The organism is Methylotenera sp. 1P/1 (genome assembly GCF_000384355.1).
Lineage (GTDB): Bacteria > Pseudomonadota > Gammaproteobacteria > Burkholderiales > Methylophilaceae > Methylophilus.
On record NZ_ARWC01000001.1, the window covers coordinates 115344 to 172428 of the forward strand.

Consider the following 57085-nt stretch of genomic DNA (forward strand, 5'->3'; position numbering starts at 1 on the left):
AAGCCACTTACTTCACCCGTTTCATCTTCCACTTTGACGTGTGCGCCAAACAATACGGTATGTTGATCTTGTTGTGCTGGGTCGACCAATATTGCATTTTCTAACCGTGCGCTAATATAGCGTAAATCACGTTCAATCACCCCAAAGCGCTGATTGGCTGTTGGATCGTCTTTGCGTTTACTCAGTGTCAGACGTTCTTGCGCTAATGCTTGTGCTTGCGACTCCAGTTGTGCCAACCCTGCAGGTGTCACGTAGTTAGGGTGAGCGCTGACTGGCCGTTCAGGTAAATCGGTTCCCGCATGTTCCAAATCATCTTCTTTGACGAAGCCACGACTCATGTTGCGGCCTGCATTTGTGTCATGGCAGAGGACACTTGGCGATGCGGCTCCGCTGGGTGCCAGCCTAATATAGTCAAGATCACGGCAAATCCAATGATGTAGGCTACAACGACATGCCAGCCTTGACGCAGCCATGCTTGGGTATTACGTGCTTCCGGGTACATGTTGCTAATGGCAACGCCTGCAGAGGAGCCAAACCATAGCATGGAACCACCAAAGCCAACGGCATAAGCAAGCATGCCCCAGTCGTAGCCACCTTGTTTAATCGCGAGTGCGGTCAAAGGAATATTGTCAAAAAATGCGGATACAAATCCCATGGCGAATGTGCTAGTCCAAGTAGCAACAGGTAATTTTTCTACCGGCATCAGTGATGCGCACATCACTAAGCATAGTAAAAACAATGACCCTTTAAATGTCTCGGGCAATATCTCCCAATCGTGACGGCGTATCTGCGTCGTGAGTAAAATAGCCACCCATAATGCAGTGCCTATCCAAGGGAATAAGTCGGCTTGTTCTGGCATCTGCAAATTAATAAAGAAATTGGTCCCTAGCGCAGCAAGCAGCATGCACGCCACAATCATTAGGCGTTTCCAATCTATATGTGCAGTGGCGGTTGCATCCTTGATGATGGGGGAGTAAGCATGTTGCTGCTTAGCTGCAACCCATCCCACCACGCATAATGCGGCAATCGCTGCCACGTAAGCATGCAATACTTGCGAGGGGGCAATCCCGGCAATCCACATCATGGTAGTGGTAGTATCACCCACTACTGAGCCCGCCCCGCCGGCATTGGAGGCAGCCACGATACCAGCTAAATAGCCAATATGGACTTTGCCCTTAAAGAGTTGGTGTGCCATGGCGCCGCCGATTAAAGCTGCCGCGATATTGTCTAAAAAACTGGATAGCACGAATACCAAGACCAGCAGCATAAAGCCGCCTTTCCAATCATCAGGTAAGTATTTGGGCAATACTTCTGGCATTTGGCTTTTCTCAAAATGGCGTGCGAGTAGGGCAAAGCCAGTGAGTAAACATAATAAATTAGCCAGTAATACCCACTCGTGATTGAGGTGGCTAAGGAAGCCTTGTAGACCAGCTCCGGTTTTAAACCCGGTAAATAACCATTGGTAGAGCACGATGCTGAGTAGTCCGCTGGCAGACACAGCGAGCGTATGCCTATGCAACGTGGCGACACCCAGCAGTGTTAACCCAAATAGCATAAACTCAACTGGCATGTGAATGCTTATTCCCACTCGATCGTTGCAGGGGGTTTGCCAGAAATGTCATACACCACGCGATTAATACCACGCACCTCATTGATGATGCGATTGGAGACTTTGCCCAATAAGCTGTAGGGAAGCTCTGCCCAGTGCGCCGTCATAAAATCACTGGTGACGACTGCGCGCAATGCCACGACATAATCATAAGTACGGCCATCGCCCATCACGCCTACCGATTTGACGGGCAAGAATACGGTAAAGGCTTGGCTGGTCAGTTCGTACCAAGTTTTGCCGGTTTTTTCGCATTTGGTATTGCGTAACTCTTCAATAAAGATAGCATCGGCACGTTGTAAGAGTAGGGCGTAATCACGTTTGACTTCACCCAAAATACGCACACCTAGGCCAGGGCCTGGGAATGGATGGCGGTAGACCATGTCATGTGGTAAACCAAGTGCGACGCCAAGTTCGCGTACTTCGTCTTTGAATAAATCGCGTAAAGGCTCTAATAGTTTTAGACCCAATTTTTCAGGTAAACCGCCTACATTGTGGTGGCTTTTAATCGTCACCGCTTTTTTAGATTTTGCGCCGCCGGATTCAATCACATCTGGATAAATAGTGCCTTGGGCCAGCCATTTTGCGTTCGCACATTTTTTGGCTTCTGATTGAAACACTTCAACAAATTCACCACCAATAATTTTACGTTTAGCTTCTGGGTCGCTCACGCCTGCTAATTTGCCCATAAACTGTTCGGTGGCATCCACGCGAATCACTTTGGCATGTAAGCGGCCTGCAAACATCTCCATGACCATGTCGCCTTCATTCAGGCGCAGTAAGCCATGGTCCACAAATACACAAGTGAGTTGGTCGCCAATGGCACGGTGAATCAATGCGGCGGCTACGCTGGAATCCACACCACCGGACAAGCCAAGAATTACTTCTTCGTCGCCTACTTGGGTTTTGATTTTGGCTACGGCTTCAGTAATGTAGTCACCCATGATCCAATCGGGTTTTGCGCTACAAATATCCAACACAAAGCGCTCTAGCATGGCTTGGCCTTGTTTGGTGTGTGTGACTTCCGGGTGGAACTGTACTGCGTAGAATTTACGCGACTCATCCGCCATCGCTGCAATCGGTGTGGTGTCATTACTGGCAATCACTTTAAAGCCAGTAGGTAGCTCGGTGACTTTATCGCCATGGCTCATCCATACGTCTATCAAGCCATGTCCTTCTGTATTGGTCGCATCTTGAATGTCGCGGAATAGTGCAGAGTGTGCGCGAGCACGCACTTGTGCATAACCAAACTCACGTTTGTGACCTGCTTCTACTTTGCCGCCGAGTTGCTGCGCCATGGTTTGCATACCGTAGCAAATACCTAGCACAGGCTTACCTAACTCAAATACGGCTTGTGGCGCCTTATCAGTTTCTTCTTCATACACGCTGGCATGGCTACCGGAGAGAATGATGCCATCGGCGCCAAAGTTGCGCACAAACTCATCTGATACATCACAAGGATGAATTTCACAATAGACATGGGCTTCGCGCACGCGGCGGGCAATCAGTTGTGTGACTTGAGAGCCAAAATCGAGAATCAATATTTTGCTATGCATGGTTGTCGTTTGCTTTAAGACATAAAGGCACAGTAGCTCAGAAAAATTCTGAGTGCTGTGCCTTTTTAGAGTTATTAAAAAGGGTTAATCAATACGATAGTTGGGCGCTTCTTTGGTAATTTGTACATCATGCACATGCGATTCACGCATCCCGGCACTGGTAATTTGCACAAACTCTGCTTTGCTGCGCATCTCTTGAATGGATGCAGCCCCTACATAGCCCATCGAGGCACGTAAGCCACCCATTAATTGGTGAATCACAGCCAATACACTGCCTTTATAGGGTACGCGGCCTTCAATACCTTCGGGCACTAATTTGTCGGCATTGCCATTGTTGTCTTGGAAGTAGCGGTCACTGGAGCCTTTTTGCATGGCACCAATCGAACCCATGCCGCGGTAAGATTTGTAAGAGCGACCTTGGAACAACTCTACTTCGCCAGGCGCTTCTTCTGTCCCAGCAAACATGCCGCCTAGCATGACGCTATAAGCACCTGCTGCAATGGCTTTAGAGATGTCGCCAGAAAAACGAATACCACCATCGGCAATAAATGGCACGCCTGTGCCTTCTAGCGCTTCTGCTACATTGCTGATTGCTGAGATTTGTGGAACGCCTACACCAGCTACGATACGCGTCGTGCAAATGGAGCCTGGGCCAATGCCGACTTTAACAGCATCTGCACCAGCATCTACCAGTGCTTTGGCAGCGCTAGCCGTTGCAATGTTGCCACCGATGACTTCAATTTTAGGAAAGTGTTTTTTTACCCAAGTGACGCGATCCAAAACACCTTGAGAGTGACCATGTGCGGTATCTACCACAATCACGTCTACGCCAGCTTCGGCTAACGCTTCTACGCGCTCCTCTGTGCCTTCTCCTACACCCACGGCAGCGCCTACGCGTAAACGACCTTTGCTGTCTTTGCATGCAAATGGGTGATCGCTCGATTTTTGAATGTCTTTGACGGTAATTAAACCTTTGAGCGTGTCATGGTCATCAATCACTAGCACACGCTCTAAGCGGTGCTGGTGTAATAGGTGAATGACATCTTCTTTGCTGGCGCCTTCACGTACCGTCACTAAGCGGTTGCGCGGCGTCATGATATTTTGGATGGTTTGATCTAAATTGGTTTCAAACCGCAAATCACGGTTAGTGACAATCCCGACAATCTTGTCATTGTCTACTACCGGTAGACCGGAGATTTTGTGCAGTTGTGTCAGTGCAATCACATCGCGCACAGACATATGGGGGGAAATAGTAATCGGGTCATTCACCACGCCAGATTCAAAGCGCTTCACACGTGACACATGCGCAGCTTGTTTGATGGACGTCATGTTTTTATGAATGATACCTAAACCGCCTTCTTGCGCCAGTGCAATGGCTAATGGCGCTTCAGTGACGGTATCCATGGCGGCAGACACCAACGGAATGTTGAGCTTAATTTTACGGGTGAGTTGCGTGCTTAAATTTACTTCACGCGGCATGACGATCGAATGTGCAGGAACTAATAAAACGTCATCAAAGGTTAGGGCTTGTTGCAACAAACGCATGTGAAATCCTTAATCTCCAAAACGAGATTATACCGATTTGCAACACTTATTCAAAGTTCAACGTGATAATTCCGCCATGTTGCATTCAACCGATTGGGCTTTGCTGCGTTTTACAGTAAACTCAACCATAACAATAGAAAGATAATGTGGTTTGGTCTGGCATTCTTTTTTTATAAAAATAATAAATAAAATCAACTGGATAGGACATGATATGAGAGATGGTCGTTCAAAATTATTGATCGCTTTGGGTGTGTTACTAGTGACAGCACTGCCGGTGCAAGCAGAGATTTATAAGTGGGTAGATAAAGACGGTACAGTGAAGTATACCGATACGCCGCCGCCTGCTGGTGCTAAATCGCTGTCCACCATCAAAAAGAAAGCGACTAGCCCAGCAGTGATTCCTGCGCCTGCAACTGCAACTCCTGAGGGTGGTTTAACAAATCCTACTCTTGCACAACCTGCGGGTGGTGATGGTGCTGCATCGGAGCAGGAAATGGCGAAGAAAAAGCGTGAAATAGACGAAATCGAAAAGAAAAACAAAGCTGAGAAAGAGGCGCAGGCCAAGCAAAAGCAACTGAATTGTAGTGCCGCCAAAGCCAATTACCAGAGTTACAGTCAGGGTGGGCGCGTTTACCGTATGAATGAAAAAGGTGAGCGTGAGTACTTGGATGATAAAGGATTATCGGATGGTGCAGCTAAAGCCAAACGCGATATGCAGGAGTATTGCTCTTAAGCTCGGTAGTCGAGGTGGTCGGTAGGGGATTACACTTCATCAGTAGCTAAATCGCCACCACCTTTTTTCATCACTTTTCCGTCCGCAGCACGTTGTTTTCTCACTGCTTTCGGGTCGGCAATCAGCGGGCGGTAGATTTCCACGCGATCCATTTGGCGCAATGCTGTGTCGTTTTTGGCGAGTTTGCCGAAAATGCCTAGTTGGAGCGCGTTAGCATCAATGTCGGGGAATTTTTGTAATATGCCCGACAGTTTGACTGCTTCTTCTGCCGTGCATTCTGCATGTACTTTCAATGGGATAATCAGTTGCTCATGTGGCAATGCGTAGGCGACCTCTACGGTGATTAGGTGCATGGTTGATTCGTTCATATAATGGATTTTCCTAGTTACTCAGCGGTACACTTCATCTGCTCGCAGCACAAAGCTATCTACAAATGTATTGGCGATATGGCTGAATACTGGGGCAATGATTTTTTCTAATATTGTATTTGAAAATTCGTAATTCAGTTTAAATTCAATTTTACAGGCATCTTCGCGTAGTGCAATAAAGTACCAGTGGCCTTCCATATGTCTGAATGGCCCATCGGAGAGTTGGATGTCCATGCGATGCGGATATTGCTTTGTGTTGCGTGTGGTGAAATGCTGTTTGATCCCATGGTAATTAATATGCAGCGTGGCTTGTGTCACATGTTCTGTTTGCTCATGCACGTCTACACCACCACACCATGGCAGAAAGCTTGAGTAGTGTGTGACATCATCGACCAATGCAAACATTTGGGCGCATGAGTGCATCACCAAAACCGTTTTTTCAACTTGTGCCATGCCAATACGACGAGATAGAGTAAAATGCTATTTTAAGTCATTCACCCGCAAAATAAAGATTTATGAGCATTGCCCAAAATAAAAAAGCCTTTTTCGATTATTTTATCGAAGAAAAATATGAGGCTGGCCTCGTCCTGGAAGGTTGGGAAGTCAAGGCAATCCGTGAAAACCGCATCAACCTGAAAGAGGCTTATGTGGTGATTATGCGTGGGGAAGTGTATTTGATTGGCTGTCATGTAACGCCTTTAGGTGCGGCGTCTACGCACATTCGTCCCGATGCGATTAGAACGCGCAAATTATTGTTGCATAACGAGGAAATTGCAAAGCTGATTGGCAAAGTAGAGCGCGCTGGCTATACGCTGGTGCCGTTGGATATGCACTTCACGCGCGGTAGAGTCAAGCTGCAAATAGGGCTGGCCAAGGGTAAAAAACAGCATGATAAGCGTGATACGGAAAAAGCGCGTGACTGGGAGCGCGAAAAAGGCCGCATTATGCGCGCACATAATAAATAGCTAGTATAAAAAATAGAGAGTTGTACAGCGTTTTATTTCACTTATTTATCACCTCGTTGATTGTGGTGAAACGCCCTTTACGGTAAAATTTCATCCCGTCTGCAATGTTTCGCAAAGTTCTCAATGACCAAATATGTATTCGTTACTGGCGGTGTTGTATCTTCACTTGGTAAAGGTATCGCAGCGGCCAGTCTAGGCGCGATTTTAGAGTCGCGCGGTATCAAAGTCACCATGCTCAAATTGGATCCCTACATTAACGTGGATCCCGGCACCATGTCTCCCTTTCAACACGGCGAAGTATTCGTCACCGATGACGGTGCGGAGACGGATCTGGACTTAGGCCATTACGAGCGCTTTATTAGCAGTCGTATGGCCAAACGTAATAATTTCACTACCGGTCAAATTTACGAGACCGTGATTAAAAAAGAACGTCGTGGGGAGTATTTGGGCAAAACTGTCCAAGTCATTCCGCATATCACCGATGAAATTAAAACCCATATCAAGCGCGGTGCAGAAGGTGCAGATGTGGCAATTGTGGAAGTCGGCGGCACGGTGGGGGATATTGAATCACTACCGTTTTTGGAGGCCATTCGCCAAATGGGCTTTGAAGAAGGTAAGAACAATGCCTGCTATGTGCATTTGACTTTATTGCCTTGGATTCCAACCGCAGGCGAACTTAAAACCAAACCAACACAGCACTCGGTGAAAGAGCTACGTGAAATTGGTATTCAGCCCGATATCTTATTGTGTCGCGCTGAACGCGAAATTCCAGAAGATGAAAAGCGTAAAATTGCCTTGTTTACCAATGTCTCATTTGAGGCGGTCATCAGCGCGATTGATAGCGATTCCATCTATAAAATCCCTGGCCTATTGCATGAGCAAATGATGGACGAGATTGTCTGCCACAAGCTCAATATTTTGGCAAAAGCTGCCGATTTGTCTGCGTGGCACAAGATTACGCACGCTGTTGCGAACCCCAAACACAATATTGATATTGCCTTCGTGGGTAAATATGTCGATTTGACCGAGTCATACAAGTCACTGACCGAGGCGCTGATTCATGCCGGTATTCACACTGAGTCTAAAGTAAAAATTCATTATATCGACAGTGAAGAAATTGAGAAGTCTGGTACAGATAAGCTAGAATCCATGGATGCGATTTTGATTCCGGGTGGGTTTGGTGTGCGCGGTACCGAAGGTAAAATTAGTGCTATTCAATATGCGCGCGAACATAAAATTCCTTACCTTGGCATCTGTTTGGGTATGCAGCTCGCAGTGATTGAGTTTGCACGTAATGTAGCAGGATTAAAAGATGCGAACAGTACAGAGTTCAACCCACAAGCTGAGCATAAACTGATTGGTTTGATTACAGAGTGGCAAGATGCTACCGGTAAAAAAGAAACGCGGGATGAAAGTTCTGATTTAGGTGGCACCATGCGTTTAGGTGCACAACGCTGCCCAATTGAACCGAATACCATTGCAGCAAGTGTGTATGGTACAGATGTGAATGAGCGCCATCGCCATCGTTATGAAGTGAATAACCATTATGTGGAACAATTGAAAGCGGCTGGGCTAGTGATTTCTGCGCGGACGCCGACTGAGGAGTTGTGTGAGATGATTGAGTTACCACAATCGACACATCCATGGTTTGTGGCGTGTCAGTTCCACCCAGAGTTTACTTCTAATCCGCGTGCAGGTCATCCGCTATTCAAGGCGTATGTGTTAGCAGCGCTAGCTCATAAAACCAAAGGGAGTGATGCATGAAGTTATGCCACTTTGAGGCAGGCTTAGAGCATCCGCTGTTCCTGATTGCTGGGCCATGCGTGATTGAGTCTAAACAAATGGCCATTGATACGGCTGGGCAATTGAAAGAGATTGCAAGCCGTGTGGGCATCCCGTTTATCTACAAGTCTTCTTACGACAAAGCCAATCGTAGCTCTACCAAGACGTTTCGTGGATTTGGCATGGAAGAAGGCTTGCGCATATTAGATGACGTGCGTGCACAAATTGGTGTGCCAATATTGACCGATGTACACACAGAAGAGCAAGTGCCACATGTCGCTGCGGTAGTAGATGTGCTGCAAACACCAGCCTTTCTTTGCCGTCAGACCGATTTTATTGTGGCGGTAGCGACTTGTGGTAAGCCTGTGAACATTAAAAAAGGCCAGTTTTTAGCGCCTGGTGATATGCGTCAAGTGGTGAGTAAAGCCAAAGAAGCCAATGGTGGCGCAGATACTATTATGGTGTGTGAGCGCGGCGCTTCGTTTGGGTATAACACGTTGGTATCGGATATGCGTGGTTTAGCAATCATGCGCGAAACACACTGTCCAGTGGTGTTTGATGCCACGCATTCGGTACAGCAGCCAGGTGGTCAGGGCGATAAAAGTGGCGGTCAGCGTGAGTTTGTGCCGGTATTGGCCAGAGCGGCTGTTGCAAGTGGTATTGCCGGCGTATTCATGGAAACACATCCTGATCCGGCAAAAGCCTTATCCGATGGGCCCAACGCATGGCCATTACATAAAATGGAAGATTTGTTACATCTCTTAGTTGATTTGGATCGCGTAGTAAAAAAAGCAGGCTTTGCCGAGCAAAGCTTATAAGCGTATCGCTGAAAAATATTGACATACATTAAGGACTAAAACATGAGCGCAATTGTAGATATCATCGCCCGCGAAATTATGGATTCTCGCGGTAACCCAACGATAGAAGCCGACGTATTACTTGAAAGTGGTGTCATTGGTCGCGCTGCTGTGCCTTCTGGCGCATCCACTGGGGCTAAAGAAGCCATGGAGTTGCGCGATGGCGATAAAGGGCGTTATTTAGGTAAGGGCGTGTTGCAAGCAGTAGAGAACGTCAATACGGAAATTACTGAAGCGATTATTGGGTTGGATTGTGAAGAGCAAAGCTTTATCGACAAAACATTGATTGAGCTGGATGGTACTGAGAATAAAGACCGTTTGGGCGCAAATGCTATTTTGGCTGTGTCTCTGGCTTGCGCACGCGCAGCAGCAGAGGAAAGTGGTTTGCCACTGTACCGTTATTTAGGTGGCTCTGGTGCAATGCAATTGCCTACGCCGATGATGAACATTATCAACGGTGGTGCGCACGCAGATAATTCTGTCGATATGCAAGAATTCATGATTATTCCGGCCGGTTTACCTACATTCCGTGAGGCATTACGTTGCGGTGCAGAAGTATTTCACCAATTGAAAAAAACACTGCATAAAAAAGGCTTGGCAACTACAGTGGGTGACGAAGGTGGCTTTGCACCTAATCTGCCATCCAATGAGTCAGCCATTCAATTGATTATGGAGTCGATCTCAGACGCAGGTTACGAGCCAGGTCGCGATGTGTTCTTAGGTTTAGATTGTGCAAGTACTGAGTTCTATAAAGATGGTAAATACCACCTAGCGTCAGAAGGCGTGTCATTGACCTCTGCGCAATTTACGGATTACTTAGCTACTTGGGTGGATAAATACCCTATTATCTCGATTGAAGATGGCATGGGTGAGTTTGACTGGGACGGCTGGGATATTCTTACCCAACGACTAGGTAAAACAACGCAATTGGTTGGGGATGATTTGTTTGTTACCAACGCAAAAATCTTACGTGAGGGCATCCGCCGTGGTGTAGCTAATTCTGTACTGATTAAAGTGAATCAAATTGGTACATTGACTGAGACTTTCCAAACCATTGAGATGGCAAAACGTGCAGGTTATACGGCAGTCGTATCACATCGCTCTGGCGAAACAGAAGATACAACGATTGCAGATATCTCAGTTGCGACAAATGCGTTGCAAATTAAAACCGGTTCATTATGCCGTTCTGAGCGCGTAGCTAAATACAACCAATTATTGCGTATTGAAGAAGAGTTGGGTGATGCGACTAGCTATGCTGGTAAAGACGCGTTTTATCAGTTATTTAAATAAGTACAGTTGAAAGCACTTACGCTTATTTTTGTTGTACTCATTGCCTTGCTACAGTACCCACTGTGGCTAGGCAAGGGTAGCTGGCTTAGGGTTTGGAATGTGAGTCAAAAAATTGACGAGCAAAAGAAACTTAATGTCAGCTTCAAGTTGCGTAATGACACATTGCGCGCAGAAGTCCGTGATTTAAAACAAGGCAATGCTGCGATTGAAGAGCGTGCGCGTAGCGAGCTTGGCATGATTAAAGAAGACGAAGTGTTCTATCAGGTCATCGACCAGCCAATGCCAGCTCAGCCTGTCTTACCTACACCTCAGCTCTCTATCAAACCTAACGAGTAAGGCATTACTTTTTGTTCCAGTGCAACGGCTTGCCAAAACACTGTACCGACTTGTTGTGCTTCGATTCTAAGCTCGGCTAACACATCAAATCCGCCTGTTGCATGCGGGGCGCTACGTACAATTTGCCCTACCTCACTCTGGTTAGCATCTACAATTTTATCTCCTGCACTCGGCTTATTTTCGCCTGGCACATGCATAAGAAAAGTACGGCGCTTAACGGTGCCGAGATAGTGTGTGCGTGCGACAATTTCTTGGCCGGTATAACATCCTTTTTTAAAGTTAATGGCATTGAGTAAGTCTAAATTCACCATCTGTGGGACGAATTGCTCTTGTGTAGCCGGTACGATTTCTGGAATGCCTGCATTCACCTCAAGCCAATCCCAGCAAGGTTTTCCAGCGGGGGTTGCCTTTTGTTTGAGCGACTCCCATAGCGCTATTGCATGGTCGAGTGTTGTAAATATTTGGTAGCGATCATGACCGGCTATGCTGGGCAGTTTAAGCAGAGTTGCTTGCTCTAGTGTGCTAAGCGCATAGTGTGCTGCTGGCACCTCACTGAAATGTTGTAGCAATATTTGCGATGCATCCGGGCCATTGAGTCCCAGTTTGATAATACGGTCTGATGTATCGCTAATGGTGACTTTGCTTCTCATGACATACATTTTCAAGCGTTTGCTCACCGCATCCGCAATGGATTTCGGCAGTTGTAAATGCAAATGATCTTGATGTGCAAACGCTAGAAACAGCGCAAGCAATCTGCCCTTGGGTGAGCAATAACCCGTGTAATGCGCATGCTTTCCATCCAATAGTTTTACATCATTGGTGACTTGTCCTTGCAAAAAAGGCACGGCATCTGCACCGCTGACTTCTAGCAAGGTCAGATGTGATAAATCATACAATGTGTTGTGCTGAGCGGTGCGTTTAAGCGCTTGTTGTTGGTCACCAAAATGCATGGCGTCACCATCTACGTGTGCGCCTTGAGCGATTAAATGTGATTGCCATTGCGTTGCAGTCATGCCAGTATGTGCCTAACGATAAAGTTAAAAAAATGAAAACGCGAATAGTGCCAGCGATACATGTCGCACTCCAACCTTCTTACTTGATATTGGGATGCTATGTGTTTGTTTCAATACTCAGCCTTTTGAGTGTATTGCAAACCAGTTTCTCTATACTACTCAAGTGTGTGATTGTCTGTGCGGTGATTATAGCGACAATTTACACGATATTGCAGGATGTCTTGTTGAGGCTGCCATGGTCTTGGAAGTTGGTTGAGGTGACTAGCCAAGGGAAAGTGCGTGTGCACAACCAGCGGGGCGAACTATTTGAGGTAGTGCCATTGGCTTCTTCAGTCAGTCACCCTTGGCTGACGATTCTACGTTTTAAACGACTCACTTATCAGCATGAGTGGAGAAATAGCCTAATGCTCACTGCTTGGCAAGTGCGAGACCCGCAGCAGTTTCGTAAATTACGTGTTTGGCTCAACTGGGGGAGGGCTGATAAAAAACATCAGCCCTTAGTTGACGTTGCTTTGCCCGAGTAACGTGAAAAGCGCTTCAAAAGCACATGCCAAGCGTGCTTAGTTTCTTGGATGGGATGCTTAGGGATATACGCCATCAAGAACAGTAGTCCGGCCAAGCTTGCCAATAACCAGCGTAATTCAAAGCGTGCTTTATCGCGTCGGGCAGGGGGCTGGTTTTTCATTGCAGCCAATACGTTTTGTATACTTTCGCCATTGACATAGTTGCCAGTCACTTCTTTGGCAATGGATTCAAGGTATTTCTCATCTAATCTAGATAAAAAACGATCGCTTTCACTAGGTGCGACGTTGTCATCCCGAATGCCGATATTCGCCTCTGAGATTTGCGCAATGCCCGGTTGCATGGCAAAACTTTCGCTAGACCAGTAACCAATCAACTGATTATGTTCGTCTAGTTTGGGTACAGCAGTGCCTTTGTCACTGCCAATGCCAACAAATAGCCAGTTTTTGCCACCCTGAAATCCGGTGAGGTCTTTGGTGTTAAACGCGTGCAGCCTAGGTGCTTCTTCACCATCGCTAAAATAAACCACCTGTGCAGGCTCCGGGAAGCTACGAATAAGTTTGGCTAAGGTAAACATGCTTTCTCGCACGCGACTATTGCCAGACCAGCCCATACGCCAATCTAAGTGATCGATGCTGTCTTCAATCGCATGGAAATTTTCGCATACTTCAATCGGCGTATATAAAGCAGCTACGCTAACGCCAGCAAATAAGCCAATACTGACCAAGGTACCACAAGGCAGTTCGCCAATCACACGGTGTAGCATATGTTGTTGGTATTCCATGCGTGAGACAGGCTTGCCCAAAATCGACATGTCTTTCACGTTCATGCTTTGTGAAATGTCTGCAACAAGCAAGTAACTGTAAATGTCACGTTTAATCGGGATGCTTGGCTTAAACATGGCGACGATTAACAACAGCAAAGCAGCCGCCAATAAGGCTAAGTCACGACGATGGCGTAAATAGTTAATGAGTTTTTTTGACATGATTTACGGCAATCCAACCGGAATATTGCCCATAATCAGCCCTGGTGTATCTGACTCACCCACGCCAGGCGTTGGCGTGCCTGGCAGCATGGTAAGCAGGCGATCAAAGTTGTGGCGTACATCCCAATGCGTATTGTCTAATTTTAACGAGGATTGATAGGCAGTTTTGGCTTGGCGGATAAAGTATTCCGCTTCGTTGCGTACCGTCATGCTGGTGCCGTTAATGGCTAGTCCGCGTAAAAAGAACATATTGCCTACGTTATACTGTATGGCGGCTTTTTGAGATGTATTGCCTTTTGGCATTAATTGCGTAAACAGTAAGGTGGCTTCTTTGTAGCGCTCTTTTTTAGCTAAATACAGGGCTGTCGCAAATTTAGCCTCAACACTTTGTTGATCCGTATCAGGGGTTTTTCCTGCAGAGACTGCTTTATTAAAGGCATGAATCTGCTGGATGCGCTGATAAGTGTATAAGCTGGCCAATATACATAGTAGGCTAATGCCAACCAGTAACCAGGTAAGTTTTTTGACTGTAAACCAAGATATTATGCTGTGCGCCATGTATTCACCTCTAAATATTTCACGCCTAATAGCAACGCAATCATGAGCGCTGCAATAAAAAAGAAAGCATTCGAAAAATCTTTACCGGGGATTTTTTCCAAATACTTGATAGGCTTTTTTTCTTTACGATTAATGTCATCAATCGCCATTTGTAATGTTCTTGGGTTCTCCGCTTCATAAGCGTTGAATGGCGTCTTCAGTGTTTTGAAGAACTCATATAGCTCAATTTCTGGCGGCAGCGGTTGGTCTTCTTGCGGTTTGTAGTTTTTATCAAAAATACTCAAACCACCAGGTTGTCTCAATACAATCCAATACAGGCCAATTTCCATGCGGTCAAACCATTCGCGGATTTTTTCCTGGGTATTGGCATCAATTCTGCCGGCACCATCAGAAAGCAAAATCACCGCACGTGAGCCTGAGTTAGGTACTTTGTCGAATAATCCAGCACCTGAAGTTAAACCGCTACCAATATTGGTTTGGAATAGTGCATTGCCTGCCGTGGCACGTACGGCGGCGACAATCGCTTCTTTATTTTCCGTTAGCGGCAACACATACATGGCAGAGTTACTAAAGGTAATCATGCCCATCATGTCGTTTTGGCGTGATTGCACAAACTGTGTGATCAAGCGGCTGGCTGCTGCTGATTTAGTTTCTCCCACGGTGGTGGCCGTTGAGCCAGAGAACGGGTCGTCCATACTTGCGCTGCGGTCCAGCACCAGTGCGATTTGTGCGCCTACGCCTATACGTTCGACTTCTTGCTGGTGGCTGTGCGGTCCACTTAAGCCAACAATGGTGCAAGCTAAAATACACACGGCGAGTATTTTTAAAATAAACCCAATCAGATTAGATAGCGGATCAGTCGGTAGCATTTCCACCCATGAATAATTACGGGTATGCGCGCGCTGAAACACTAGCGGTAACAACGCCAGTGGTAGTAGCCACAATATATAAGGGTTGGAAAACGCCATGGTTAAGCTGCCTTGCGTGTTGCGCTGTTGCGCGTAGTGCTCAAACTGTCTGGAATCAAACCACGCTCGCAGTCACGGCATTGCTTGCAAAATCGTGCTAACCACGCTAACTGTTGTTCTCCCGCCGGTTTGTCAGCATTGGGCTCAAAAAAAACTTGACGTGACAACTCAAAAAATTGGGCTAACTCAGCTTGAATATGCTGAAAAGCAGGTTTTTTTGCTAAAAATGCATTTAAATTGTTGCTGAATAAACTGTATCCTGCGCTGCTATTCAGTGCTTCATGCAAGTGGCTAGCCGCACCTTGAATGCCTTCTGCGGTATGAGGTGCTTTACGGATACTTCTGTAAGCTTTGGCAAACGGCCCGCCCATGCGTGGTAGCCATGTGTACTTGCCCAGCATGTATAACAGAGTAAGTAACGCAATCGCCAGCACTGCAAGCAATACGGTTAGGCGTGTTTGTAGTGGGGATGCATCTAATAAAAGCGGGCCTCGATAGCCACTCATGTCCTGCTCAATCTTGACCTGTCCGAATACAGAGATGGGTGAGATAGAGAAATTCCAGCTCGGAATTCTGTACCTATACACTTTTTTATCTTTGGATGAAGTATCGAGTAGGCGCAAATACTCGCCAGGCAATGCTGCAGGTTTGGCCACCACGTTATTGGTAAATACTTGATAACTCAAAGAAATATGATGGGTAGTCGCGTCTTTGGCACTTTCTTTTGAATAGTCCAGTTTGGATAGGTCAATACCAATTAGCTGACCTTTGTATCGGCGCTCATAACCTACAATCGGCAAAGACTCTTCTACCAGTACATAGGGTTTTTTAATGGTAACGGTGATTTCTCTCGTTAGCACATCGCCCACGGTATAGCCAACATCACGCTCCGGCTCTTGAATGTGGATACTGACAATGCCAGCTTTCACATCAGGCAAAAAATCAGTCTCTAGCGCATAAGCCTGATGATGCAACAGTGTGATGCTTGAGAGAGTGAGCAGGGTGCGTAAAAGTTTTTTCATGGTGTGTAGAAGTGCATTAGGCGGCAACAAATTGATGAAAGTATTCGGTCAGTGTGTCTGCATCAAACTCACCTTCCACAAAGAAAGGGGGCATATCAAACTGCATAAATAGTTTATAGATAGCTTCGCGACGCGCTTCAAAGGCAGCAATGATGCGATCGCGGTATTCTTTACGTAGGAAAAGCGTACGTTTCATACCACTTTCCGGATCCGTCACAGCCGTAATGCCAAACTCAGGCAGCGACTTATATTCATCTGCATCCCATAGCACAACGGGCACAATATGGTGCTTGAGTAAATTGGCCAGCGCCTCTTCCAGTTGTTTGAGTGGCATATGAAAATCAGACACCATGAATACCAGTGAACGCTCACGAGGCAAATAGCGCCATACATCGGCGATACCATCTCCAGACACCATTTGCGGATGATGCTCTTTCAGACGCTCCATCAGCTCTATGGCGCGCTGAGGTTTGAATGAAGCAGTGCTAATCCAATCCTCACGCACAATTTCATCAAAACCGACAAAGCCAAACGGATCTGCATTTCGACTCGCAGATCGTGCAATCGACTCAACAATGTCGGCCGCACGACGGATTTTTCGCGTTTGCGCGCCAAAATTCATACTGCCAGACATGTCACAAATGGCAAACACAGGTGTCGCGCTTTTTTGGTTAAACAAGCGTACATACACTTGTTCCATAGGGTCGCGTATGGTTTGGCGTAAATCAATCCGGCGAGGATCAGGATAAGCCACTAAAGTGGTATGACCAATAAACTCCATGCCCATGCCACGTTGCGTGCTGGCATGGCGCCCCGGGTGGCGCCCACGGTTTCTCCAGCCGATATGGTAGCTAAACTCTTTGATTTCGTTATACATAGTCATGTATCAAGCTCATGTATAAAATTCTCATGTATAAAATTAAGGTGCTGCCACCGCATTAATAATGCTCGTCAACATTTCACGCGCAATTTCAGTGCGGCGCATTTCGTAAACCGGGCTGAATACCAAGCGGTGCGCCACTGTTTCATGGAATACTGCGTGAATGTCTTCTGGCGTCACAGCTGTGCGCTCATTGAGCCAGGCGTTTACGCGCGCAGCCCGTAGCATCATGCTCATGCCACGCGGACTGGCGCCTGCCAACACTAGGCGGTTCATGTCTACGTTACTGACTTTGACACCGTATTCGAGTGGTTGACGCGTTGCTTTCCATAGATTCAGTGCATATTTTTGCAATGTAGGGGAGGCTTCAACGCTGTTTTGTATAGTGCCGGAGAAGCTATTGAGCTGATCAAATTGTAAAACGTCGGCTTTTAAAGTATCCACTAAGGCATCCACATTGTGGAATTTAGTGTCAAACATCAAGCCTTGCATGATGGCATCATCATTGGGCACCACGATAGGAATTTCCATCATAAAACGGTCACGTGCCGCAGATGGAATTTCGAATGTCTCTTCTTTTTCTACTTGGTTACGGTCAGCAAATACAATCATGTGCGGGAATGCATGCTCTTTATTGAATGCAGAGAGCGTACGCTCAGCCATTACGCGTAGTAGTAATGAGTGCACTTGTGGGCGGGCGCGATTAATCTCGTTAAAAAAGAATACAGACAAGTTTTCGCCGGACATGAGCAATGGGCCTGCACTTACATGGGGTTTGCCATCTTCACCCAAATACGTATGGTAGACCAAATCGTTAGGCATCAAGTCAATCGTACCTTCGATACGTTGATAACCACCACCAATGCCGCGTGTAAATGCACGCAGTAGTGTTGTTTTACCTACACCCACATCACCCTCAAGCAATACGTGACCACGCGCAAAAATAGCAGTGGTAATCAGGCGTATAGGGTTGCTTTGACCGACTACAACTTTATTGACTTCGGATTCTAGAGTTAAGGCATGCTGGCGCCAGTCGGCAAGTAGACGATCGCTCATCGTGGTTTCCTAAAGATTAAAATGATGAATGGTTTGTTAATTTGTAACTAATTTGTAAATAATATAAACGAATTTTTTAAAAGTGTATACAGATTTGTATAGTAATTTTTTTAGCTATTTCATGATTAGTTTACAGTTAGGGCTTTCGTTAAATGCAATTTCCAGCGAAAATAGCGTAAATATCGTCTAGTTGAAGTTATAGTGAATGTCTAAACAAACAAGTTATACCAAAGAAGAGTTGCTAACATGTGGTCGGGGGGAGTTATTTGGTGAAGGCAATGCGCAATTGCCATTGCCGCCGATGCTGATGTTTGATCGCATTGTCTCGATTACCGAGGACGGTGGTAAATATGGTGCCGGACAAATCATTGCTGAGTTAGATGTCACGCCTGACCTATGGTTTTTTGGTTGCCACTTTACGGGGGATCCGGTCATGCCAGGCTGTTTAGGCTTGGATGCGATGTGGCAATTAGTTGGTTTTTACCTTGGCTGGAAGGGTGGCCCTGGTCGAGGTCGTGCGTTGGGAGCGGGCGAAGTGAAGTTTACCGGTCAAGTGTTGCCAACGGCTAAGCTTGTACGCTATCACATTGATTTAAAAAGAGTTATCATGCGTAAGTTGGTCATGGGGATTGCAGATGCACGCATGGAAGTAGATGGGCGTGAAATCTACGTAGCCAATGACTTACGTGTAGGTTTGTTTACTACGACTGACAATTTTTAGAATAATAAGATTTAGGCAAGGGAATACTCAATGCGTCGCGTTGTCATTACAGGATTAGGCATCGTTTCTAGCCTTGGTAATAATAAGGATGAAGTGCTTGCAAGTTTGAAAGCAGGTCAATCTGGGATTACTTACCAGCCCGAATATGCTGAGCATGGTCTTCGTTCACAGGTGGCTGGTTCTATTAAAAACCTCAATATTGAAGAGTTGATAGACCGTAAACTACTGCGCTTTATGGCCAAGGGTCATGCTTATGCTTGGTTAGCCATGCAAGAAGCGATTGCTGATGCCAGCCTAGGTGAGGATTTGGTTTCTAATGTGCGTACCGGCATTATTGTCGGTGGTGGTGGTCCATCGACTGAAAGCATTGAGCAAAGCAATGCTGTGCTTGCAGAAAAGGGTATCCGCCGAGTTGGGCCTTATATGGTGACTAAAGCCATGTGTAGTGGGATTGTGGCGACTTTGGCTACAGGCGCTAAAATTAAAGGTGTTAACTACGGTATCAGCTCTGCCTGTTCTACCAGTGCACATTGTATTGGTGCCGGGGTAGAGCAAATTCAGCTTGGCAAACAGGATATTGTGTTTGCCGGTGGTGGCGAAGAGGAACATTGGACCTTGTCATACCTGTTTGATGCAATGGGTGCCATGTCTACCAAGTACAACGAGACACCGGATAAAGCCTCAAGAACTTATGATGCTGATCGTGATGGTTTTGTTATTTCTGGCGGCGGTGGCATTGTGGTGCTAGAAGAGTATGAGCATGCCAAAGCCCGTGGTGCACAGATTTATGCGGAAGTCGTGGGTTATGGTGCCACTTCAGATGGTTACGATATGGTCGCGCCGAGTGGCGAGGGCGCAGTGCGTTGTATGCAATTGGCATTGCAAGGTATCGATAAAGTAGATTACATCAATACTCATGGTACCAGCACGCCAGTGGGCGATACCAAGGAGCTTGAAGCTATCCGCGAGGTGTTTGGTACGGATAATCCAGTCGCGATTGCTTCGACCAAATCATTGTCAGGTCACGCATTAGGTGCGGCTGGTGTGAATGAAGCGATTTATACGCTCTTGATGATGAAACATGATTTCATAGCAGCCTCCGCAAACATCGAGACATTGGATCCTGCCGCAGAAGGCTTGAATATTGTGCGTCAACGCATTGATAACGTCAAAATTGAAACAGCGCTATCCAATAGTTTTGGCTTTGGTGGCACCAATGCGACACTCACGCTGTCTACTAAATATCTGGATAAATAAACGCGTAGTTTTATCCTCAACCATGTGCATTTACACAAGGTGAAATTGCAGAAACTAGTTAACAGCCTGATAGTTTGTCTATGTGTCCTCAGTACTGCGTGTGCTGTGATGGGTGATAAAACCGTGCGTGTGACAGAAGCGCAGATTCAGCAAAAACTGAACGAGCGCTTAGCGGTGCCTTTCTCTTTACTTAAAATCTTCGATGTCAATTTATCCAATGCCTTGGTCACGTTTGATAAGACCACTGGGCGCATGTATACCACCTTTGATACACGTTTAAGCAGTGCATTGCTGGATGAAGCCTATGCTGGCAAGTTAGGACTCTCCGGAAAATTGCGGTTTGATGCGCCAACACAAGCCGTTGTAATGGATGAGACGGAAATCGATAAGTTTGAATTGGATGGTATGCAGGCCAAACAAGCTGATATGTTGAATGCATTAGCCAAGAAACTGGGTAGTCAGATGCTGAACGGCCTGCCACTTTATACGGTTAAGCCAGAAGATCTCACCATAGGCAACAGGCATTACCAGCCTAAAGAAATGCTAGTAACGGATAAGGGGCTGCAAATTACCCTAAGCCCTCAACCTTAATACGGCCTCTACAATGTTTACTTAGCTTAAGCATAATATTGCAGCTACATTGCGCCCTTCACTCATCAAAATATTATAAGTTCTGCATGCTGCTGCTGTATTCATGCACTCCAGTGGAATGCCAAGCTCGGTTAGCCCCGAATATATGCGGGGATGTAAAAAGCGATGTGTGCTGCCCGAACCCAATAGCACCACTTCTGGTTTGGTGAGGCTGATCTCTGCAAAATGCGCTGGTGTAAGTGAGGCGAATGCATCGCAACCCCAATCAGCATGGATGTGCTCAGGCGTCACAATCAAGTTGTGATGGAAACGTTGGCGATTAATTTCAATAAAATCGTCGCCATAGCCAGTGATGAGATTTTGCTTTTCTGCAGTGGTTAGATGTAGTTTCATACGGACGCACTCACGTTCTATTCATTCGGCTTCGCTTTCATTGAAGAGCGGAGCCTTTCTAAGGTAAAATAAGGTTTTTGTTCAATGCCAATTTGACCGATAGTCATGTTGGTGAATTCTAGTCCTTATGCAGCCAGTCAACAAATCAAATAAGCTTAGTAATGTTTGCTACGATATTCGTGGCCCTGTACTTCAACGCGCCCGTCAAATGGAAGACGAAGGGCAACGTATCATTAAGTTGAATATTGGGAATCCGGCCGCTTTTGGTTTTGAAGTGCCAGAAGAGATTCAACAAGACACGATCCGCAATATGGGTAAGGCGGGCGGCTATACCGATAGCAAGGGCCTGTTCGAGCCGCGTAAAGCCATCATGCATTATACGCAAAGCAAAAACATTGCTGGCGTGACGGTAGATGACATCATCATCGGTAATGGTGTGTCTGAGTTGATTGTTATGGCGATGCAGGGCTTGTTGAACAATGGTGACCAGATGCTGGTGCCGATGCCGGATTATCCGCTTTGGACAGCTGCTGCGACTTTGGCCGGCGGTACAGCCCGTCACTATATGTGTGATGAAGCCAGTGGATGGCTGCCAGATTTAAAAGACATCGAATCTAAAATCAATGCCAATACACGTGGCATTGTGGTAATTAATCCTAACAATCCGACTGGCGCGCTCTATCCACGCGAGATTTTGGAAGGCATTATTGAAATTGCCCGCCATCATGGTTTGGTGATTTTTGCCGATGAAATTTATGACAAAGTGTTGTATGACGACAATGAGCATATTTCCATGGCATCGCTGGCGGATGATGTGCTGTTTGTCACCTTTAACGGCTTATCCAAAAACTATCGCACTTGTGGATACCGTGCAGGTTGGATGGTGATTTCCGGTGAGAAAAAACACGCGACCGATTATATCGAAGGCCTAAATATGTTGGCCTCTATGCGTTTGTGTGCCAATGTGCCTGGCCAATTGGCGATTCAAACTGCATTGGGCGGCTACCAAAGTATTCATGATTTAGTGGCGCCAGCAGGGCGCTTGTGTAAACAGCGTGATTTGGCTTACGAAATGCTCACGGCGATTCCCGGCGTAAGCTGCGTCAAGCCCAAAGCCGCCATGTACTTGTTTCCTAAGCTCGATCCTAAAATCTATCCGATTGAGGATGACCAGCAATTTATTTTAGATTTATTGCTGGAAGAGAAAGTCCTGCTAGTGCAGGGCACAGGATTCAATTGGAAAAAACCGGATCATTTTCGCGTGGTTTTTTTACCCAATGTGGATGATTTAACAGAAGCAATACACCGTATAGCTAGGTTCTTAGAAGGCTATCGTAAAAAGCATCAAAAATAACGAAAGTTGAATGTAGTGATGAAAGTACTTAAGGTAGGGTTGTTAGGGATTGGTACAGTAGGCGGGGGCACATACACTGTGCTGACGCGCAATCAAGCTGAAATTGAGCGTCGTCTAGGCGCATCCGTACAAGTGGTGCAAGTGGCAGACCGTAATATTGCACACGCCAAACAAGTGACGGGTGGCCAAGTGGCCGTAACAGATGACGCATTTGCAGTGGTGAATAACCCCGAAGTAGATGTGGTGGTAGAGCTGATTGGTGGCTATACCGTGGCTAAAGAGCTGGTGTTGAAGGCCATTGAAAATGGCAAACACGTGGTGACTGCTAATAAGGCGTTGCTTGCTGTACACGGCAATGAGATTTTTAAAGCGGCTGCCGCTAAGGGCGTGATGGTGGCGTTTGAGGCAGCCGTTGCCGGTGGTATTCCAATCATCAAAGCGCTACGTGAGGGCCTAAGTGCTAATCGCATTGAGTGGGTCGCTGGCATCATTAATGGCACGACAAACTTTATCCTGACCGAAATGCGTGAAAAAGGTTTGGCGTTCTCCGATGTGTTAGGTGAGGCACAGCGTTTAGGTTATGCCGAGGCGGATCCTACGTTTGACGTGGAAGGCATTGATGCTGCGCATAAATTGACCATCATGGCTTCGATAGCTTTTGGCATGCCTATGCAATTTGACCAAGCCTATACCGAGGGTATTACCAAGCTGACGACCAAAGATATCAAATACGCGGAAGAGTTAGGTTACCGCGTGAAGTTATTGGGCATCAGCAAAAAAACAGAAGCCGGCGTTGAGTTGCGTGTACATCCTACTTTAATCCCTGAGAAGCGTTTGATTGCCAACGTGAATGGTGCAATGAACGCAGTGGTTGTAAAGGGTGATGCGGTAGGCCCTACTTTGTACTATGGTGCAGGTGCGGGTGCTGAGCCCACAGCCAGCGCAGTGGTTGCTGATTTAGTGGACATTGCCAGATTAGCCAGTGCAAGTGCAGAGCAGCGCGTGCCTTACTTAGGCTTTCAATTAGCACAGCAGTTTGCATTAAATGTGCTGCCGATAGCAGAAGTTAACAGTGCCTACTACATACGCATGCGCGCAATGGATAAGCCAGGTGTGTTGGCAGAAGTGACCAAAATTTTAGGTGATCGCGATATCTCAATTGATGCCATGATGCAGAAAGAGCCGCAAGAAGGCGAGTCTGAGGCAGATATTGTTATTTTGACGCACATTACCATGGAAAAAAATATGGATGCTGCGATTGAAGCCATCGAAGCATTGTCTGCGATTGCAGGAAAAGTCACAAAAATCCGTATGGAAGAATTAGGGCGTTAATCAGGTATGAAGTACATCAGCACACGCGGGCAGTCGCCTGCGCTTAGTTTTAGCGAAATTCTATTAGGTGGTCTGGCGCCAGATGGTGGATTGTATTTGCCAGAAAGCTATCCACAATTTAGTGATGCAGATTTAACCGCCATGCGCGGCATGCATTACCGTGACTTAGCATTTGCTATATTAAGTCGCTTGGTCGATGAAAGTGATATCCCGCACGATGATTTACGCACGATTATCAACAATACCTATCGTGCCGAGGTATATGGCTACGTACGCCAAGGCCAAAATGCAGAGGACATTACGCCCACGTTGAAGTTAGAAGATAACTTGTATTTGCTAGGGCTTTCTAATGGTCCTACGTTGGCATTTAAAGACATGGCCATGCAGTTGCTGGGTAACTTATTTGAATACGTGTTGACCAAAAAAGGGGAGACCACCAATATTCTGGGGGCAACCTCCGGCGATACGGGCTCTGCCGCTGAGTATGCTATGCGTGGCAAAAAAGGTGTTCGGGTATTTATGTTGTCGCCGCATCAAAAAATGAGCCGCTTTCAAACGGCACAAATGTTCAGCTTGCAAGACGACAATATCTTTAATATTGCTGTGAAGGGCGTGTTTGATGATGCCCAAGATATCGTCAAAGCTGTATCGAATGACCATGCATTCAAAGCTAAATATAAAATTGGTGCGGTCAACTCGATTAATTGGGGGCGCATTGCTGCGCAAGTGGTGTACTACTTTAAAGGGTATCTGGCCGTCACGCAGAATAACAGCCAAAAGGTTAGTTTTGCTGTGCCTTCGGGTAACTTTGGTAACGTATGTGCCGGCCATATTGCACGTATGATGGGCTTGCCGATTGACCAGCTCATTGTGGCAACCAATGAAAATGACGTATTAGATGAATTTTTTAAAACGGGCGTCTATCGTCCACGTGGCGCAGCTAATACTTACCATACCTCCAGTCCGTCTATGGACATTAGCAAAGCTTCTAATTTCGAGCGCTTTGTGTTCGATCTCGTTGGTCGCGATGGAGCGAAAGTTCGCGCGTTATGGAGCAAAGTAGATGCAGGCGGTGCTTTTGATTTAAATGCGGACGACTACTTCAGTCGCGTTTCTGAGTATGGCTTTGCCTCGGGTAGCAGTAACCATGCGAATCGCTTGCAAACCATCCGTGAAACGCAAGCAAAGTATGGTGTGACCATTGATACGCATACCGCAGATGGGTTGAAAGTGGCGCTTGAACATCGCGATCAGCAAGTGCCTATGTTGGTTTTGGAAACCGCATTGCCAGCTAAGTTTGAGGATGCGATTGTGGAGGCCTTGGGTCACGTGCCGGAGCGTCCAGCTAACTTAAATGGGCTGGAAGATCTGCCGCAACGTTCTGTGGTCATGGATGTGGACGTAGATGCAGTGAAAGCGTTTATTGTTGCTAACACCTAAGTAGCCGTGATTTTGACGGCTGTAATATGTTCCGTATAGATGCCGTCATTAATTGTCCGCTAGTTTCATTTTTAACCGAGTGCAAATATGAAGCAATACCTCGAGTTGTGCCAAAGAATTATTGACGAAGGTGTTTGGGTTGACAATAAACGTACGGGCAAAAGATGCTTAACCGTCATTAATGCTGACCTTACCTATGATGTGGAAAATGGTGTTTTTCCACTCGTCACCACCCGTAAGAGTTTCTACAAATCGGCCATTGCCGAAATGCTTGGCTATTTGCGTGGGTATGACAATGCTGCAGATTTTAGAGCAGTAGGTACGACCACTTGGGACGCCAACGCCAACGATAATCAAGAGTGGCTGGCAAATCCCCATCGAAAAGGGCAGGACGATTGCGGCTTTATTTACGGTAAAGTAGCCAGAAATTTCCCTAAGCCTGATGGCGGCAGTATCGATCTACTAGCCAACATCGTAAAAGATCTCACGCAAGGCATCGATAACAGAGGCGAGATTCTCACGTTTTACCACCCTGGCGTGTTTCATATGGGCTGTTTAAGGCCTTGTATGTACAGCCATCATTTCTCTTTACTGGGCGATACACTTTACCTGAACAGTACGCAGAGAAGCTGCGATGTGCCGCTCGGTTTAAATTTTAATATGGTGCAAGTGTATTTCTTGCTGGCGCTAATAGCACAGATTACGGGTAAGAAAGCCGGTAAAGCCTTCCATAAAATCGTCAACGCCCATATTTATGAAGATCAGCTTGAGCTGATGCGCGATGTGCAATTAAAAAGAGCGCCATTCCCATCCCCTACATTCATCATCAACCCAGATATTAAAACACTGGAAGACGTGGAGACTTGGGTGACGGTGGATGATTTTAATGTGGTGGACTACGAGTTCCATCCAGCCATCAAATACCCATTCTCTGTATAAACTTGCCTAATTAAAGTAAATAGCACACTAAGAAGTAAGCCACACTCAAATTTTGGGCAAAAAAAAGTTGCCCAGTTTGTTTTTATTGGGCAACTTCGGAATAGGTGACTACAAGGGAGGAAGTCACTGATTTACTATTAGCGAATAATGTGCCAACTTTTTTATCTTTATAAATCAATAGGTTGTAAAATACACCTGTGACGCACTTGGACTATTTTGTCGCTCATAAGTGACAAGTTTTGTAATGTAATCTGTAAGTGATTGAATTGAAAGTTAAAATTTTGTCGCCAAATAGCGACACTGTTTACAGGTAGTGACACGAATTGGCGACATTTATAACAGGGGCTGTTTAAATAGTTGTGGCTCAATCGCATGACGCTCTAATAAGCGATAAAATTCTGTGCGATTACGTTGTGCCAGTTTTGCGGCTTGCGTGACATTGCCGTGTGTGCTTTTCAAAAGATTCACCAAGTACTGGTGCTCAAACTGCTGGCGCGCAACCTCAAACGGTAGCACAGCTTCATGGTCGGCTTGTAGTGCTTTTTTCACCAAGCTGACAGGAATCAACGGCGTGGTTGCCAGCACTACCGTGTGCTCAATCACATTTTGTAATTGCCGTATATTGCCAGGCCAAGCACCTTGGCTCAGATAGCTGATTGCGTCCGGTGCGTAACCCTGTATTTGCTTTTGATGGCGCTCACTGAATATTTTAAGAAAGTGGTGTGCCAGCAATGGAATATCTTCACGACGTTCTGCCATGGCGGGCAGTACCAAATTCACTACATTGATGCGGTAGAACAAATCCTCGCGGAATTGTTGCGCTTTCATCTCGGCCAAGAGGTCGCGATGGGTTGCCGAAATCAGTCTGACATTGATAGGAATGGTTTGTGTGCTCCCCACCGGGCGGATGACACGCTCTTGCAATGCGCGTAATACTTTGACTTGCAGAGAAAGTGGCATATCACCAATCTCATCCAAAAAGAGTGTGCCGCCATCTGCCGCCTGAAATAATCCGACATGATTGTTGACCGCGCCCGTGAACGCACCTTTGGCATGGCCAAATAACTCTGATTCCAGCAAGTTTTCTGGGATAGCCCCGCAATTGATAGCAACAAAGGGTTGGTGTTGGCGTGTGCTGGCTTGGTGTAAGGCATGCGCTAGCAGTTCTTTACCGGTGCCACTTTCGCCCTGAATGAGTACACTCACATCGCTGCTGGCGATTAGCTTGGCTTGGCCAAGCAGATTTTCCATGCGTGGACTTTTGGTCAGGATCATTTTGCGCCAAATGTCCTGCTCCTCTCGTGCTTGTGTGCTTAATCCACTCAACTGTAATGCATTGGCAACTTGCTGCAACAAGACCTGGCTCTCAAAAGGCTTGGATAAAAAACTGAATGCACCTTGGTGTGTGGCTGCAACTGCATCAGGAATCGTGCCATGCGCCGTGAGTATGATGACCGGTAAGGTGGGGTGCTGGCGATGCAGTTGTAGCATCAATTCCATGCCATCCAGCTCCGGCATCAATAAGTCGGTAATCACAAGGTCAGGGCGCTGCATGGCAACGCTGGCCAGTGCTGCTGCGCCGTTGTGCGCAATCACCGTTTGATAACCGGCCGATTGCAATCGTAAATCAATCAGTCTCAAAATATCGTGATCATCATCTACGATTAAGATGGTGGCCACATTCATGGTGATGCTTTCTGTTGGAATACTTGATTAACGTACATTAAGCGATTTTTCGATATTCTTCAGGTGAATGAGTTTTTGTTCAGCCGCATCGTACTTTTTCTGCAATGTATCGTACTTTTGCGTGAGAGTATCTAGCGATCTAGCCTCATCTTTGATTTTTTGCTGCTGCTTGATATTTTCTACATTAAATAGAAATAAATGGTTGATATACGCTTTTTCGGTTGCGTTCAGTGCAGGTTCCTCACGCAGTTGAGACAGCAACGTATGCGCTTTTGTTGCATCTTTAAGGTAGCTGGAGGGTAGTGCGTAGATGCATGCAAGCTTGATGCGCTGCACCACATCCTGTTTGTTTTGGCTCAGGATCTGTTGTGTTTCTAACCATTGTTTCTTTTGCCCGTCTTGATCTGCTTTGCTGTAGCTCTCACAAGCTAGTATCGGCTGTGGTAAATCTGCAGGTTTGGCGGGTAAAAGTGTGACGCCGCTATTCGTGGGCTCAGGCAGTTGGGCATTCGAATCACTGGCCAGTGGCTCTTGGTCAGCAGTAGGCTTTTGCATTTGTGATGTGGCACATCCGGAAATTAGGATGATGCCCGCAAGCAAGGTTAAGTAAGTGTACTTCATAGCATGTCCGTTCTAGGCAATCTAATCACGACGTGTGCGCCTTTGTCTTCTGGTTTTAACTCAATGCTGCCTTGGTGCAGCTCAACTAAGTTTTTGACGATGGTCAATCCCAATCCGCTGCTGTTGACTAACCCTTGATGCAACGTTTTCCCTTGATAGAACGGGTCAAATAACTTGTTGATATCCTCTTTGCTCAACCCTGGGCCGCTATCTTGTACCTCAATCAACTGCCATGGTTTGTCTTGTCTGGTCGAGATCACAATCTGACCAGCCTGAGGTGTGAATTTTACGGCATTTGAGATCAAATTATCTAACATTACCTTGAATGTTTCTGCGTCAGCATAGATTGTTCCCAACCAAAAACGTGTATCAATATGCAACTGCTTATTGCGGATAGTCAACGCATGCGAAGCCAGTACAGATGAGACAATCTCGTTGATGTTCAGTGCTTGCACTTGCATCACGTGCTTGTCCGATTCCATTTTGGTAAAGGTGAGTAAATTCTCAATCATTTTTTGCAGGCGCAAACTGTTGTCTTTGAGAATGTGTGCAATCTCGTGTTGTTGCGGGGACAGCGTACCGCCAATGCCATCGGTCAGTAATTCGGAAGCCTCACGAATTGCGGTGAGCGGGGTTTTAAGTTCGTGAGAGATATGCTGCAAGAAGCGCTGTTTTTGTTCTTTTAAATGCAGTAATTCTTGGCGCAACCAATCTAGACGTTGCCCCAGTAGCCTCAAGTCACCAGGCCCATCAATGCTAATGGCATTTTGGTATTCGCCTTTACCCAAATCCTTAATCACAGTATCCATGCGTTGAATGGGCCGACCCAACATAAAGGCAATGGCACCCGCAACCAATAAGGCAAACGGTACCAGAATCAAACTTTGTAAAAAAAAGCGTTGCTGTGCTTTGCTGGCACTGATTACTAGATGCGCCGATGCGTTATCGATGGATTGGTTATTGCGCAGGATTAACTGATTGACTTGTTGTGTCAGCTGTTGAAAGTCATTCAGCACCGGCATTTGCTCTAAGTTGCTGATATTGGTATGCAAAATCACCAGATTTAATTTAGCCTCAGTCTTTTTTACTTCTAATAATTGATTACGCTGTTGTGCTTCCGGGCTTAATATAATGAGCTCCTGCAGCGCAGTTAAAAAAGCGGCACGCGTATTATGATAGTTCTCTAAAAACTCAAAATCATTTAATACAAGAAACTGTCTAGCGCTGCGTTCCATCAAGTGTAATTGCTCTTGTAGCATATGGCTTGCCCGCGTTGTCTTCACGGCTTTATCGATGGTATTTTGGCTGTTTTTAGAGAGCTGATTAAACGCAAGGTTGGCATTTATAAACGCCATAATCAACGGCAGAATGGCAAAGGCAAAGCCAATCAGCAAAAGCTTGAGAAATGAGTTTGGATACTGAATGCGCATGGGCTTGCAGGCGAATCTGTGTAAACATCCAGTATAATAGAAAAATGTCTTGTTTATCGATGATTGTGGCAGTGGCCAATAACAGTGTGATAGGGGTGAATAACACTTTGCCTTGGCACATTCCTGAGGATTTGAAGCGTTTTCGTGCGCTCACGATGGGGCATCACATCATCATGGGTCGCAAAACTTATGAATCACTGGGCCGTTTGTTGCCCGGAAGAACAACAGTTATTGTATCTAGAAATCAGGGTTATCAGGTAGAGGGTGCTGTGGTCGTGCATGCACTACAAGATGCGATGCGTTTTTGTCAGCAAGATGAAGAGCTATTTTTGATAGGTGGCGCGCAGTTATACCAAGAGGGCTTGCACCTTGTGAACAAACTCTATATCACGCGCGTGGATTTAGAGGTACAAGGCGATGCTTTTTTACCGGAAATTGATTTGAATGCTTGGACGCTGATTGAAAAAAAAGACCACGTCTCAACGAGTGGTCTTTCTTATAGCGATCTCACTTACTTGCGTAAGTAAATCGCTTCAACTTACTGCGCTACGCAGTCCACGTAGTAAATGGCTTTACCATCCACGACTTGTTTTACCAAGCCGTGTACGTCTGTTTCAAAGCCTGGGAAGCGCTCATTAAAGGTACGTGCAAACTTCAAGTAATTAATAATGACTTGATTGAAACGCTCACCCGGAATCAACAATGGAATACCAGGCGGGTAAGGCGTGAGTAGCACCGCAGTAATACGGCCTTCCAAATCATCAATCGGCACACGGTCAATCTCGCGGTGCGCCATTTTGGCAAACGCATCGGTTGGCTTCATCGCCGGTACCATGTTAGACAAATACATTTCCGTGGTCAGACGCGCAACATCGTTGGCTTTGTACACTTCATGAATTTGCGTGCATAGATCGCGCAAGCCCAAACGCTCGTAACGTGGATGCTTTTGTGCAAATTCTGGCAAGACTTTCCATAACGGCTGGTTCTTGTCGTAATCATCTTTAAACTGCTGTAATGCCGCTACCATCGTGTTCCAGCGGCCTTTGGTAATGCCAATCGTGAACATAATAAAGAATGAGTACAGACCGGTTTTTTCAACAATTACGCCATGCTCAGCTAAATACTTAGTGACAATCGCTGCCGGGATACCAAATTTGTCTGAGAAGTCACCCTTGATATCTAAACCGGGTGTGATAATGGTAGCCTTAATTGGGTCGAGCATATTAAAGCCTTCGGCCAAATCGCCAAAGCCATGCCAAGCTTCGCCTGCTTTCAGCATCCAAGCATCTCGCTCTTCAATGCCTTCTTCCGTCAAGTCATCCGGGCCCCAAACTTTAAACCACCAGTCGGCACCCCATTCTTCATCCACTTTACGCATGGCGCGACGGAAATCTAGCGCTTCCATAATAGACTCTTCCACCAAGGCGGTACCACCTGGCGCTTCCATCATGGCTGCGGCTACATCGCAACTGGCAATAATGGAATATTGCGGGCTGGTTGAAGTGTGCATCAAGTAAGCTTCGTTAAATACGTCACGGTCCAGCCTGTTTTCAATGGCGTCTTGTACTAAAATTTGTGATGCCTGACTTAAGCCTGCCAATAGTTTGTGTGTGGATTGTGTAGAGAACACCATGCTGTCTTTGCAACGTGGACGGTCTGCGCCAATCGCATGGTAGTCACCATAGAAATCATGGAAAGTCGCGTGGGGTAGCCATGCTTCATCAAAATGCAGCGTATCAATCTTGCCATCGAGCATGTCTTTGATTTCTTCTACATTGTAAAGTACGCCATCATAGGTAGATTGCGTAATCGTCAGCACACGTGGTTTGGCATTTTTATCAGTGGCAAACGGGTTCAGTTGAATTTTCTTTTGAATGTTTTCCCAAGTAAATTCACTTTTCGGAATCGGGCCGATAATGCCAAAGTGGTTACGTGTTGGCATCAAAAAGACAGGAATCGCGCCAGTCATAATGATGGAGTGCAACACGGATTTATGGCAGTTACGGTCTACCACCACAATGTCACCCGGCGCAACGGTTGAGTTCCATACAATCTTGTTAGAAGTAGAGGTGCCGTTAGTGACAAAGTATAGGTGGTCACAATTGTAAATGCGCGCTGCATTACGCTCAGAAGCGGCAACCGGGCCAGTATGGTCAAGCAATTGTCCCAACTCATCTACCGCATTGCACACATCTGCACGCAGCATATTTTCTCCAAAGAATTGGTGAAACATTTGCCCTACAGGTGATTTCAAAAAGGCTACGCCGCCCGAGTGACCAGGGCAATGCCAAGAATAAGAGCCATCTGCCGCATAGTGGGTTAAGGCTTTAAAGAATGGCGGTGGCAAGCTGTCCAAGTAGGCTTTAGCCTCACGAATAATCAAGCGCGCTACAAACTCTGGCGTATCTTCGTTCATGTGAATAAAGCCATGCAGTTCGCGCAACACATCGTTAGGAATATGGCGTGAGGTACGTGTTTCACCATGCAAGAAAATAGGAATTTCTTCATTGCGGTAGCGAATCTCACTGACGAACTTGCGTAGCTGCTCAATGGCTTCAGGCTTTTCTTCGACGATTTCTTCGTCGTCAATCGATAAGATGAAAGCAGAGGCACGGCTTTGTTGTTGTGCGAACGAGGTCAAGTCGCCATAGCTGGTAACGCCTAAGACTTCAACGCCTTCTTCCTCAATGGCTTTGGCAAGCACACGAATGCCTAAACCAGAAGAGTTTTCAGAGCGGAAGTCTTCATCGATGATGACAACGGGGAAACGGAATTTCATAACATTAATCCTTTACCACAGAGACGCAGAGGCACAGAGAACCTGGATGGTTTAAGCTCTGTGCCTCTGTGGTGAAATGCATTGAATAAATAGCTTACTTATATTTTAGGGAGGGTAACGCCCACTTGCCCTTGATATTTGCCACCACGGTCTTTGTATGAAGTCTCGCAAATGTCATCTGCATCTGCTTCAAAGAACAACACTTGCGCACAACCTTCATTCGCATAGATTTTTGCTGGCAGTGGGGTAGTATTACTGAACTCTAGTGTGACATAGCCTTCCCACTCTGGTTCAAATGGCGTGACGTTCACAATAATGCCGCAGCGCGCGTATGTGGATTTACCTAAGCAAACGGTTAGTACATTGCGTGGGATACGGAAATATTCTACGGTACGCGCAAGCGCGAACGAATTGGGTGGAATGATGCAGTAATCGGCATTTACTTCTACAAACGAATTCGGGTCGAAATTTTTTGGGTCGACAATGGTGCTGTTGAGGTTGGTGAACAGCTTGAATTCTTTAGAGCAGCGAATATCGTAGCCATAGCTGGATGTGCCATAAGAAACCATACGTTGGCCTTCGGCATTCATTTTGACTTGCTTAGGCTCAAATGGCTCAATCATGCCATGTTCTTCAGCCATTTTACGAATCCAACGATCAGATTTAATGCTCATATGCGTTCAGTTTTAGAGGTTAAAAGTGAAACGCATTATAAGGCCTAAATACTGATAAATGATGAAAATTTGCAGTCAATAAGCGAAAAAAATCCCCATTCGATTTTCATCAAATGGGGATGGTTTGGTGCGACGAATTAACGCTGGTCGCCACCGAGTTCAATGCTATAACGCCAGAACTGATCTTCAGCTTCAAAAATCACTTGAGAAGCTTCTGGGTCGCGGCTGCCAGCAGGGTATTGATGCACTGGCTTTTTATCTTCAGCCCATGCTTTCACTACTGGGTCGACTAAACGCCATTGTGCTTCAGCTTCGGAAATATGCAGGTAATTTGAGTTATCACCTTGCATCAAGTTGAGCAATAACGCCTCGTACGCATCCACAGAATCATCTTCCGGTAAGCGGTTAGCGGCATCTAATTGAATGGTGCGTGTGTTGATGTCTAAACCAGGGATCTTGGACTGGATTTCCATCTTGATACATTCACGCGGTTGGATACCAATGATGAGCCAATTTTGGTCTTGGCCACCGTTGATTTGCAAAGGTGACTTCTTAAAGCGAATCGAAATGCGTGTGTCCGCTTCGTGCAAACGTTTAGCTGTACGAATATAGAAGGGCACACCTTTCCAACGTGGGTTATCAATAAACAGCTTCAACGCAGCATAGGTTTCTACCACGCTGCTACTATCGCCAAGCTCTTCTAAGTAACCTGGTACTTTTTCACCATTCACTTCGCCAGCCGCATATTGCGCACGGAACGCATGTTTGCTTAACTCATTGACTGGAATCGGACGGATTTGCTCTAACACTTTAATTTTCGCTTCGCGGATGCCATCCGGTGTTAAATCTTTTGGCATTTCCATGGTAGCTAGTGCAAGTGTTTGCAAGATATGACTTTGAATCATATCGCGTAAAGCGCCTGTGCTGTCATAGAACTGCGTACGGTCGCCCACGCCCAACATTTCAGTATTGGTGATTTGCACGTGATCAATGTATTGATTGTTCCAAATCGGTTCCAAAATAGTATTGGTAAAGCGTTGCAACAGAATGTTTTGCAACGCAGATTTGCCCAAGTAATGGTCGATACGATAAATTTGATGTTCTTTTAAATGCGTTGTAATGGCTTTTTGCAGTTCTTTAGCAGATGCTAAATCTGTACCAAATGGCTTTTCAATCACCACACGGCGCCAGTATTTATCTTCGTTAGTTAAGCCCACTTTAGCTAGTGACTCTACAACGGGCGCGAAATCGACTGGGCGCACAGATAAGAAATAAGCCAAGTTTTGTGGGAAAGTGCTCTCGTCACTTAACGTTTTACTTAGTTTGGTAAATGCATCCGGGTCGGTCGGCGGATTGGCGTGATAGAAGTTACGCGCAATAAAACGTTCAAATACTTGTTGATCGTAGCCTTTTTTAAATTTGGTATCGAGCATGCTTTTAATATCTGCACGCCAAGCTTCTAAATCTACGATTTGACGACCAACCGCCATGATTTTTAGTTCTGCAGGTAGCCGACCCAGTAAATCTAGTCTAAATAAACCTGGATAAAGCTTCACGCGTGCTAAGTTGCCACTCGCGCCAAATAAAACCAAGGTACAAGGATCAATTTGTTTTGTCATAATAAATCCAAAAAAGGAACTGCCTTAAAATTTAAAGTAATAGGGAAAGGCTACACGCCTTTCCCATTATGCTAGCAGTGCAACTGCGCCATTAAGCGTATTGCACTGTATGCGCTACATCATCCGCTATTATTTTTTGGATTTTACTGCGTGACCGCCAAATGCATTACGCATTAGCGATAACAGTTTGTAGCTATAACCTTCTGCATCTTGGCTTCTGAAACGGGCTTGTAATGCCACTGTCAGCACTGGCGCCGCAACGCCTTGCTCAACTGCTTCCACTACTGTCCAGCGACCTTCACCAGAGTCAGCTACATACGGAGCGATTTCTGTGAGGCTTTGATCTTCTTTCAGTGCTTCAGCAGTTAAGTCGAGCAACCAGCTACGCACAACAGAACCATGGCGCCACAATTCGGTAATTTGCGCTAAGTCTAAATCGAACTCTTCTTTACCTTTGATTAAATCTAGGCCTTCAGCAAATGCTTGCATCATGCCGTATTCAATGCCGTTATGGATCATTTTGGTAAAGTGACCAGAGCCGACAGGACCTACGTGAGCCCAACCGCGGTCTGCATGTGTCAGTGCTTGTGCATAAGGGGCTAATACATCTGCGTATTGTTTTTCGCCACCGTACATTAAGCAGTAGCCGTTATCCAGGCCCCAAACGCCGCCAGACGTACCACAGTCGATAAAGCCAATGCCTTGCTCAGCCAGCATCGCGCCGCGACGTTGACTATGTTTGTAGTTAGAGTTGCCGCCATCGACGATGATGTCGCCTTTGTTCAGCATTGGGATCAAATCTTTGATTTGTTTTTCGGTGATCTCGCCTGCTGGCAACATCAACCAGACGATTTTTTGACCTTCCAGTTTGCTGACTGCATCAGCGACTGAGGTCGCTGCTTCCAAGCCTTCGTCTTTTACAAGTTTGTTAACGAATTCGGTATTAAAGTCAAAACCTACTACATTAATTTTGTGACGGAGTAAACGTGCAGCCATGTTGCCGCCCATTTTGCCTAAGCCTATCATTGCTAATTTCATTCAGATTTTCCTATGGTGTGAGGATTGTTAAGAAACATCTACCTTGTGGGTAAGATGCACTCATTTGCAGAGTTAGGTATAATTATAGCAAATGCAGCTTGGCACTCAAAGGCTGCTTTTTCTTTTTTCATCTATATCTCAAAAGTTTTTGGTGGTTTTCATGGCACTTAATCAAACGCGTTGGCACACATTTCAAACGCAAGACGACATCAATCAGGCAGCAGTCAGCCGCATTTTGGCCGCTGCAACAGAAGCAATTGCTCAATACGGTAGCTTTTTAGTGGTGCTAGCAGGCGGGAGCACACCCAAAAGCGTGTATCAATTACTCAGCAAACAATCAGCAGACTGGTCTAAATGGCATATTTTTCACAACGACGACCGTTGTTTGCCTGTAGATCATGCGGAACGTAACAGTAAAATGGCACGCGAAGCATGGTTAAATCATGTGGCCATCCCAGCCAACCAAATTCACGATATTCCTACTGAGCTGGGAAATGTGGACGGTGCAAAAGCCTATGCTAAAACTTTAGCTGGTGTGCGTGCATTTGATTTGGTGATTTTAGGCTTAGGTGAAGATGGACACACAGCCAGCTTATTTCCTAACCAAGTGGTAGATAATAGCGCCGATGTGGTGCCTGTATTCAATGCCCCCAAGCCACCTGCAGACCGTGTGACGATGAGCCAAAATCGCTTGAACAATACACATGAAGTGATGTTTCTAGTCACTGGCGCGGGTAAGCAAGAAGCTGTCGATAACTGGCGTAAGGGCGTTTCGATTCCTGCGACATTGATTGCACCGGCCAATGGTGTGGATGTCTATTGTTTTGGTGTGTCTTTAAATTAACTTGTGTATTAGCAATAAAAAAGGCGCTCAATGCGCCTTTTTTATTTTGCGTACTTGTTTAAGTATTTTGAATCACAATACTAGGGAATTTTGCACTGTGATCTAAATTGGCCATGGCAATTTTACTGGCGGCTTTGCGCGCGATTTCTTTATAAACGGTTGCAATTTTACTATCAGGGTCAGCAATAACAGTCGGTTTTCCGCCGTCAGTTTGTATGCGGATACTGATATCTAATGGCAAGCTACCTAATAGATCCACATGGTAATCTTGGGCCATCACTTCCCCGCCACCTGCGCCAAAAATATGCTCTTCATGCCCACAGTTTGAACAAATATGCGTGCTCATATTTTCGACGATACCTAAAATGGGAATACCCACTTTTTCGAACATTTTCAGCCCTTTACGTGCATCTAGCAGCGCAATGTCCTGTGGTGTGGTGACAATAATGGCGCCAGTGACAGGGATTTTCTGTGCGAGTGTCAGTTGAATATCGCCGGTGCCTGGTGGCAAATCAATCACCAAATAGTCTAGATCACGCCATTTGGTATCACGCAATAACTGTTCTAGCGCACCTGTCACCATTGGGCCGCGCCATACCATTGGCGTATCAGTATCTACCAAAAAGCCGATGCTCATGGTTTGCAAGCCATGCGCAACCATGGGTTCCATGCTTTTGCCATCCATACTTTCTGGGCGACCACTGATGCCAAGCATCTGCGGTTGGCTTGGGCCATAAATATCAGCATCCAGTAAGCCAACAGTAGCGCCTTCGGCAGCCAGTGCCAATGCTAAATTCACAGACGTAGTGGATTTGCCAACGCCGCCTTTGCCGGAAGCCACAGCAATCACATTTTTCACGTTTGGCAGTAAGTTCACCCCACGTTGCACGCTATGCGAGACGATGCGGCTGCCTATATTGATATTCACTTTTCCAATGCCTTCCAACCCGACTAACGCATCGTTGATTTGCTGCTTAATATTTTCGAATTGGCTTTTTGCCGGATAGCCTAGCACTACATCTAAACTCACATCGTTGCCAGTCATTTGGATATTTTTGATGGATTTGGCCGTTACAAAATCTTTACCTGTATTTGGGTCAATACATAATTTGAGCGTGCTTTGAATCAGTAATTCTGAGATGGCCATCCGTTATCCTTGGAAACATACTTGAGTGGTGAATCATGACAATTTTAAACTATATATTCCGCTATAAACCATGTGAAAGCGCTCACCATTTGTTAAAATGCTTAATTCTTTGATTTGAATAAGTTAAACATGACACGCAAACTCTTAGTCACCTCTGCGCTACCCTATGCCAATGGCAGTATTCATCTAGGGCACTTGGTGGAATATATTCAAACTGATATCTGGGTGCGCTTTCAAAAAATGCAAGGGCATACTGTGCATTACGTTTGCGCAGATGACACGCATGGCACCCCCATTATGTTGCGTGCAGAAAAAGAAGGCATCACGCCTGAAGCATTGATTGAAAAAGTACATGCCGAGCATAGCCAAGATTTTGCTGAGTTTTTAGTCGACTTTGATAATTACTACTCTACCAATTCGGAAGAGAATCGTGAACTTGCTAGCAATATTTACAAGGCACTAAAGGCTAACGGTAAAATCGCAACCAAAACCATAGAACAATATTTTGACCCAGTCAAAAACATGTTCTTACCAGACCGCTTTATTAAAGGCGAGTGTCCAAAATGTCATGCCAAAGACCAATATGGCGACAATTGCGAGGTGTGCGGTGCCACGTATAGCCCTACTGATTTAATCAATCCATTCTCAGCTGTTTCTGGAGCCACACCTGTGCGTAAAGAAACTGAACACTACTTCTTCAAATTGTCTGAGTGCAGCGATTTTTTACGTGATTGGACGCGTTCTGGCACCTTGCAGGCCGAAGCGGCCAACAAAATGACCGAGTGGTTAGGCGAGGCCGGTGAGAACAAACTGTCCGATTGGGATATTTCACGTGATGCGCCATATTTTGGTTTTGAGATTCCAGATGCGCCAGGAAAATACTTTTATGTATGGTTGGATGCGCCGATTGGTTATATGGCGAGCTTTAAAAATCTTTGTGCAAAGAATGGCTTGGATTTTGATGAGTACTGGAAAAAAGACTCTACAACCGAGCTTTACCATTTTATTGGTAAAGATATTTTGTATTTCCATGCCTTATTTTGGCCGGCTACTTTGGAGTACTCAGGTCATCGTAAACCCACCAATGTATTCGCACATGGCTTTTTGACGGTCAATGGCGAGAAAATGTCTAAATCGCGCGGTACATTTATTACTGCACGTAGCTACTTAGACCATATTAAAAACCCGGAGTATTTACGCTATTACTATGCTGCTAAATTGAATGGCAGCATGGAAGACATTGACCTGAATCTAGAAGATTTTGTCGCACGGGTAAATAGTGATTTGGTGGGGAAGTACATCAATATTGCGAGCCGCACAGCGGGGTTCATTAATAAATTTTTTGATGGTAAGGTTGAGCAAATATCTAACTTGCCAGTGATTGACGAAATAAGAAAATCCGCACCAATCATTGCAGAATCTTATGATAATAGAGACTTCAGTCGTGCATTGCGCGAGGTTATGCGTTTAACTGATTTGGCAAATGCTGATATCGCTGAGGCAGCTCCTTGGGTTAAAGCAAAACAAGAAGGAGATGATGCAAGAGTATCGTTGGAACTTGACTGCTCTGCGGCACTCGAGATGTTTCGTTTGTTAACAATTTACCTCAAGCCAGTATTGCCAGGTTTAACTAAAAAAATCGAAAATTTCTTGAATGTACCGGAGCTTACTTGGGACTCTGTGAGTACGCCTTTAATTTCAGGACACAAAATCAATAGTTATGAACATCTCATCACCCGTATTGACCCTAAACAAGTAGAAGCCATGACCGAAGCCAATAAAGAAAATCTACAATCTTCAGCACCTGCTACTGCAGTGGTGACACCGCCAGCAGAGGAAGCCAATTACATCTCGATTGATGACTTTACCAAAGTAGATTTGCGTATTGCTAAAATCGTCAATGCAGAGCATGTGGACGGCGCTGAAAAGTTATTGAAACTCACGTTAGATATTGGTGAGGAAAAACCAAGACAAGTGTTTGCAGGGATTAAATCTGCATATGATCCAGAAACGCTCAAAGGCCGTTTAACGGTGATGGTCGCTAACTTAGCCCCGCGTAAAATGAAGTTTGGCCTAAGTGAAGGCATGGTGTTGGCCGCATCGGATGAGCGTGGCGGCCCATTTATTCTCAGTCCGGACAGTGGCGCACAACCGGGCATGCGCGTGAAGTAGACTTTTTGTTTGCTAGCGCGTTTTAATAAGAGCGAGCAGAGCATCCTCTTATGTCAGCATATTCCTACAGATAAATCAGTATCTGCCTATAGGACATCTGGTAGAGACGCATTTAAGATTGCCTCGCGTTACAAAAGTAGTTACTCAATTAAAAAGGAAGTCATCATGAAACATACATGGACGCTAATGTTAGGCGCTTTATTAATTTCTGGGCATGCACTGGCGGTAGATAGCAATGCCAAAACCGCAGTAGGTGGTGGTTTAGGTGCAGCGGCAGGCACTGCGCTTGGCGGCGTAGTGGGGGGCAGTACAGGTGAGGTAGTGGGTGGTGCCGTGGGTGGTGGTTTAGGCGGTGCTGTTACTACTAAAGGCGAAGGCCAAGCGGGTGCTGTCATTGGTGGCGCTGCGGGCGGTGCCGGTGGTGCTTATGTTGGCCGTAAAGTAGGTGGTTCAGGTACAGGCGCTGTAGTCGGTGCTGGCTTGGGGGGTGCGGGTGGTGCGGTTGTTGGTAAAGTGATCGATGAGCCGGCCAAAGGTGAGAAAGCCTATAACAAAAAAGGCAACAGCAAGCATAAACATAAACATGGTAAAGGCCATTACAAACATAATCACCAAGGCCATGATGATTAATTAGATTTTTCATCATAAAAAGCCACCTAGAGGTGGCTTTTTTATATGCGGCGAGTGGATTAAGATTTCGCTTTGGTATCTTTTTTGTCTGCGGTTTCTTTTTTTGCTTTGCTATCTGATTTGGTTTTAGTGGCTTTGTCTTCCTTAGCAGCTGTTTCTTTTTTAGCCTTTGTCTCTTTGGCTTTAGCTTCTTTTGCAGGTTTTTCTTCTTTAGTTGTTTTAGCGTCTTTTGCTTTGGTATCGCTAGCTTTGGTTGTTTTTTCTTCTTTAGCTGCTTTCTCTTTTTTAGGCTCGTCTGCTTTCACTGTTTTGCTGTCAGCTGTTTTACCGCTAGTTGCTGCTTTTTCAGTTCCCACTGCTTTGGTGCTCTCTTTAGCCGGTTTATCGGTTTTTTTGGTAGTGCTTTCAGTGGCTTTAGATGCAGCACTTGCCGGTAATGATGTTTTTCCTGAAATTGTAACGTCTTTACGTACGTTACCCAACGTAACAGGGCCAACGCCATCCACTTTTTCCAGCTCATCGATAGATTTAAAACCACCATTTTTTTTGCGGTAGTCAATAATCGCTTGGGCTTTGACTGGGCCAATGCCTTCCAAGCTCTCTAATTCTGATTGTGTGGCGGTATTCAGGTTGACAGCAGCATAAGCGCTGATGCTAAAAACGAGTGATACAAATAGCGAAATGAGTAATTTTTTCATACGATTCTCCAGTTTAAATTATTGTTGAGGGCTCCCCGTAATTGCGATTGTACTGCTTTCACAAGTACGTGCCTATATACCTAATTATTCTTTACAGAGCAGCTTAAACGGAGGTGGACTCGATTTCCTGAAGAATCAAATGTAGGGCTTGTAAGGGGTCTGCTGCTTGCGTGATGGGGCGGCCAATCACCAAGTAGTTTGAGCCAACAGCCAATGCTTGGCTAGGCGTAAGAATCCGGCTTTGGTCATCTTTACTGGCAAAGCTTGGGCGAATGCCAGGCGTGACCAATAAAAAGTCTTGACCAATATGTTGACGAATCAAGGTGGCTTCTTGCGCTGAGCACACTACGCCATCCAATCCAGCCGTTTTGGTGAGTTGGGCTAATCGCAACACATGCTGTTCTATATCGGCTTCAACCCCGAGTTCATGAAGTACGGCTTGATTCATGCTGGTCAGCACGGTAACCGCGATAAGGTAGGGAGTATGTGTACCGGTGCTACCTTTAGATGTGCCCTCTAGCGCAGCTTGCATCATAGCGCTGCCACCACTGGCATGCACATTCAGCATCCATACGCCTAGCTTAGCTGCGGCTTCGCACGCTTTAGCCACCGTGTTAGGGATGTCATGAAATTTAAGATCCAAGAATACTTTAAAACCGTTATCTACTAGTTGCGCTACCAGCTGTGGCCCAGCACTTGTGAACAGTTCTTTACCTACTTTAAGTTTGCATAGTGTTGGGTCTATTTGTGCTGCAAAGGCAAGCGCTTGTTGTGCATCTTGAAAATCAAGTGCGACTACAATCGGGCTGTCGGTAAAAAGGGTACTTGCTGGTGATTGCATGCTGGTAGATTATTTTCTATTGATAAGCTTAATATCGCGGATAGTGGCTTCGGAGGGCTCGGAAGGTAATGACTCCCATGCGTTACATGCCGGGCATTGCCAATGGTATTGTTTAGCGCGGAATCCACATTGATTGCAGTGGTAGGCAGCGCGGTCACCAATAGCATTGCGCACAGTTTGTTGCATGAGCTGAATATCTTGTTGGTGGTCATTCACCATTGCGCGTGCTTGTAACAATTGGTCTAAGGCTTTTAAATTCGGTTTGCGAATCAATTCATTGCGTGCCAATTTGGCAGCGGCCTCTGCGCCTTCTTCTGCGAGTGTAGCTTCGTACAATACAGAAATCAGCGTGGGTAATTGATAGGTTTCTAGATAATTGTTGAGCTGGGCAATACCTTCTTTTAAGCCAGCACTGCCTTTTTTACTGGCAGCATAGCTTTTGAGCATTTTATTGGCCACTAAGCCTAGAAATTCTGGCTGCTGAAACTCAATACGTTTCCAGTAAGAAATAGCCGCTGCATGTGCACCGGTATTGGCTTCAATATCGCCCAGTAATACATTGGCGCGTACACAATCCTTATTGGCTTCTAATGCCTCAGCCAGTAATTGTTTAGCCTTATCATAGTCTTGCGCAATGATGGCGTTCATAGCCAATTCACAATGGTATTGTGCAATCTCTTTACGAAAAGGTACGCCGGATAAGCGCTCCAGCTCGGTTGCCATGGCAATAGCTTGTGACCATTCGCGTTCGCGTACATAGATTTCTAATAATGAGCGCAGAGCTGGTTGACGGTAACGCGTGTCATCTAGTCCTTTGAATAACTCCTCTGCACGGTCGAACAAGCCTGCCTTGAGATAGTCTTGCGCCAGTTCTGCTTTAACTGCATTCTTTTGCGGTTCGGTGAGTTCTTTTTTCTCTAATAAACTGAGATGTAAGTGGATTGCACGATCGGTTTCGCCTGTGCGTCTGAACAAGCTACCCAAGGCAAAATGTAACTCAAGAGAATCATTATTGATGTTAATGGCTTCAGTAAACGCTTCTACGGCTTTGTGATGCTGGTCGCTAATTAAAAAGTTAAGCCCTTTGAAATAAGCAGCGGGGAGGGTAGTAGACTCCGAGATAAGTTGTCTGATATCTACGCGAGCAGCAATCCAACCTAATGTAAAAAAGAGGGGAAGGACTAGCAGCCACCAATATTCAAATTCTACGGACATATATTCTGAATAAAACGTAATGTGGGTATTTTACCTAATGGGCATGTACTAGGCTAATGATTTAGGGCCTATAAATACAAGTTTTGCATGATGCGTTGCTGCTTGAGCATATTGGATGCAAGGCGCAATAAAAAAACGGCACATTTTCATGTGCCGTTTCTATTGTTACATTTGTTGCTTTTGAATTAAATCATCAACTTAGCGTTAAGTCGCAGAATCCACACGATCACGCAACTCTTTACCAGCTTTAAAGTGCGGTACGTGTTTTGCTGGCACTTGCACTTTGCTACCTGTTTTTGGGTTGCGCCCCAAACGTGGTGGACGGTAATTTAAACTAAAACTACCAAAGCCACGAATTTCGATTCTTTCGCCCGTAGATAAATTATCTGTCATGGCATCTAAAATCGCTTTTACAGATAGTTCTGCATCTTTAACGACCAGCTGCGGAAAGCGCTCCGCAAGCAAGTTGATTAATTCAGATTTTGTCATTGCTTTAAGCCCTAAATAGGTAGATGACGATTATTTTTTACTATCTAACTTGGCTTTTAATAACGCGCCAAGGTTAGTAGTGCCGGCTGCCGCAGAGTCATCAGCAATGATGTCGTCTGCTTTTGTTTTAGCTGCTTTTGCTTTTGGCTTAGCGGCTTTGTCGTCGGCTGCAGGATTACTGCTACCATTAGGATCTTCTGTCAGTTGTTTAACACCTAAAGAAATACGCTCTTTTTCTACATCAATGGCAAGAATCACAGCTTGTAATTCATCACCTTTTTTGAAGTTGCGAATCGCTTCTTCGCCAGTTTGTGTCCATGACAAATCAGACAAGTGCACTAAACCGTCAATGCCACCTGGCAAGCCGATGAATACACCAAAGTCAGTAATTGACTTGATTTGACCGGATACTTTGTCGCCTTTAGCGTGAGTAGCAGAGAAATCATCCCATGGATTTGGTTTGCATTGTTTCATGCCTAAAGACAAGCGACGACGTTCTTCATCAATCTCAAGAATCATCACTTCAACTTCGTCACCTAACTGTGCAATTTTGCCCGGGTGAATATTTTTGTTGGTCCAATCCATTTCTGAAACGTGTACCAAGCCTTCAATGCCTGGCTCGATTTCAACGAATGCTCCGTAGTCAGTTAAGTTAGATACTTTACCGAATAAACGTGTGCTGACTGGGTAACGACGCGTTAATGCAACCCATGGATCGTCGCCCAATTGTTTGATACCCAATGAAACACGGTTTTTCTCTTGATCGAATTTCAAGATTTTTGCTTCAACTTCTTCACCTACCGTCAATACTTCTGATGGGTGTTTAACACGACGCCATGCCAAGTCAGTAATGTGTAGCAAGCCATCGATACCGCCCAAATCAACGAATGCGCCGTAGTCAGTAATGTTTTTAACGATACCTTTAATCACTGCACCTTCGGTCAATGTGCCCATTAACGCTTCACGGTCTGCACCCATGCTGTCTTCCATCACAGCGCGGCGTGATACCACGATATTGTTACGTTTGCGGTCTAATTTGATAACTTTGAAATCCCACTCTTTATTTTCGTATGGAGTAGTGTCTTTTACAGGACGCACATCTACCAATGAACCTGGCAGGAAAGCCATAATACCGTTTACAGAAACGCGTAAGCCACCTTTAACACGGCTGCTAACGAAGCCTTTTACAACGCGGCCTTCGTTCATTGCATCTTCTAAATCAAGCCATGCTTGCATTTTCTTCGCTTTTTCGCGAGAAAGTTGTGTAGAGCCAAAGCCGTCTTCGAGTTTTTCAATCGCAACTTTTACAAAGTCGCCAACGGCAACTTCGAGTTCACCTTGCGCATTTTTGAACTCATCAGCGTTAATCACGCTTTCAGATTTAAGACCAGCATTAACAATGACGAAATCGTTATCTACAGAAACAACTTCCGCAGTGATGACTTCGCCTGAGCGCATTTCTTGACGCGCTAAGCTTTCCTCAAAGAGGGCTGCAAAAGATTCCATAGTAGATGGGGTTGAGTTAGAAGTAGAAGCCATTAAAAGTTTGTATCCAAAAAAGTTACTTAATAAGCCAAAGTGGTATCCCAATTCGGTATTAAGTAATCCCACCTAGCAGTGGGGTAGTTAATTAAACATTACGCCTAAATGTAGTCGCAACAAGAACACAGGATATTACACAAAAAATATCTTATGTTCAATGACTTAAATGCTTTTTTTCTATATTTTTTTGTAGGAATGCAAGCTTTTTTGGTAGGCATCCAGCACAAAGTCCACTGCTTGCTGAATGCTTCTGTCGGATGTGTCCAATAATAGTGCGTCGGGCATTTGTTTGAGTGGGGCTGCGCTACGCTGACTATCACGTAAGTCGCGCACTTGCAGGTCTTGCAGAATGGTCTCGTACTTGGCATCTGCACCGCGGTTGTGCAATTGTTGGTAACGTCTTTGTGCGCGAATCTCAACATCGGCAGTTAAGAATATTTTGAGTGCTGCATCCGGAAACACGACAGAAGCCATGTCTCGGCCGTCACCCACCAAGCCTGGCGACTGTCTGAACTGTTTTTGTAAATCGAGCAGTGCATCACGTACGGTCGGGTGAACCGCAACTTCTGATGCGCCGCGACCCATTTCCTCGCTACGTACTTCAGCCGTGATGTTACTGCCATTCAGCATGATATTGCCATGCGAGAATTCAATATTCAGCTGCGTGGTGAGTTTGGCAATGGCTTCTGCATCGCTCCAAACAATGTGCTGTAGCTGACTAGCATAAGCAACAATACGATAAATCGCGCCGGAATCTAAGTAGTGAAACCCGAGTTGCTCAGCAACTAGTTCTGCAACGCTACCTTTACCGGAAGCAGAAGGGCCGTCAATGGCAATCACGGGAATGGTAGGGGTTGTATTATTCATTAATAAAACTTATCAAACTGTTTAAAACTATCAATTGGATTTGTTAAATGCTTGCGTGCATGATGATTACAACAGCTATTTAAGGAGTAGGCATCATGACAAAAACGATTACTTTTGCAATTTTACACTTTACCGTTGCGTTTACGGTGGGATATTTATTAACGGGTAGTGCAATGGTGGGCGGCTTATTAGCAGTGATCGAGCCCGCGTGTAATACCGTAGTGTTTTATTTCCACGAAAAGGCTTGGAAGAAATTTGAAGAAGCGAATCCGCAAGGTCATGCCAAAGCGGTGAGTTTTGGCTGGTTGCATATACACTAAGATAAGTTAGGATACGAGCTTCTGAAATTCTTCGAAGTAATTGGGGAATGTTTTAGCCACACAATTTGGGTCATTAATGGTGATAGGCACGCCGCCTAAGCTCACCAGTGAAAAACACATCGCCATGCGATGGTCGTCATACGTGTCAATCACAGCATTAGGCGTGAGTTGCACAGGCGGGGTGATTTTAATGTAGTCCGCGCCTTCCTCAACCATTGCCCCCACTTTGCGCAGCTCAGTTGCCATCGCACTAATGCGATCCGTTTCTTTAACACGCCAACTTGCAATGTTTTTGAGCGTGGTCGTGCCCTCGGCAAACAGCGCCAAAATGGCTAAAGTCATGGCCGCATCGGGGATGTGATTGCAGTCTAAATCAATAGAAGTGAGTTTTGATGTTGGTGAACTCACTTCTATCCAATTGTCACCCCAGCTAACCATTGCACCCATCTTGCTAATTGCTTCGGTAAATTTGATATCGCCTTGAATGCTATCTTTGGTGATGCCAAAAACACGAATAGGCCCTAGTCCAATAGTGCCAGCAGCGAAAAAGTAAGATGCTGATGAGGCGTCACCTTCCACAAAAAACTGACCTGGGCTTTGATATTGACTATTGGCAGGAATGGTAAAGCGCTGCCAACCATCGCGTTGTACTTGCACACCAAATTTGGCCATCAAATTCAGCGTAATCTCAATATAAGGCTTAGAGATCAACTCGCCGACCACTTCAATGGTGGCTTGTTGTTGCGTGAGAGGAAGTGCCATGAGCAGTGCTGTTAAAAACTGGCTGGAAACATCGCCACGGATTTGAATGGGTTTGCTAACATCCAATTGTGCAGGTGCGATATTCAATGGAGGAAAACCGCTATTCGCTTCATAAGCGATATTCGCACCGGCTTGACGTAAGGCATCCACCAAATCGCCAATCGGGCGCTCGTGCATGCGTGGTACGCCATGCAAATGATATTCGCCGTGAGATAAAGCAAGCGCAGCCGTGAGTGGCCTAAATGCAGTACCGGCATTACCTAAAAATAAATCCGCTTGCTTGTTGGGGAAGTTGCCAGCACAGCCAGTGACTTCCCAATCACAATCACCGCATTTTTTCAGTGTTACACCCAGAGTTTGTAATGCTTCTAACATGCGGCTGGTATCATCGGAAATCAGTAAATCACGGATCAGTGTGGTGCCTTTGGATAAAGCAGCCAGCAACAACGTACGGTTAGAAATGCTTTTGGAGCCGGGCAGCTTAATCTCGCCATTTGCATGTTGAGAAGCGAGTAAGAGAAGTTGTTCCATGGTGTCTACTAATTCAAATTGAATGATGTGGCTATTGTTTGCCTTTTGCCCATTGATTTCTGGCATGGCTGGCGCGTTCAAACAAAGCTTCTAAGCCAGTGCTATCACTGTTGATGAGCAATTGCTTCACTGTCGCAAGCTCTTGCTCAAAAGCAGTGATTTCATTTAACAATGCTTGTTTGTTGGCTAGACTAATGTCTCGCCACATTTCAGGGTGGCTACCTGCAATACGCGTAAAGTCTCTAAACCCGCTGGCGGCAAAGCTAAATAATTGAGCAGCATTGGGTCGGGAGGCAATATCATCTACCAGCGCAAATGCTAGCAAGTGGGGAAGGTGACTGACTGCGGCAAAAATAGCATCGTGCTGTTCCGCGCTCATGGTAGATACATTCGCACCACAGGTACGCCATAACTCAGTGACTGCAGTAATTGCAATGGCATCAGTATCAGCACTAGGGGTAATGACTACATTTTTGCCCATAAATAAATCAGCCATGGCAGCAGCGGCACCACTTTTCTCTGCACCAGCAATGGGATGGCCACCAACAAATTGTTTGCACTGATCACCTAACATCGCGTTTGCATTGGCAAGCACATCGTTCTTTGTGCTACCTGCATCTGTTATCACGGTATGGTTAGATAAAAATGGCTGAATGCTTTTAAGTATTTGCGTAGTTTGTGCCACTGGCGCGGCCAACATAATCATGTCTGCATCACGCACGGCGGCTTGAATATCGGACTCTGCGGCATCAATAATGCCTAGGTTTAATGCCTCATCCAAGCTATTCCGTGTGCGGCCAACGCCCACAATATGCGTGTCAACACCTGCCTTTTTTAAAGCAAGTGCAACCGAGCCACCAATGAGGCCAACACCAACAATAACCAGCTTTTTCACAGAGATATCTTGCACAAACAGAATAAAGCCGAAATTGTAACATGCCATGCGTTTGGCTCGGCATGGTCAACTTAAGTGATTGCAACTGCGTTATAGCGTATAATGTGATTTGCTTTGGGGCTGACCAGGTTTCGACGTGGGTTGCAAAGCAGTGCAGGGCATACCGAGGATTCAGGTTACCTCGTAAATCCATCTGAAAAAAGTATAGTCGCAAACGACGAAACTTACGCTTTAGCCGCTTAATACCGGCTGAACGCTGCACCGAAGGGCTTCTCGGTCGGGCTAGGTAACTAGCAGCAGCGTCATAAAGAGAAGATCGTGGTGTATTGGGTTACTTAATGCATCATTAAACCTAAGGTAACTCGCTTTACTCTTGCTTGCTCGTTGGTGAGTGTACGGTTAAATTAAACAACACAGCTAAGTATGTAGAACTGTCTGTGGAGGGCTTGCGGACGCGGGTTCGATTCCCGCCTGCTCCACCAATAAACAAAAATGGCTACCGTAACGGTAGCCATTTTTGTTTGTGCAGGCGGGAATCGAACCCGTGTCCGAAAAAATAGCCCGCAATTGCGGGCTATTTGATTAATTATCTTTTTAAGCAGCTTTCGCAGAGTCCGATTCTGCTTCTGCACTCATCACACGCGTCAGTTCGTGTAGTGATTTTTTAAGTTGGTCAAACGCTTCATTGCTTAAACCGGTTTTACAAGCAACACCTTTTTGGATTTCTGCGACTTCGTCTTGTAATGCGTAGCCTTTTTCTGTGAGTTTGATTTCTACCACGCGCTCGTCTGATTTATTGCGTAATCTTTGCAAAATACCAGCGGTTTCTAGTCTTTTTAATATGGGCGTTAGACTGGCGGAATCTAGGTCTAATTTTTGCGCAATAGCGCTAACGCTCATGGTGTCGTACTCCCAAAGTACCAGCAAAACCAAGTATTGGGTATAGGTGAGTCCTTTTTCGTCCAGCGCCGCTCGGTAAGCGCGCGTAAGTGCATGGGTTGCTGAATACAGGGCAAAACATAGTTGACTATCTAGTTTTAGGTTGATGTGTTTCATTGTGGCCAAAAGTGAATACGGATAAGTGTAAATATTACACTTTATCTTTATTCAATAGTTTAGATTTTTATATGCATGTCTAAAATTTACAGTTAAGCGTATGAAAAAATACATATTTATTGAAATGTATGCTTTGCTATTTTAAAAGTCTCCAGTTTGTAAGTCTATTGGCAGTTTAATTGGCGCACATTCTGCGCAGATAAGCACGATGCTAAGTCTGCCAACCCATGTATATCGGTGTTGTGTTGGCTGTTTGGCATGCACATGCATGTCATGAATATTGTTAATGCATTAAATTTTAGTGTGTTTTTTGTTGCCAAATAAGGTTTACTAAAATACGATTACATTGAACTCCATGTACTACCTGTTTAGCATATAAAAAAATATCAATAATGTTGCAATGCACCGAAGGGGATGAAAAATTAGTGAGTTAAGCAAAAGTTTACTCAAGATTATTTGGCCATTCATCATCATCATTTCCCTAATGCTTGTGATTGTGCGGTTCAGTCTATATACACAATCCTCGGTTAGAGCATATGTCACTGGAGAAAGCGAGTGGTCAAAAGGGCAGAAGGATGCCGTTTTTTATCTGAATCGCTATGTTGAATCAAAATCTGCATTTGATTATGACTTGTATACCTATGCGATTGCCGTGCCACTGGGCGATCATCTGGCCAGAATCTCGTTAAACCAATCTCCTCCCGATACTGAAGCAGCCAAAACCGGGTTTCTGCAAGGCAAAAACCATCCGGAAGATATCGGCGGCCTGATCAAGCTCTATGTGCATTTACACGATACGTTGTTGATGCGTGAGCCTGTGGAGTTATGGAAAAAAGGCGATGTCATTATTCTGAAAATCCAGAAACTAGCAGAAGCGCTTAAACAGACTGTCGATAGCACTCCCCAAAATACAAAAGCGATTAAATTGCTGATTGATGAGATTAATCGCTTAAATATTGAACTCACTCCGATTGAAGAAGATTTTTCCAATGCGCTGGGTGAGATTTCTAGGCAAATCAATACCTGGTTTTATGTGATGTCGCTCATATTCACGGCTATTTTAGTGGCGATAGGCGTGACGCTCTCACGCCGGATGGTGCAGTTCAATTTGATGGCCACCGAGAAAATCAAAAACAGCGAGCTCAGATTCAAAGCGTTATTAGGCTCTTCGATGGATGCTGTGATTGAAATTAACGCAGAGAGTGAGATTAGCCATTGGAGCGCGCAAGCGGAGCAGATTTTTGGCTATCTAGAATATGAGGCCATTGGTGAAAAGCTGCATTTATTGATCATTCCTGCAGAACATATTGAGGCTCATTTGATGGGTATGCGTCGCTTTTTAAAAACAGGTGATGGCCCGGTGCTCAATAAGCGCATTGAAGTAACTGCAAAACGCAAGTCTAAAGAAGAGTTTCCGGCAGAGCTGGTGGTTTCTGCCTATGCTTTAAATGGCAAACATATGTTCTGCGCCTATATTCGAGACATTACTGAACAGAAAAAATACGCAGAGAAGCTACGCACCATTGCGCATTTCGATTCTGTTACTGGCTTGCCTAATCGCTTATTGTTCCAAGATTGTCTAGATGGACAAATCAAACTGTGCGATCAGTCTAATTTGCCGTTATCGGTGATGTTTATCGACATCGATAACTTTAAAGATATCAATGACACTTTAGGACATCAAACTGGGGATTATCTGTTGAAAGAAGTCTCTAAAAGAATGCTCGGTTGCTTGCGCAAGGCTGATTTTCTGGCTAGGTTCGGCGGTGATGAGTTTGTATTGATTGTGAATCAGTTTAGTGCCGATGATGATGTGGATGATGTGGCCGAACGTTTGATTGAAGCCCTTAAAGTGCCGTTCCAGATTCAAAATGAAATGGTGTATGTGACGATTAGCATAGGGATCTCATCGTACCCGACAGACTCACACTCTTATCATGAATTGGTCAAAAATGCCGACCAGGCGATGTATATGGTCAAGAAATCTGGTCGCAACGGCTACGCCCATTTCAATACTGCGATGGAAGAGTCCGTGGTGCTTAAACGTCAATTGACCAGTGATATTCGCTTAGCATTGCAAGATAATCAGTTTGAAATTTATTATCAACCGATTGTCGATTTGCAAACCAACCAGATTCTTAAGTGCGAGGCATTATTGCGCTGGAATCACCCATCCAAAGGCATGATTCAGCCAGGTGTGTTTATTGGTATTGCAGAAGACACTGGTTTGATCGTCGAGATTGGGGATATGGTGTTTCAGCGAGCGTTAGCTGCAGTGCTGGGCTGGCGTAAAACGGTGCATCCGGATTTCCAAGTCAGCATCAATGTATCGCCGGTGCAACTGCATCAAGCAGGGGGCAACAACTGGTGTTACAAGCTTAAAAATGCACTTTCTTTAACTGATGCACTAGTGATTGAAATTACTGAAGGGGTGTTGGTGAATGCCAATGAGGTCGTCAGTAAAGCATTATTGGAGTACCGCGATGCCGGTATTCAGGTAGCGTTGGATGACTTTGGTACAGGGTATTCTTCGCTTTCTTATCTGACCAAGTTTGATATTGACTACATCAAAATTGACAAGTCGTTTTTGGTGGACTTAAGCGAAGCTTCAGAGAATTATGCGTTGTGCGAAGCGATGATAGTGATGGCGCATAAACTGGGTTTGGCCGTAGTGGCAGAAGGGGTGGAAACACCAGAGCAATTGGCGCTGCTTAAACAAATTGGCTGCGATTACGCGCAAGGCTATTTATTTGCGCGACCCATTCCGGAGCTTGATGTAGAGTCATTCTTGATTCAATTTAATACGCGCAAATTAGAAGTGGTGAATACTTAGATTCTGATTCTGGTACGGGTTTAACGCTTTTTATCTTCAGCATCTTTCTTTGCTTTTAATTCGGCGCGTTGTGCTGTTTTTCTGCGGCGCATACTCACAATACCTTCACCAGATTTACGTTTGTCCGGCTCTGCAAATGGGTTTTCACCTTGATTAAATTGCACACGTAAAGGTGTTCCGGTCAGTTGGAACGTTTTGCGGAAAACGCCTTCCAAAAAGCGTTTATAGCTATCTTTAATCCCATCCACGTGGTTACCGTGAATCACCACAATGGGTGGATTCATACCGCCTTGGTGTGCGTAGCGTAACTTGGGGCGAATACCACGGGTAATCGGTGGTTGGTGTTGCGCAATCGCATCGGTAAGTACGCGGGTGAGTTGTGGAGTGGGGAGCTTGGCCATGGCCGCTTTAAATGCGCCATCCACAGAAGTTAGGAGTTCCGGCAGGCCTTTTTTGCGTAATGCCGAGATGTAATGGAATTTGGCGAAATCTAAAAATATGAGCTTGCGGTCAATTTCGCGTTTAATCCAATCGCGTTCGTCGTCTTTAAGGCCATCCCACTTATTGATAGCGACCACTAAGGCACGGCCAGCATCCAGAATATAGGCGGCAACGTGCGCATCTTGCTCGGTAATGCCTTCTTGTGCATCAACCACTAAAATGGCCACGTTGGCATCTTCAATGGCTTGCATGGTTTTCACAACAGAGAATTTTTCAATGGCTTCAAACACGCGGCCGCGTTTGCGTACGCCGGCGGTATCAATAATGGAATAACGCTTACCGTCTTTTTCCATCTCAATTTCAATGGAGTCACGCGTGGTGCCTGGCTCATCAAATGCAATGACGCGGTCTTCACCCAGCAAGGCGTTGACTAAGGTAGATTTACCAACGTTAGGTCTGCCCACAATAGCAATGCGGGGGATTTTGTCTGCGTGTTTATCTTCGTCGAAGGCTGGTTCAGGAAAATGCTCAAGTGCCAGTTCAACAATATCTTTGACGCCTTCACCATGTGCTGATGAAATGGAGAGCGGGTCACCTAAACCTAGTTCGTGAAAGTCTGCCGCAACTACGGCTTTATTCATGCCCTCGGTCTTGTTTACCGCTAATAGTACAGGCCGCTGCGCTTTGCGCAATTTATCGGCAATGATGAACTCTTGTGGCGTTAAGCCTGCACGACCATCAACTAGGAAAATAATGACATCAGCTTCATCAATGGCGAGCAAGGTTTGCTTGGCCATTTCTTTCAAAATGCCGCTTTCTGCAGTTGGTTCAAAACCACCGGTATCAATCACCAAGTAGGGTTTGCTTGCACCGATGCCGCGACCATAGTGCCTGTCGCGCGTCAAGCCGGGCAAGTCTGCCACCAAGGCATCACGGCTTTTGGTCATGCGGTTGAATAGGGTGGATTTGCCAACGTTAGGTCGGCCAACTAAAACAATGGTAGGTAGCATAAATTATTTCACCGTGATGGCATACAGGCCACCACCACGCGTTTCTGCAAGGAGTTGAGAGGTGCTATTGCCTGCAGCGAGTGACATCACAGCATTGTCGTCAATTTTAATGCGCCCGACGAAGTTGCCTTCATCGCGACTTAAGAAGTGAATGTAACCTTCTAGATCGCCTACGGCAATAAATGCGCCCATTGACAAGGGTTTGGTGAGTCTGCGATTAGACAAATTGCCTTGACGCCAGAATGTACGGCCATTTTCGTAATCGAGTGAGTAAACAGAACCTAATGTGTGGCTGACAAACAGTTTGCCATCTTCAGCCGTGAGACCGTTATAGCTGGAAATATCACGGTTCCATAATACTTGTCCATTTTTGCGATCAATCGCGGCAATTCTGCCTTGGTAAGCCACGGCAAATAAAAGCGGGCCATCCACAAATGGCAAGCTAGTAATGTCGGCAATACGTTCAATTTCTGTGACGCCTTTGGGTTGTGCCACTGTAGCTTCCCAAATCAATTTTCCATTGTCTGCACGAATGGCGGCTAATTTACCGCCTGCATAACCAGCGTAGACAGCGCCACCGTCGACGACAATCCCTACACTGCTTCTGAGCGTGAGGGCTGGCGCGGTACGTTCATACACCCACTTGCGGCTGCCATCGGCTGCATCAATGCCGTAAATACGATTGTCCCCGGTTCTAACGATCACTTTGCCATCAAAGTAACGAGGCACACTTAAAATTTCGCTGCTTAATTTAGAGTTCCATAACGGTTTACCGGTGACATCCAGTGCGTATACATGGCCTTTGTTGGTGCCTACCAGTACTAAACCGCCACCCGTGCCCACACCGCCGCTAATGGTTTCACCGATATTGGTTTTCCATAGTTGCTGGCCTTTTGTGGCATCCAGTTTGATGACATCGCCTTCCACGTTGGTACCGTAGACAAATCCGGTTTCTAGCGCTGGCGTATAGTCGTAACGTGCGGTATCACCCAGCGAAAATTTCCAATCCACTTTTGCTGTATAAGACGTTTTAATGTCCTCTAACTCAGCGGGTGGGTTAGGGGGTTCCTCACCAAACAGTTTATCTGCCATGTCTGCACGAAACTCGGTCAGTGCACTACAGGCAGTCAATGAAACCATCAGCAGCATAATGCCGACTTTGATGAGGTGATGGGTGTATAGACGGTGCAAACTAAATTTCCTAAAGACGATTATTCAATGGACGATACAATACAATGACTTAGCTGCCCAATGACTCAAGTTTTTGCTTGGTTAATTGAAACAACCTGCCTTGTGTATCTAAGTTTTTTAATGCGACTTCGAAGGCTTGTTTGGCATCTTGTGTTTTGCCTTCTGCCAGTAAAACATCACCTAACATATTGTCTTTGAGCCCTGCATAGCCTGGGTCTTTGATGTCACTCAGTGCTTTTTTAGCTTCGGCATACTCTTTATTTTCAAAATGAATACCTGCTAATTGCAGCCCTGCAATGGCTTGTACGCTACTTTCTTTTGCATGTGCGATGGCCCAAGTTAATTGCTCGCTAGCGCCTTTTGCATCGTTAGCTGCGTACTGCGCTTTTGCAGCAAACACAGCGGCGCGTCCAGCGTAAGGCGTTACACTGTATTCTGATTTAAGTTGGTTGACCTGGGTTTTAATCTCTTCTAGCTTAGTAGGTTCCGTAGTGAGCATGGTTTGATAGAGATTAGATGCCCCTGTGGCCTTGCTTTGAATCCAGTAATGGTAACCTTGCCAGCCTGCGTAAGCCAACACCACTAGTAACGCAATGCTACTGACTAACTTGCCGTTTTTGTTCCACCACGCTTTAAATTCATCTAACTGTTCTTGCTCTTCTAAATCATACGCCATGTTAATTGCCCTGGTTTCATTATCGTTGGTTAATTATCTTAGTTTAAGCGGCCTTGCGACCTGGAATTGCCTGTAATAACTGCTGTGTATAAGGCTGCTGAGGAGATGTGTAAATATCTTCTACTGCGCCTTGTTCTACAATTTTGCCTTTGTGCATCACGACAATGTCATTTGCAATATGCCGGACCACGCGTAAATCGTGGCTGATAAAAATATAGCTTAATCCCATTTCTGCTTGCAACGATTTGAGCAGCAGTAAGATTTGTGCCTGCACCGAAACATCTAGCGCAGAAACGGGTTCATCACAAATCACCACTTTAGGTTGCAACACCAGTGCTCTTGCAATGCCAATGCGTTGTCTTTGCCCACCAGAAAATTGATGCGGATATTTCGTTGCATCTGCTGCTGTTAGCCCAACACGTTCAAGCATTTGATGCACTAGTGCAATGCGTGACGCCGTTGAACCCACTCCATGAATCAGCAATCCCTCGCCAACAATCTCACCTACGCGCATGCGTGGGTTGAGCGAAGCGAACGGATCTTGAAACACCATTTGCAAATGTTTGCGCACACCGCGCAAATCTTCTTTATGAAGTTGGGCTAAATGCTGCCCTTGGAATATTACATCGCCATAGTCAAACGGTTGCAATTGTAACAGACAACGTGCCAAAGTGGATTTTCCACTACCGGATTCACCGACCACGGCGAGGGTAGTGCCTTGTTTTAGTTGGATACTGACATCATCCAACGCTTTGATGTGTGTAGTGTTGAAGCCAAAACGGCCACTGCGCTGGGTATACGTTTTATTGAGGTTTAAGGCCTCTAATATGATGTCACTCATGCGGTCGCCTCTTGACTGAGCCATGCATAATCAATGGGTTTAAGCGTCTTCAGGCCTTCGGCATCGGGAACGCAAGCCAGTAGCGCTTTGGTGTAAGGGTGTTGCGGATGGTTTAACACCTGATCGCGCGTGCCTGTCTCTACAATTTCACCACGGAACATCACAATC

General features: G+C 45.6%; 56 protein-coding genes and 1 other RNA gene (2 of these 57 only partly in view). 21 read left to right on the plus strand and 36 right to left on the minus strand.

Annotated elements, in window-relative coordinates; genetic code table 11:
* The 4 genes from A3Q3_RS0100505 to guaB form a co-directional block, all read right to left on the minus strand.
* On the minus strand, positions 1-338 hold the 5' portion of the coding sequence (locus A3Q3_RS0100505; protein WP_020181601.1) for a GreA/GreB family elongation factor. The gene continues 166 nt to the left of window position 1, outside the view; 338 of the gene's 504 nt are visible here — the first part of the coding sequence; it begins with the start codon at positions 336-338; the stop codon falls past the left edge of the window.
* Positions 335-1570 carry an SLC13 family permease gene (locus A3Q3_RS13420; RefSeq protein WP_020181602.1) on the minus strand — a complete coding sequence of 412 codons (1236 nt, stop codon included), beginning with the start codon at positions 1568-1570 and terminating at the stop codon, positions 335-337. The genes A3Q3_RS0100505 and A3Q3_RS13420 overlap by 4 nt, the downstream gene beginning before the upstream one ends.
* 8 nt (positions 1571-1578) lie before the next feature.
* Positions 1579-3162, minus strand: coding sequence for a glutamine-hydrolyzing GMP synthase (gene guaA / locus A3Q3_RS0100515; RefSeq protein WP_020181603.1), 1584 nt, complete (start codon positions 3160-3162; stop codon positions 1579-1581).
* 84 nt (positions 3163-3246) lie between these two features.
* A complete protein-coding gene (gene guaB / locus A3Q3_RS0100520) occupies positions 3247-4707 on the minus strand; it encodes an IMP dehydrogenase (RefSeq protein WP_020181604.1) in 1461 nt (486 codons plus the stop codon).
* Between the two features lie 211 nt (positions 4708-4918).
* Between guaB and A3Q3_RS0100525 the strand changes: the two genes are divergently transcribed.
* A complete protein-coding gene (locus A3Q3_RS0100525; RefSeq protein ID WP_020181605.1) occupies positions 4919-5440 on the plus strand; it encodes a DUF4124 domain-containing protein in 522 nt (173 codons plus the stop codon).
* 29 nt (positions 5441-5469) lie between these two features.
* Here the strand turns inward: A3Q3_RS0100525 and A3Q3_RS0100530 are convergent, their stop codons facing one another.
* A complete protein-coding gene (locus tag A3Q3_RS0100530) occupies positions 5470-5808 on the minus strand; it encodes an RnfH family protein (RefSeq protein WP_020181606.1) in 339 nt (112 codons plus the stop codon).
* Between the two features lie 21 nt (positions 5809-5829).
* Positions 5830-6261 (minus strand): type II toxin-antitoxin system RatA family toxin, encoded by a 432-nt coding sequence (locus tag A3Q3_RS0100535; protein ID WP_020181607.1) that lies wholly within the window; start codon positions 6259-6261, stop codon positions 5830-5832.
* A gap of 62 nt (positions 6262-6323) precedes the next feature.
* Between A3Q3_RS0100535 and smpB the strand changes: the two genes are divergently transcribed.
* The 5 genes from smpB (at position 6324) to ftsB (ending at position 11038) form a co-directional block, all read left to right on the plus strand.
* Positions 6324-6773: an SsrA-binding protein SmpB gene (gene smpB / locus A3Q3_RS0100540; RefSeq protein WP_020181608.1), complete on the plus strand. Its 450-nt coding sequence runs from the start codon at positions 6324-6326 to the stop codon at positions 6771-6773.
* 123 nt (positions 6774-6896) lie between these two features.
* The gene (locus A3Q3_RS0100545) at positions 6897-8537 is read left to right on the plus strand and encodes a CTP synthase (protein ID WP_020181609.1); all 1641 of its coding nucleotides are present in this window, start codon (positions 6897-6899) and stop codon (positions 8535-8537) included.
* The gene (gene kdsA / locus A3Q3_RS0100550) at positions 8534-9373 is read left to right on the plus strand and encodes a 3-deoxy-8-phosphooctulonate synthase (RefSeq protein WP_020181610.1); all 840 of its coding nucleotides are present in this window, start codon (positions 8534-8536) and stop codon (positions 9371-9373) included. Before A3Q3_RS0100545 ends, kdsA begins: the two co-directional genes overlap by 4 nt.
* Before the next feature lie 42 nt (positions 9374-9415).
* Entirely contained in the window at positions 9416-10702 is a 1287-nt protein-coding gene (eno, locus tag A3Q3_RS0100555; protein ID WP_020181611.1) for a phosphopyruvate hydratase, read from the plus strand.
* A gap of 6 nt (positions 10703-10708) precedes the next feature.
* On the plus strand, positions 10709-11038 hold the full coding sequence (gene ftsB, locus A3Q3_RS0100560) for a cell division protein FtsB (protein WP_020181612.1): 330 nt from the start codon (positions 10709-10711) through the stop codon (positions 11036-11038).
* Here ftsB and A3Q3_RS0100565 read toward each other — a convergent pair.
* Entirely contained in the window at positions 11011-12051 is a 1041-nt protein-coding gene (locus tag A3Q3_RS0100565) for a folate-binding protein YgfZ (protein WP_020181613.1), read from the minus strand. The two genes, ftsB and A3Q3_RS0100565, sit on opposite strands and share 28 nt — an antisense overlap.
* A gap of 32 nt (positions 12052-12083) precedes the next feature.
* On the opposite strand from A3Q3_RS0100565, the gene A3Q3_RS0100570 reads away from it, so the two are divergent.
* The gene (locus A3Q3_RS0100570; protein ID WP_157355009.1) at positions 12084-12575 is read left to right on the plus strand and encodes a hypothetical protein; all 492 of its coding nucleotides are present in this window, start codon (positions 12084-12086) and stop codon (positions 12573-12575) included.
* On the opposite strand, the gene A3Q3_RS0100575 is transcribed toward A3Q3_RS0100570, so the two are convergent.
* The 6 genes from A3Q3_RS0100575 to A3Q3_RS0100600 are packed head-to-tail and all read right to left on the minus strand — an operon-like array spanning position 12542 to position 18042.
* A complete protein-coding gene (locus A3Q3_RS0100575; protein ID WP_020181614.1) occupies positions 12542-13558 on the minus strand; it encodes a VWA domain-containing protein in 1017 nt (338 codons plus the stop codon). The genes A3Q3_RS0100570 and A3Q3_RS0100575 overlap by 34 nt on opposite strands.
* Before the next feature lie 3 nt (positions 13559-13561).
* Complete coding sequence (locus A3Q3_RS0100580; protein WP_020181615.1) at positions 13562-14116, minus strand: hypothetical protein; 555 nt, start codon at positions 14114-14116, stop codon at positions 13562-13564.
* Entirely contained in the window at positions 14101-15084 is a 984-nt protein-coding gene (locus A3Q3_RS0100585; protein ID WP_020181616.1) for a VWA domain-containing protein, read from the minus strand. Before A3Q3_RS0100585 ends, A3Q3_RS0100580 begins: the two co-directional genes overlap by 16 nt.
* A gap of 2 nt (positions 15085-15086) precedes the next feature.
* A complete protein-coding gene (locus A3Q3_RS0100590; RefSeq protein ID WP_020181617.1) occupies positions 15087-16106 on the minus strand; it encodes a hypothetical protein in 1020 nt (339 codons plus the stop codon).
* 16 nt (positions 16107-16122) lie between these two features.
* A complete protein-coding gene (locus A3Q3_RS0100595) occupies positions 16123-16983 on the minus strand; it encodes a DUF58 domain-containing protein (RefSeq protein ID WP_033424983.1) in 861 nt (286 codons plus the stop codon).
* A gap of 42 nt (positions 16984-17025) precedes the next feature.
* Complete coding sequence (locus tag A3Q3_RS0100600) at positions 17026-18042, minus strand: MoxR family ATPase (RefSeq protein WP_020181619.1); 1017 nt, start codon at positions 18040-18042, stop codon at positions 17026-17028.
* A gap of 205 nt (positions 18043-18247) precedes the next feature.
* Between A3Q3_RS0100600 and fabA the strand changes: the two genes are divergently transcribed.
* The 3 genes from fabA to A3Q3_RS0100615 all read left to right on the plus strand — a co-directional run bounded on the left by fabA (position 18248) and on the right by A3Q3_RS0100615 (position 20611).
* A complete protein-coding gene (gene fabA, locus A3Q3_RS0100605; protein WP_020181620.1) occupies positions 18248-18763 on the plus strand; it encodes a 3-hydroxyacyl-[acyl-carrier-protein] dehydratase FabA in 516 nt (171 codons plus the stop codon).
* Positions 18764-18793: 30 nt separating this feature from the next.
* Positions 18794-20020 (plus strand): beta-ketoacyl-ACP synthase I, encoded by a 1227-nt coding sequence (gene fabB, locus A3Q3_RS0100610; protein WP_020181621.1) that lies wholly within the window; start codon positions 18794-18796, stop codon positions 20018-20020.
* A 108-nt stretch (positions 20021-20128) separates the two neighbouring features.
* Positions 20129-20611: a DUF1439 domain-containing protein gene (locus A3Q3_RS0100615; protein WP_020181622.1), complete on the plus strand. Its 483-nt coding sequence runs from the start codon at positions 20129-20131 to the stop codon at positions 20609-20611.
* 21 nt (positions 20612-20632) lie between these two features.
* Here the strand turns inward: A3Q3_RS0100615 and A3Q3_RS0100620 are convergent, their stop codons facing one another.
* A complete protein-coding gene (locus A3Q3_RS0100620) occupies positions 20633-21004 on the minus strand; it encodes an Mth938-like domain-containing protein (protein ID WP_020181623.1) in 372 nt (123 codons plus the stop codon).
* Between the two features lie 127 nt (positions 21005-21131).
* Between A3Q3_RS0100620 and A3Q3_RS0100625 the strand changes: the two genes are divergently transcribed.
* The 4 genes from A3Q3_RS0100625 to A3Q3_RS0100640 all read left to right on the plus strand — a co-directional run bounded on the left by A3Q3_RS0100625 (position 21132) and on the right by A3Q3_RS0100640 (position 26069).
* Entirely contained in the window at positions 21132-22358 is a 1227-nt protein-coding gene (locus A3Q3_RS0100625; protein ID WP_020181624.1) for a pyridoxal phosphate-dependent aminotransferase, read from the plus strand.
* An 18-nt stretch (positions 22359-22376) separates the two neighbouring features.
* Positions 22377-23690: a homoserine dehydrogenase gene (locus A3Q3_RS0100630; RefSeq protein ID WP_020181625.1), complete on the plus strand. Its 1314-nt coding sequence runs from the start codon at positions 22377-22379 to the stop codon at positions 23688-23690.
* A 6-nt stretch (positions 23691-23696) separates the two neighbouring features.
* Entirely contained in the window at positions 23697-25130 is a 1434-nt protein-coding gene (gene thrC, locus A3Q3_RS0100635; protein WP_020181626.1) for a threonine synthase, read from the plus strand.
* An 87-nt stretch (positions 25131-25217) separates the two neighbouring features.
* Positions 25218-26069 (plus strand): thymidylate synthase, encoded by an 852-nt coding sequence (locus tag A3Q3_RS0100640; protein ID WP_020181627.1) that lies wholly within the window; start codon positions 25218-25220, stop codon positions 26067-26069.
* Positions 26070-26402: 333 nt separating this feature from the next.
* Here the strand turns inward: A3Q3_RS0100640 and A3Q3_RS0100645 are convergent, their stop codons facing one another.
* From A3Q3_RS0100645 to A3Q3_RS0100655, 3 genes are read right to left on the minus strand one after another with little or no spacing between them, the layout of a single operon-like run.
* Positions 26403-27755, minus strand: coding sequence for a sigma 54-interacting transcriptional regulator (locus A3Q3_RS0100645; protein ID WP_020181628.1), 1353 nt, complete (start codon positions 27753-27755; stop codon positions 26403-26405).
* Positions 27756-27782: 27 nt separating this feature from the next.
* Positions 27783-28376, minus strand: coding sequence for a hypothetical protein (locus A3Q3_RS0100650; protein WP_020181629.1), 594 nt, complete (start codon positions 28374-28376; stop codon positions 27783-27785).
* On the minus strand, positions 28373-29806 hold the full coding sequence (locus A3Q3_RS0100655; RefSeq protein WP_020181630.1) for a HAMP domain-containing sensor histidine kinase: 1434 nt from the start codon (positions 29804-29806) through the stop codon (positions 28373-28375). Before A3Q3_RS0100655 ends, A3Q3_RS0100650 begins: the two co-directional genes overlap by 4 nt.
* A 44-nt stretch (positions 29807-29850) precedes the next feature.
* Here A3Q3_RS0100655 and A3Q3_RS0100660 point away from each other — a divergent pair, with 44 nt between their 5' ends.
* Positions 29851-30333 (plus strand): dihydrofolate reductase, encoded by a 483-nt coding sequence (locus A3Q3_RS0100660; RefSeq protein WP_026361657.1) that lies wholly within the window; start codon positions 29851-29853, stop codon positions 30331-30333.
* An 11-nt stretch (positions 30334-30344) separates the two neighbouring features.
* Here A3Q3_RS0100660 and A3Q3_RS0100665 read toward each other — a convergent pair whose 3' ends face one another.
* The 4 genes from A3Q3_RS0100665 to gnd form a co-directional block, all read right to left on the minus strand.
* On the minus strand, positions 30345-32585 hold the full coding sequence (locus tag A3Q3_RS0100665) for an arginine/lysine/ornithine decarboxylase (RefSeq protein WP_020181632.1): 2241 nt from the start codon (positions 32583-32585) through the stop codon (positions 30345-30347).
* Positions 32586-32683: 98 nt separating this feature from the next.
* Positions 32684-33259, minus strand: a complete 576-nt coding sequence (gene dcd, locus A3Q3_RS0100670) for a dCTP deaminase (protein WP_020181633.1) — start codon at positions 33257-33259, stop codon at positions 32684-32686.
* 137 nt (positions 33260-33396) lie between these two features.
* Positions 33397-34878 carry a glucose-6-phosphate dehydrogenase gene (zwf, locus tag A3Q3_RS0100675; protein ID WP_020181634.1) on the minus strand — a complete coding sequence of 494 codons (1482 nt, stop codon included), beginning with the start codon at positions 34876-34878 and terminating at the stop codon, positions 33397-33399.
* A 129-nt stretch (positions 34879-35007) separates the two neighbouring features.
* The gene (gnd, locus tag A3Q3_RS0100680; RefSeq protein ID WP_020181635.1) at positions 35008-35916 is read right to left on the minus strand and encodes a phosphogluconate dehydrogenase (NAD(+)-dependent, decarboxylating); all 909 of its coding nucleotides are present in this window, start codon (positions 35914-35916) and stop codon (positions 35008-35010) included.
* A gap of 160 nt (positions 35917-36076) precedes the next feature.
* Between gnd and pgl the strand changes: the two genes are divergently transcribed.
* Entirely contained in the window at positions 36077-36760 is a 684-nt protein-coding gene (gene pgl / locus A3Q3_RS0100685; protein WP_020181636.1) for a 6-phosphogluconolactonase, read from the plus strand.
* 58 nt (positions 36761-36818) lie between these two features.
* Here the strand turns inward: pgl and apbC are convergent, their stop codons facing one another.
* Positions 36819-37907, minus strand: coding sequence for an iron-sulfur cluster carrier protein ApbC (apbC, locus tag A3Q3_RS0100690; RefSeq protein ID WP_020181637.1), 1089 nt, complete (start codon positions 37905-37907; stop codon positions 36819-36821).
* Positions 37908-38036: 129 nt separating this feature from the next.
* Between apbC and metG the strand changes: the two genes are divergently transcribed.
* Positions 38037-40079 (plus strand): methionine--tRNA ligase, encoded by a 2043-nt coding sequence (gene metG, locus A3Q3_RS0100695; RefSeq protein ID WP_020181638.1) that lies wholly within the window; start codon positions 38037-38039, stop codon positions 40077-40079.
* Positions 40080-40244: 165 nt separating this feature from the next.
* Positions 40245-40709: a glycine zipper domain-containing protein gene (locus tag A3Q3_RS0100700; protein ID WP_020181639.1), complete on the plus strand. Its 465-nt coding sequence runs from the start codon at positions 40245-40247 to the stop codon at positions 40707-40709.
* A gap of 59 nt (positions 40710-40768) precedes the next feature.
* Here the strand turns inward: A3Q3_RS0100700 and A3Q3_RS14630 are convergent, their stop codons facing one another.
* From A3Q3_RS14630 to cmk, 6 genes are all read right to left on the minus strand, one after another.
* Positions 40769-41407 carry a helix-hairpin-helix domain-containing protein gene (locus A3Q3_RS14630; protein ID WP_020181640.1) on the minus strand — a complete coding sequence of 213 codons (639 nt, stop codon included), beginning with the start codon at positions 41405-41407 and terminating at the stop codon, positions 40769-40771.
* 103 nt (positions 41408-41510) lie between these two features.
* Complete coding sequence (pyrF, locus tag A3Q3_RS0100710) at positions 41511-42248, minus strand: orotidine-5'-phosphate decarboxylase (protein WP_020181641.1); 738 nt, start codon at positions 42246-42248, stop codon at positions 41511-41513.
* A 9-nt stretch (positions 42249-42257) separates the two neighbouring features.
* Complete coding sequence (lapB, locus tag A3Q3_RS0100715) at positions 42258-43463, minus strand: lipopolysaccharide assembly protein LapB (RefSeq protein ID WP_020181642.1); 1206 nt, start codon at positions 43461-43463, stop codon at positions 42258-42260.
* 204 nt (positions 43464-43667) lie between these two features.
* On the minus strand, positions 43668-43952 hold the full coding sequence (locus A3Q3_RS0100720) for an integration host factor subunit beta (RefSeq protein WP_020168729.1): 285 nt from the start codon (positions 43950-43952) through the stop codon (positions 43668-43670).
* 30 nt (positions 43953-43982) lie between these two features.
* Entirely contained in the window at positions 43983-45491 is a 1509-nt protein-coding gene (gene rpsA, locus A3Q3_RS0100725; protein ID WP_025224030.1) for a 30S ribosomal protein S1, read from the minus strand.
* A 180-nt stretch (positions 45492-45671) separates the two neighbouring features.
* On the minus strand, positions 45672-46361 hold the full coding sequence (cmk, locus tag A3Q3_RS0100730) for a (d)CMP kinase (RefSeq protein WP_020181644.1): 690 nt from the start codon (positions 46359-46361) through the stop codon (positions 45672-45674).
* Positions 46362-46456: 95 nt separating this feature from the next.
* Here cmk and A3Q3_RS0100735 point away from each other — a divergent pair, with 95 nt between their 5' ends.
* Complete coding sequence (locus A3Q3_RS0100735) at positions 46457-46681, plus strand: DUF2061 domain-containing protein (protein WP_020181645.1); 225 nt, start codon at positions 46457-46459, stop codon at positions 46679-46681.
* Positions 46682-46687: 6 nt separating this feature from the next.
* Here the strand turns inward: A3Q3_RS0100735 and aroA are convergent, their stop codons facing one another.
* Both aroA and A3Q3_RS0100745 read right to left on the minus strand, forming a co-directional pair.
* Positions 46688-47974 carry a 3-phosphoshikimate 1-carboxyvinyltransferase gene (gene aroA / locus A3Q3_RS0100740; RefSeq protein WP_026361658.1) on the minus strand — a complete coding sequence of 429 codons (1287 nt, stop codon included), beginning with the start codon at positions 47972-47974 and terminating at the stop codon, positions 46688-46690.
* Between the two features lie 31 nt (positions 47975-48005).
* Complete coding sequence (locus tag A3Q3_RS0100745; protein ID WP_020181647.1) at positions 48006-48917, minus strand: prephenate dehydrogenase/arogenate dehydrogenase family protein; 912 nt, start codon at positions 48915-48917, stop codon at positions 48006-48008.
* A 68-nt stretch (positions 48918-48985) separates the two neighbouring features.
* Between A3Q3_RS0100745 and ssrA the strand changes: the two genes are divergently transcribed.
* Positions 48986-49351: a transfer-messenger RNA gene (ssrA, locus tag A3Q3_RS14240) on the plus strand.
* A 112-nt stretch (positions 49352-49463) separates the two neighbouring features.
* Here ssrA and A3Q3_RS0100750 read toward each other — a convergent pair.
* Positions 49464-49925, minus strand: a complete 462-nt coding sequence (locus A3Q3_RS0100750) for a MarR family winged helix-turn-helix transcriptional regulator (protein ID WP_020181648.1) — start codon at positions 49923-49925, stop codon at positions 49464-49466.
* Between the two features lie 484 nt (positions 49926-50409).
* On the opposite strand from A3Q3_RS0100750, the gene A3Q3_RS13425 reads away from it, so the two are divergent.
* Positions 50410-52758, plus strand: coding sequence for a bifunctional diguanylate cyclase/phosphodiesterase (locus tag A3Q3_RS13425; protein WP_020181649.1), 2349 nt, complete (start codon positions 50410-50412; stop codon positions 52756-52758).
* Positions 52759-52778: 20 nt separating this feature from the next.
* On the opposite strand, the gene der is transcribed toward A3Q3_RS13425, so the two are convergent.
* From der to A3Q3_RS13430, 5 genes are all read right to left on the minus strand, one after another.
* Positions 52779-54209 (minus strand): ribosome biogenesis GTPase Der, encoded by a 1431-nt coding sequence (gene der / locus A3Q3_RS0100760; protein WP_025224039.1) that lies wholly within the window; start codon positions 54207-54209, stop codon positions 52779-52781.
* A 3-nt stretch (positions 54210-54212) separates the two neighbouring features.
* Positions 54213-55358, minus strand: coding sequence for an outer membrane protein assembly factor BamB (bamB, locus tag A3Q3_RS0100765; RefSeq protein WP_029647364.1), 1146 nt, complete (start codon positions 55356-55358; stop codon positions 54213-54215).
* 91 nt (positions 55359-55449) lie between these two features.
* On the minus strand, positions 55450-56076 hold the full coding sequence (locus A3Q3_RS0100770) for a tetratricopeptide repeat protein (RefSeq protein ID WP_020181652.1): 627 nt from the start codon (positions 56074-56076) through the stop codon (positions 55450-55452).
* 43 nt (positions 56077-56119) lie between these two features.
* A complete protein-coding gene (locus A3Q3_RS0100775; RefSeq protein ID WP_020181653.1) occupies positions 56120-56917 on the minus strand; it encodes an ATP-binding cassette domain-containing protein in 798 nt (265 codons plus the stop codon).
* Positions 56914-57085, minus strand: partial view of an ABC transporter ATP-binding protein gene (locus A3Q3_RS13430; RefSeq protein WP_020181654.1) — the 3' end only. The gene runs 662 nt beyond the window's last position; only the last 172 of its 834 coding nucleotides appear in the window; the start codon falls outside the window, past its right edge — the gene reads right to left on this strand; it ends in the stop codon at positions 56914-56916. The genes A3Q3_RS0100775 and A3Q3_RS13430 overlap by 4 nt, the downstream gene beginning before the upstream one ends.

Bases quoted from the DNA above. Each gene is read 5' to 3' on its own strand.
- A3Q3_RS13420 (WP_020181602.1), bottom strand. From the start codon at position 1,570: ATGCCAGTTGAGTTTATGCTATTTGGGTTAACACTGCTGGGTGTCGCC.
- guaA (WP_020181603.1), bottom strand. From the start codon at position 3,162: ATGCATAGCAAAATATTGATTCTCGATTTTGGCTCTCAAGTCACACAA.
- guaB (WP_020181604.1), bottom strand. From the start codon at position 4,707: ATGCGTTTGTTGCAACAAGCCCTAACCTTTGATGACGTTTTATTAGTT.
- A3Q3_RS0100525 (WP_020181605.1), top strand. From the start codon at position 4,919: ATGAGAGATGGTCGTTCAAAATTATTGATCGCTTTGGGTGTGTTACTA.
- A3Q3_RS0100530 (WP_020181606.1), bottom strand. From the start codon at position 5,808: ATGAACGAATCAACCATGCACCTAATCACCGTAGAGGTCGCCTACGCA.
- A3Q3_RS0100535 (WP_020181607.1), bottom strand. From the start codon at position 6,261: ATGGCACAAGTTGAAAAAACGGTTTTGGTGATGCACTCATGCGCCCAA.
- smpB (WP_020181608.1), top strand. From the start codon at position 6,324: ATGAGCATTGCCCAAAATAAAAAAGCCTTTTTCGATTATTTTATCGAA.
- A3Q3_RS0100545 (WP_020181609.1), top strand. From the start codon at position 6,897: ATGACCAAATATGTATTCGTTACTGGCGGTGTTGTATCTTCACTTGGT.
- kdsA (WP_020181610.1), top strand. From the start codon at position 8,534: ATGAAGTTATGCCACTTTGAGGCAGGCTTAGAGCATCCGCTGTTCCTG.
- eno (WP_020181611.1), top strand. From the start codon at position 9,416: ATGAGCGCAATTGTAGATATCATCGCCCGCGAAATTATGGATTCTCGC.
- A3Q3_RS0100565 (WP_020181613.1), bottom strand. From the start codon at position 12,051: ATGACTGCAACGCAATGGCAATCACATTTAATCGCTCAAGGCGCACAC.
- A3Q3_RS0100570 (WP_157355009.1), top strand. From the start codon at position 12,084: ATGAAAACGCGAATAGTGCCAGCGATACATGTCGCACTCCAACCTTCT.
- A3Q3_RS0100575 (WP_020181614.1), bottom strand. From the start codon at position 13,558: ATGTCAAAAAAACTCATTAACTATTTACGCCATCGTCGTGACTTAGCC.
- A3Q3_RS0100580 (WP_020181615.1), bottom strand. From the start codon at position 14,116: ATGGCGCACAGCATAATATCTTGGTTTACAGTCAAAAAACTTACCTGG.
- A3Q3_RS0100585 (WP_020181616.1), bottom strand. From the start codon at position 15,084: ATGGCGTTTTCCAACCCTTATATATTGTGGCTACTACCACTGGCGTTG.
- A3Q3_RS0100590 (WP_020181617.1), bottom strand. From the start codon at position 16,106: ATGAAAAAACTTTTACGCACCCTGCTCACTCTCTCAAGCATCACACTG.
- A3Q3_RS0100595 (WP_033424983.1), bottom strand. From the start codon at position 16,983: ATGTATAACGAAATCAAAGAGTTTAGCTACCATATCGGCTGGAGAAAC.
- A3Q3_RS0100600 (WP_020181619.1), bottom strand. From the start codon at position 18,042: ATGAGCGATCGTCTACTTGCCGACTGGCGCCAGCATGCCTTAACTCTA.
- fabA (WP_020181620.1), top strand. From the start codon at position 18,248: ATGTCTAAACAAACAAGTTATACCAAAGAAGAGTTGCTAACATGTGGT.
- fabB (WP_020181621.1), top strand. From the start codon at position 18,794: ATGCGTCGCGTTGTCATTACAGGATTAGGCATCGTTTCTAGCCTTGGT.
- A3Q3_RS0100615 (WP_020181622.1), top strand. From the start codon at position 20,129: ATGGGTGATAAAACCGTGCGTGTGACAGAAGCGCAGATTCAGCAAAAA.
- A3Q3_RS0100620 (WP_020181623.1), bottom strand. From the start codon at position 21,004: ATGAAACTACATCTAACCACTGCAGAAAAGCAAAATCTCATCACTGGC.
- A3Q3_RS0100625 (WP_020181624.1), top strand. From the start codon at position 21,132: ATGCAGCCAGTCAACAAATCAAATAAGCTTAGTAATGTTTGCTACGAT.
- A3Q3_RS0100630 (WP_020181625.1), top strand. From the start codon at position 22,377: ATGAAAGTACTTAAGGTAGGGTTGTTAGGGATTGGTACAGTAGGCGGG.
- thrC (WP_020181626.1), top strand. From the start codon at position 23,697: ATGAAGTACATCAGCACACGCGGGCAGTCGCCTGCGCTTAGTTTTAGC.
- A3Q3_RS0100640 (WP_020181627.1), top strand. From the start codon at position 25,218: ATGAAGCAATACCTCGAGTTGTGCCAAAGAATTATTGACGAAGGTGTT.
- A3Q3_RS0100645 (WP_020181628.1), bottom strand. From the start codon at position 27,755: ATGAATGTGGCCACCATCTTAATCGTAGATGATGATCACGATATTTTG.
- A3Q3_RS0100650 (WP_020181629.1), bottom strand. From the start codon at position 28,376: ATGAAGTACACTTACTTAACCTTGCTTGCGGGCATCATCCTAATTTCC.
- A3Q3_RS0100655 (WP_020181630.1), bottom strand. From the start codon at position 29,806: ATGCGCATTCAGTATCCAAACTCATTTCTCAAGCTTTTGCTGATTGGC.
- A3Q3_RS0100660 (WP_026361657.1), top strand. From the start codon at position 29,851: ATGTCTTGTTTATCGATGATTGTGGCAGTGGCCAATAACAGTGTGATA.
- A3Q3_RS0100665 (WP_020181632.1), bottom strand. From the start codon at position 32,585: ATGAAATTCCGTTTCCCCGTTGTCATCATCGATGAAGACTTCCGCTCT.
- dcd (WP_020181633.1), bottom strand. From the start codon at position 33,259: ATGAGCATTAAATCTGATCGTTGGATTCGTAAAATGGCTGAAGAACAT.
- zwf (WP_020181634.1), bottom strand. From the start codon at position 34,878: ATGACAAAACAAATTGATCCTTGTACCTTGGTTTTATTTGGCGCGAGT.
- gnd (WP_020181635.1), bottom strand. From the start codon at position 35,916: ATGAAATTAGCAATGATAGGCTTAGGCAAAATGGGCGGCAACATGGCT.
- pgl (WP_020181636.1), top strand. From the start codon at position 36,077: ATGGCACTTAATCAAACGCGTTGGCACACATTTCAAACGCAAGACGAC.
- apbC (WP_020181637.1), bottom strand. From the start codon at position 37,907: ATGGCCATCTCAGAATTACTGATTCAAAGCACGCTCAAATTATGTATT.
- metG (WP_020181638.1), top strand. From the start codon at position 38,037: ATGACACGCAAACTCTTAGTCACCTCTGCGCTACCCTATGCCAATGGC.
- A3Q3_RS0100700 (WP_020181639.1), top strand. From the start codon at position 40,245: ATGAAACATACATGGACGCTAATGTTAGGCGCTTTATTAATTTCTGGG.
- A3Q3_RS14630 (WP_020181640.1), bottom strand. From the start codon at position 41,407: ATGAAAAAATTACTCATTTCGCTATTTGTATCACTCGTTTTTAGCATC.
- pyrF (WP_020181641.1), bottom strand. From the start codon at position 42,248: ATGCAATCACCAGCAAGTACCCTTTTTACCGACAGCCCGATTGTAGTC.
- lapB (WP_020181642.1), bottom strand. From the start codon at position 43,463: ATGTCCGTAGAATTTGAATATTGGTGGCTGCTAGTCCTTCCCCTCTTT.
- A3Q3_RS0100720 (WP_020168729.1), bottom strand. From the start codon at position 43,952: ATGACAAAATCTGAATTAATCAACTTGCTTGCGGAGCGCTTTCCGCAG.
- rpsA (WP_025224030.1), bottom strand. From the start codon at position 45,491: ATGGCTTCTACTTCTAACTCAACCCCATCTACTATGGAATCTTTTGCA.
- cmk (WP_020181644.1), bottom strand. From the start codon at position 46,361: ATGAATAATACAACCCCTACCATTCCCGTGATTGCCATTGACGGCCCT.
- A3Q3_RS0100735 (WP_020181645.1), top strand. From the start codon at position 46,457: ATGACAAAAACGATTACTTTTGCAATTTTACACTTTACCGTTGCGTTT.
- aroA (WP_026361658.1), bottom strand. From the start codon at position 47,974: ATGGAACAACTTCTCTTACTCGCTTCTCAACATGCAAATGGCGAGATT.
- A3Q3_RS0100745 (WP_020181647.1), bottom strand. From the start codon at position 48,917: ATGGCATGTTACAATTTCGGCTTTATTCTGTTTGTGCAAGATATCTCT.
- A3Q3_RS0100750 (WP_020181648.1), bottom strand. From the start codon at position 49,925: ATGAAACACATCAACCTAAAACTAGATAGTCAACTATGTTTTGCCCTG.
- A3Q3_RS13425 (WP_020181649.1), top strand. From the start codon at position 50,410: ATGCTTGTGATTGTGCGGTTCAGTCTATATACACAATCCTCGGTTAGA.
- der (WP_025224039.1), bottom strand. From the start codon at position 54,209: ATGCTACCTACCATTGTTTTAGTTGGCCGACCTAACGTTGGCAAATCC.
- bamB (WP_029647364.1), bottom strand. From the start codon at position 55,358: ATGCTGCTGATGGTTTCATTGACTGCCTGTAGTGCACTGACCGAGTTT.
- A3Q3_RS0100770 (WP_020181652.1), bottom strand. From the start codon at position 56,076: ATGGCGTATGATTTAGAAGAGCAAGAACAGTTAGATGAATTTAAAGCG.
- A3Q3_RS0100775 (WP_020181653.1), bottom strand. From the start codon at position 56,917: ATGAGTGACATCATATTAGAGGCCTTAAACCTCAATAAAACGTATACC.